Here is a 57,671-nt window from a genome sequence, read left to right on the forward strand (position 1 = left end):
TTCGCCTTGCCAATACTGCCCGCTTTCGCTGTACAGCGCGCCGTTCAGGCCATCCAGCGCATCGGACAATGGCACGAAGCGCGCGGCCATGTCGGCCAGGGTTTCCGGTTGTTGACGGGCCCAGGCGTCGAGGGCCTGGCGGGTGGCTTGCGGGTCGTTGGCCAGGCTGGCGCGCTTGAGGTCGTCGAGCACCGTGCGCGGGCTCGGGCCGGTTTGCGCGGCGCGCAGGATCGCCGGTTGCCAGCGCGCTCGCCACCAAAGGCCGAAGCCCAGTGCGGTGGTGCAGGCGAGGATCAACGTGGCGAGTTTCCAGTACCAGAGTTCCTCGCTGTCCACCGCGTTTTGCGCGGTGGCGTTACCCGCTGGCGTGTCCACCATCAGGCTTGGGTTGTTGAGGATGTGCAGGGTGCGCGCCGGCAGGCTGCTGCGCTCCAGGTGATCTTCCTGGGTGTTCCACCAGACCACTTCCACCGCCGGCAACTCGATAGTGCCGCTGCGGGTCGGCACCAGCGCTTCGCGGTCTTCACGGCTGCCGATCAAGCCATGATCAGTGTTCTGGTTGCTCATTTGTGGCTGGTCGGGATAACGCCGCAGGCCATTGACGTCAGTCGCCGGCAAGGGCGGCAATTGCGAACTGGCCAGGCCTTCGGCCTTGAGGGTCAGGCTGCGGGTCAGCGAATCGCCGACCTGGCTGCGGTCAGGTTCCGGGCTCCAGTTCTCGCCCAGGGTCAGGCTGCGCGCCGGCAACCACGGGGTGTCGGCTGGATAGTCAGCCGGCTTGGCCTTGACGTTGAGGCGGGCTTCGGCGGAAGTGATGCGCAGCAACTTACCCGACTTCGGCGCCTGGCCGGACTGGGTGTCGACCAGGGTCGCGGTGAACACCTGGGATGGAATGTTCAGCACGCCGCTGTGTTGCGGATAGATCGCATAGCGTACTTCGATCACGCCATGACGCACGTCGTTGATCAGTTTTTCATAGGTGCGCGACTCGCCCAGCTGTTCGACGCGGGCATCGGCCATCTGCAAGGGCGTGACACTGCTGTCATCGTACAGCGACACCGAGTGGTAGATGCGCAAGGTCAGGATGGCCTGGGCCTGCACGTACACGCTGTCCTGGTCGATACTGGCTTCGATGAACACCGGCGTCAGGGTGCTCGGGGTCTCCTGAGCCTGCTCGGGGGCGACTTGCAGTTCGATCGGTTCGCTGCTGAATTCCCCCAGTTGCAGCGCTGGAATGACCACGGTCCCGGTCTGTTTGGGCAGCAGGGTGATGATCCAGCGGGTGGTGGCCTGGGTTTCGCCATTGAGGGTCGTGGGTTGATTGACCTGGCGCGTGCCACGCACCTCGAACAGCGGGTCGAGGCTGCTCAGGTCGGGCTTGCCAAACAGTGTGACATCGCTGGATTCCAGAGTCAGCTCGACCGTTTCGCCGGCGCTCAGCTGGCTGCGATCGACGCTGGCGCCCAGCCCGGCAGCCTGGGCATTGATAGTCCAGAGCAGCAGGCCGAGCGAGAATGCGGTGAAGCGGGTCATCGAGTTTTTCCCTGATCCTGATGTTGCTGCTGTTCGTACCAGAATTTGCGCCTGAGCAGTTCACCCGGTTGATCGGGGATCTTGCGCAACCATTGTTCAAGAGCTTCGCGGTGTTCGCCATCGAGGTCGACATCGGCGTCGCTGATCGGCGGCACGGTGGTCTGCTCGTCGCCCAATTCACTGCCGGGGACTTCATTATTGCCCGGCTGCGGTGGCTTGTCGGTTGCGCCGGGTTGATCCGCCGGGGTGTCGCTCTCGTGGGCGACGGCTGGCTCGCCAGGCTCGGTCTGACCCTCGTGCGGCGGTGTTTCACTGCCGGGCGCTTCGCTGGTCGGGCCGGGTGGCGTGGCTTGCTCGGCGGTTTGCGCAGGCTGCTCTTCGGCCGGCGGCTCCTCAGCGGGCGGTTGCGGCTTGCTCTGCTTGAGCAGGGCCTCGACCAGGGCTTTGTTGGTCAGCGCCGGACGCAGGTCGGGTTGCAATTCCAGGGCCTGATCGTAGGCGTCCAGGGCAGCCTCCAGTTCGCCGCTGCGGGCCAGCGCATTACCGCGATTGTAGTGGGCGCGGGCGTCGCTGCCCTGGGCGAAGCGCTCGGCGGCCGCCGCATACTGGCCGGCCTCATAGAGTGCCACACCTTGCCATTGCGGATCTGCGAAGTGCTCGGCGGCGGCCAGCGGTTGTTTTTCCTTGAGCAGGCGCAGGCCCTGCTGATCGGCGCGCAGCCACAGGTCGTTGAATTCGAAGGCGTAGCTCGGTTGCGGCAGCAGGCACAACAACGGCAGGCACAGCAGCCAGCCACGCCGCCCGGCGCATGCCGCCAGCAGCAACAGTGGCAGCAACAGCCAGTAACCCTGGTCGGCCCAGGTGTCCAGGCGCAGGGTCTGGCCATCCTCGCGCACGCTGTGGGGGGCATCGAACAGGCCGAGGCCGCGCAGGTCGCTGTCGTCGACCCGGGCCTGGCGATAGCGCCCGCTCAGTTCATTGGCGAAGGCCTTAAGGCTCGGGCTGTCGAGGCGCGGCACGAGAATGGCGCCCTGGGCATCCTTGAGAAAGCTGCCGTCTTCGGCGGTGACCGGTGCGCCTTGAGCGGTGCCGATACCCAACATTAACCACTGTGGTGCCTGACCGCGCAAAGCCTGGCGAATGCCCAGGCGTTCCTGCTCGCTGAGGGACGAGCCAATCAGCAGGATCCGTCCCTGGCCGAGGGCGCCGCGTTCGAGCAGGGTCAGCGCCTTGGCCACGGCGAGGTCGGCACGGTGCCCGGCCTCGGGCATGATCGAGGGCTTGAGGGCTTCGAGCAGGTTACGGCTGGTGGCCAGGTCATCCGACAGCGGCACCAGGGTGTGGGCGCTGCCGGCGTACACGACAATCGCAGTCTGCGCGTCGCTGCGGCTCTGCAGCAGGTCGAGCAGCTTGCGCCGCGCTTGTTCCAGGCGCGTCGGCGCAACATCGGTGGCGAGCATTTCCGGGGTCAGTTCGAGCAGCACCACCAGCGGATCGGCGGGTTTTTGCGCGGTTTGCTCGACCCGATCCCAGCCAGGACCAAGCAATGCCAGCAGCGCCAGGAGCCAGGCCAGGCCGAGGACAATCCACGGCGCCTTGCTTTCGCGGCCACTGCCGCCCTGCAGCAGGGCTGCGTGAAAGGCTGGCGGCAGGATCATCTGCCAGCGCCCGGCGCGCTTTTGCCGGTGCCAGAGTTGCCACAGCAGCCAGCCGAGCAGCGGCAGCAACAGCAGCCAGAACGGACGGAACCAATGGGGCCAGAGATCGATCATCGACGCCTCCGCAGCCGTAGGCGTTTCAGGCGTTCGCGCCAGTCAGGGTGTTGCTGGAGGAAATGCGAGCGGCTGAGCAGGCGTTGCACCGGGTTGTTCGGCCAGCGCTCGCGCACCACCAGCAACAGGCTCATCAGCAGCGCGGCGGCCAGCGGCCAGCTATACAGGGCCTGTGCCGGACGGGCCTGGGTCGGCTGTTGGTTGACCGGTTCCAGTTGATCGAGGGTCTGGCGGATCTCTTCCAGCTCGGCGCCGTCGCGGGCGCGGAAGTAGCGGCCGCCGGTGACCTCGGCGATGTCCTTGAGTGCCGGCTCATCAAGATCCAGGCTCGGGTTGACGCCGAGAAAACCCAGGGAACCGCTCTGCTCGGGATCGGCGCCGATACCAATCGGGTATATCTTCACGCCTTCCTCGGCCGCCAGCCTGGCCGCCGTCAGCGGCGCGATTTCGCCGCCGTTGTTGGCGCCGTCGGTGACCAGAACCAGCACCCGGCTCTGTGCCGGACGCTGGCGCAAGCGCTTCAGCGCGAGGCCGATGGCATCACCAATGGCGGTGTTTTTGCCGGCGATGCCGATCCGCGCTTCATCGAGCCAGATGCGCACGGTGCGCCGGTCGAAGGTCAGCGGCGCCTGCAGGTAGGCCTGGCTGCCGAACAGGATCAGACCCACGCGGTCACCGTCGCGCTGTTCCAGAAAATCGCCCAGCAGGTGCTGGACCAGGGTCAGGCGGCTGACGTCTTCGCCTTGCCACTGCATGTCGGGAAAATCCATCGAACCCGAGACATCTACCGCCACCAGCAAGTCGCGACCGCTGGCGGCAATCGGCAGTGGTTCGCCGAGCCATTGCGGACGAGCGGCAGCCGTCAGCAGCAGGAGCCAGAGCAGGATGAATGGCGCCTGCTGACGCCAGGTCGGCAGATTGGCCCTGGCACGACGGCGGGCGAGCTGTTCAAGGTCGCCGAGGAAACTGACCTTGAGCGCCGGCTCGCCACTGTCGGCGGCGGGCAGCAGGATGCGCATCAGCCACGGCAGCGGCAGCAAGGCGAAGATCCACGGCCAGGCGAATTCAAACATGTTTGCGGATCCAGGTGTCGACGGCCTGGGTCAGGCCGGCGATGGCCTTGTCATCGAGTTTGCATTCCGGCTTGTAGGCGCCCTCAACCAGGATCATCCAGCGCGTCAGGCCCGCTGCCGGGCAGCGATTATCGAGGAAGGCCAGCCACTTGCGGCCATTGAGGGTGTGGCTCTGGCTGTAGGGATAGTCATTGCGGCACAGGCGCTTGAGCAGGCCGTTGAGTTGCTGCAGCCAGGCCCCGGCGGGCGCACCGTCGTAGGGTTTGGGCATCTGTGCCAGCTCCGCCAAGGCCGCCACCCGCAACGGGTCCAGCGGCTGTTCGGCGCGCACCACGCGCCGCTTGATCGGGATAAACCGCCGCAGTTTCCACAGGCCGAAGCCGAGCAGCGGCAACAGGATCAGCAGCAGCCACCAGCCGGGCGCCGGCGGCCAGAACGGGATGGGCGGCGGGCTCATCAGCGGTTGCAGTTGCTCGAGGCCGTTCATTGGCTTTTGACCGGGCGTTGCGGGTTCAGGTACTCGCGCAGTTGCTCGACCATTTCGCTCTGCGTGCTCAAGGGCATCAGCAGCACCCGCAGCTTTTGCGCCAGCAACTCCCAGCGGGCAATACGGGCTTCGGCCTGGGCGCGATAGGCTTGGCGCAACTCGAAATTCAGGGTGTCGAGTTCCAGTTGCGCGCCACGTTCGGCAAAGCGCAGCAGGCCGGCGGCGGGCAGGGCGTGGTCCAGTGGATCGGAGAGCGGCAGCAACAACAGGTCGCAATGCCGCGACAGCAGGCTAAGTTGTTGCTCGGCACCATCCGACAGGGCGCGCTCGTCGCAAATCACGATCACCAGGCTGCCTGGACGCAGCACCTCCCGAGCGCGGCGCAGGGCCAGGCCAAGGTCGTCGGCAGCCGGTTCGCTCTCGGTGTTGAGCGACTGGTTGACCCGCACCAGGCGGTTGAGCAGTTGCAACAGGCTCTGCTTGCTGCGTCGCGGCTTGATTTCGTAGTGCTCGTTGTCGCCGTAGACCAGCCCGCCCACCCGGTCGTTATGCCCCAGGGCGGCCCAGCCGATCAGGCTCGCAGCCTGGGCGGCGATCACCGATTTGAACATCAGCCCCGAGCCGAAAAACAGCCGGCGGCTTTGCTCGACCATGATGAAGATCGGCCGTTCGCGCTCTTCATGAAAGAGTTTGGTGTGGGGTTCCTGGGTGCGTGCGGTCACCCGCCAATCGATGGTGCGCACGTCGTCGCCGGCCTGATAGACCCGCACCTGATCGAAGTCGACACCGCGACCGCGCAGCTTGGAGTGGTGCAGGCCAATCAACGGGCTGCGCTGGCTGGGGGTGGAAAACAGCTGCACTTCGCGCACGCGATGGCGCATCTCGATCAGTTCCGAGAGGCTGACGCGCATGCCGGGTTCCGCGGGCGGTGTGTTCATCGGGCTCAAGCGACAGCGACGACGTCGAGAATCCGCTGGACCACCCGATCCTGGTCGATCCCGGCGGCTTCGGCTTCGAAGGACAGAATGATGCGGTGACGCAACACGTCGAACAGCACCGCCTGGATGTCCTCGGGGCTGACAAAATCGCGCCCGGCCAGCCAGGCATGGGCCCGTGCGCAGCGATCGAGGGCAATCGAGCCCCGGGGGCTGGCGCCGTAGGCGATCCACTCGGCCATCTCCGGGTCGAACTTGCCCGGCGTGCGCGTGGCCATGACCAGTTGCACCAGGTATTCCTCCACGGCGTCGGCCATGTACAGGCCGAGGATTTCCTTGCGTGCGGCAAAAATCGCCTGCTGGCTGACCCGGCGTTCCGGTTTGGTTTCGCCATTCAGCGCTTCACCACGGGCCTGTTGCAGGATCCGCCGTTCAACTGCCGCATCCGGAAAGCCGATTTTCACGTGCATCAGAAAGCGGTCGAGCTGGGCTTCGGGCAGCGGGTAGGTGCCTTCCTGCTCGATCGGGTTCTGCGTGGCCATCACCAGGAACAGTGGCGACAGGTCATAGGTACTGCGCCCGACGCTGACCTGACGTTCGGCCATGGCTTCGAGCAAGGCCGACTGGACCTTGGCCGGTGCGCGGTTGATTTCGTCGGCCAGCACCAGGTTGTGGAAGATCGGCCCTTGCTGGAACACGAAGCTGCCGGTTTCCGGACGATAGATTTCCGTACCGGTGATGTCGGCGGGCAGCAGGTCGGGGGTGAACTGGATGCGATGGAACTGCGCTTCGATGCCTTCGGCCAACTCCTTGATGGCCTTGGTCTTGGCCAGGCCCGGTGCGCCTTCGACCAGCATGTGGCCGTCGGCGAGCAGGGCAATCAGCAAACGCTCGATGAGCTTTTCCTGGCCGAGAATCTGCGCGGAGAGAAAGGTTCGCAGCGCCAGCAGCGCTTCACGGTGTTCCATCGTCGTGTGTTCCTGGAAGAGGGCCGGGCTGTCTTGCCGTAACGCGCCCGGTCGGGGGCTGCTACTTTAATCTATCCGGGCCCTCGGCGACTAACGGCACCGGGCAAAATCTGCAAATAAACGCCATTGCGGCGGTCGGCGAGAGCCCATTGGCGGGCTCCCGCGCAGGTGCGGCGAGTCAGTTCTTGAAGCTGGAGTGCTTGCGGCCCTGGTCAAAAAACGCGAATACCACCACCAGCACCCCGGAAATCAGCAGGATCAAGCCCACGCCGTCGGTGGAGTGGGTCGCCGAGTTGGCCACCAGAGCGAGGCCGCCGAGGGGCGCGAGGCCACCGGCAATCGCCGTGCCGATTTCGCGCCCGGTGCCGAAACCCGAAGAGCGGGTCTGCGTCGGGAACTGGCGGCTGAGGAACGAACCCTGAGGGGCAAACATCATCGGCGCGAGGATCCCGGTGCCGATGGCGATGGCCAGGTAAATCATCATCGGCTCGCCGGTGTTCAGCAGGCTCAGGAACGGGTAGGCAAACAGCGCCGACAGCACGCCACCGAGCATCAACACCTGCTTGCTGCTCCATTTGTCACACAGCCAGCCGAAGCACGGCACCGCGACAATCGCCACCAGGCTGGCAATGGTCACCGACAGCGAGGTGACATGGGCTTCGACGCCCTTGAACTGGGTCAGATAGGCCAGGGAGAAGGTCTTGAAAATGTAGCTCAGGGCGTTGTAGCCGATGGCGACGAACAGCACCACGGCCAGGCCCTTCAGATCGTTTTTGAACAGCAGCTTGAGCGGTGACACCTGGGGTTTTTCCGGGGTGCTGTCGAGTTTCTCGAACTGCGGAGTTTCCGGGATGCTGCGACGCACCCACAGGCCGACACCCACCAGCACGATGCTGCAGATGAACGGGATGCGCCAGCCGCCGGCCAGCAGGAAATCGTTGCCGTTCATGGTCAGGGCATAGACCGTCAGTGACGACAGCAGCAGGCCTAGGTTGAGCCCTAGCGCCGGCCAGGCACCCTGGCTGCCGCGCTTGCCTTCACTGGCGTGCTCGTAGGAGGTCACCGCCGCGCCGGACAGTTCGGCGCCGGCCCCCAGGCCCTGGATGATCCGCACGAAGACCAGAATGATCGGCGCCCAGATGCCGATCGAGGCATAGCTGGGGATCAGGCCTATCAACGTGGTGCACACGCCCATCATGCAGAAGGTGATCACCAGCACCTGTTTGCGACCGAAGCGGTCACCCAGGTAGCCGAACAGAATGCCGCCAAACGGGCGGGCGATAAAGCCAATGGCGAAGGTCGAGAACGCCAGCAACGAGGCAACGGCAGGGTTGCTGGGGTCGAAGAAAATCTTCGAGAACACGATCGCCGCCATGGTGGCGTACAGGTAAAAGTCGTACCACTCCAGCATCGAGCCGAAAATCGTCGCCGCCGCGACCTTGCGCAGGCGTTTTTGCTTTTGTTGCGGAGTTTCGTGGGCGGTCGGAGCCGCGTGATGTACCGACATCAGAGAGTTCCTTGTGGGTCTTTGTAGTTATTTTCAAGTGGGTGTCGGGCACCCGTGCAGCAGGGTTCAGCGGGCGTTGAAGATCCTCTGGGCAATCATCTGGCCGATGGGAATGGCCGAGGTCGCGGCCGGCGAGGGGGCGTTGCAGACGTGGACCATGCGTGGGGTCTCGGCGAACAGGAAGTCGTGGACCAGGGTGCCGTCGCGCATCACCGCCTGGGCGCGGATCCCGGCCTCGTACGGCAGCAGGTCGTCGACTTGCAGTGATGGGCAGTACTTGCGGCACTGTTCCAGGTAGCCGCGCTTGAACAGGGAGTTCTTCATTTCCGTGGTGCCGGAACCGAGATTGTTCCAGATGGTTTTCCAGAAACCGGGGAAGCGCGCGTACTCGGCGACGTCGCGCCAGTTGATCGAAAACTTGTTGTAGTTCTCCCGGCCCAGGCCCAGTACGGCGTTGGGGCCGACGGTGACGCTGCCGTCGATCATCCGCGTCAGGTGCACGCCGAGGAACGGCAGTTCCGGGTCGGGGATCGGGTAGATCAGGTGATTGACGATCTGGTTCTTGCTGGCGGGCAGGCGGAAGTATTCGCCGCGAAACGGAATGATCTGGTGATCGATTTTGACCCCGGCCATGGCCGCCAGTCGATCGGACTGCAGGCCGGCGCAGGCCACCAGTTGCCGGGCTTGCCACACGCGGTCATGGCTGCTGATGGTGACCTGATCGGCGCTTTCCTGGATCGCGGTGATGGTGGTCTGCAGGCAGATTTCGCCGCCTGCGGCTTCGATCACCCGGGCCATGGCCTGGCACACCTGTTTGTAATCGACGATCCCGGTGGCATCGAGGAACAAGCCGCCGAGGCCGACGATATTCGGCTCGCGGCGACGCAGTTCAGTGGCGTCCAGCTGTTCGACCTTCAGGCCGTTCTGCTTCGAGCGCTCATGCAGGGCATGCATGCGCTCGACTTCCAGCGGCGTCGAGGCCACCAGCAGCTTGCCACAGACCTCAAACTTGATTTTGTGTTCGGTGCAGAAGTCCTTCGTCGCCTGGGCGCCACGCTTGCACAGATCGGCCTTGAGGCTGCCCGGCGCGTAGTAGATGCCGGCATGGATCACGCCGCTGTTGTGGCCGGTCTGGTGCCGGGCGAGGACGTTTTCCTTCTCCAGGATCAGCAGCGACGCGCCAGGCTGTCGCTCCAGCAGGGCCATGGCGGTGGCGAGGCCGACGATGCCGCCGCCGATAATGCAGTAGTCGTAGATCATGCAGGTGTCACCTTGGATTGCGTGGCAGAGAGTCTGCTTATCAGGTTGTCAGACAAAGTACTTCAAATAAAAGCGCCGGCAAGCGGCGCCTGTGATGCGATGTTTCAGTCGATGCTGGGCAGGTCGATTTTCAAGCGCTGGGCCGAGGCCCGCAGGTGTGCTTCAGCGCAGGCAGCGGCTTGTTGGCGGTCGCCACCGGCGATGGCTTCATACAACGCCTGGTGTTCGCGCCCGGCGTCGGCCGAGCCGCCTACCGAGTGAGCTGCGGAGTTTTCCCACGCAGTGCGACGCGCCTCGGCCAGTTGGCCGCGCAGAAAGTCGTGGAAGGCAACGAAGTAGTCATTCTTGCTGGCGTCGGCAATGGCCCGGTGAAACTCGACGTCGGCCAGTGCAGCGGCGGCGAAATCGCTACGGCGATCGTGCATTTCCTGCAGGGCCGTACGCATGCGCAGCAGGTCTGCTTCGTCACGCCGCTGAGCCGCGATGGACGCGGCCTGGGTCTCGATCCACAGGCGCATTTCGAACATCTGCACCAGGTCCGGCGTACGGCCCTTGGTGCTGGGGAAGCGGAACACGCTGCCGTTGGGGTTTTGCGAGATGAACGAGCCCAGGCCCCGCCGGCTGATGAGGATGCCATCGGCCTTGAGCTGCGCCACGGCCTCGCGCACCACGGAGCGGCTGACGTTGAGTTGCTCGGTCAGTTGTTGCTCGGTGGGCAGGCGCGATTCAGCGGTCAGGCGTCCGGATTCGATTTCTTCGCGGATGGCGTTGACCACGCGTTCGACCAGCGTATCGGGGCGTTGTAGCTGCAACATGGGGTGGCTCGCAAGTCAGGTTGTCAGACAATGCCCGTAGGCTGATGGCTTGTCAAGAAATCAGCGCCGGCTCACAGCTCGCTGACGTAGGTGCCAGTGCCCTTGAGGATGTTCTGCAGGGTTTGCTCGACCTCGGCCAAATCGGCGGCCGCGGTGCTGTGGAGAATCTCCAGGTGATCGGCGCCATTCAATGCATCGGCGTCTGCCGCAGCGATTTCCAGCAGCAGGCGGGTCGCGCTGAAAGTGACCTTGACGCCGTCCAGGGTCGAAGGCTCGCCGTCGAGGGTGATCTCCAGTTCGTCTTCATCCGGATAGCGGGTCATCAGGAACATCTCGCCCTGATCGCTGTGGCAGCAGAGCATGGCCAGGTTGTCTTCTTCGTCATCGCAGGGGTTGGCGATCAGGTGGGCGGTGGTCATTTTCATCAAGCTAGTCCTGGTGCTGGGCGGGCAAAGGGGGATTTTGCCAGCCTTGGGCATTTTTTGCTGCGCTGGTTTTTCCAGAGTTGGAGATCGACGAGCGACTATGTAGGTCTTTTCCGAAGGGGGTGGGTATTAACGATCAGCGATATTTCCGCAGGGCCGGTAGGAGAATAGGAGGGCGTAGGAAAATCATGGAGTTCGGCACTTATTGATTGTTTTTCAGTGGTTTTTGCCTCTACTTTCTCGGCTCCCATGTCAAGGAGGACGGGGTTGTCCGATTGAATAAGGAACCTCTGCAATGAATCAATATTTCGAACTGTTGGCCGAAGTCAGGCACCTCGATGAAGAGGCTATTGAACACCTTTACCAGCGCTACTTGGCCGGCGAGAAAACCAGCGCTCTGCTGGCCGAGTACAAGATCCCGCTGACGGTGCGCAGTGTGCTCAAGGTCTTGCCGCCGTTGCTCAGCAAAGATTTGAAATGCCCCTACTGCGACCTGCCGATGTGGGCCAGGCGACACGCCCGCGGCACCCCGGCCTCCCAGCGGCCGACCTATCAATGTGTGCGTTGCGAGCACCGCCATCTGCCGCTCGGGCACTACGGCAGGCGCAGTTCCTGCAGGTGCACTCGTTGTTATCAGGCCCACCAGCAGGAACTGGCCACCCAGGCCGTGCGCGATCGCGAAGCGTTGCTCAAGCACTACCCGCTGGAAAGCCAGCCAATTGCCTACGCCAGTCTTGGTTTCGTGCAGAAATTGACGCTGCTGGCTTTGCTCGAAGGGGGTGAGCCGGCCTGCGAAAGTATCGCGCCCCTCGACGCGCCATCGCGTAACGAACCACTGGCGAGCAGTGTCGAAAGTGCCGAAGACTTGCTGAGAAACCTCCATGAGTGTGGGGTGTTGCGGGTGGATGCCGGCTCGGCGATCAAAGCTTTCGAACGGACGGCGGACTACCGCATTCAGCATTACGGCGCAGTGCGCTGGCAGCCCAATCTGGCGTTTGCAGCGGGGCCGCGGAGTAGCTGCGAGGAACTGTACCAGGCGCTTTATCAAGACTTGTCCGGCAGCGTGGCACAAGCCTGCAAGGCAGAGCTGCACGGCTTGCTGTTCAGCCTTGCCCGTGCCGAATCCCTGAGCTACATCCGGGTTCTGGCCAGCGAAGTGGACTTTCACTTCAGCGCCGAGCACAAGGCCGAATTGGTGCTGGGGCAGCTGTTGCAGGACTTTTCGGTCAGCGAAATCCACTACTTCGCCAAGCTGGCAGTAAAAAATGCCGTGCATTTTCATGCGACCGGCAACGCCAAGGGCAAAAACCACGCCGCCAATACGATTCCCAACCGGATGTTGAACACTGCGCAGCGTGCACTGGAAGAGGGCTGGCGCAACCCCGTCAGTCGTGATGCCCGCGTCCCGCGCTCGGCGTTGCATCGACTGCTGTATGACGTGGTGCTCAAGGACAGCAGTGCTGGCTATTCAAAATCCCCAGGGCGTTATTGGAAAGAAGAACTGCTGCCGCGCTTTTTCTCTCTCGCCAGCGAGGACGAGTCAGGGATGGAGCTGTTCTGTCGCGAGTGCGACTCGAGCAATGTCGATCTGCGGATGGACAAGGTGCAAGTGGAAACCCTGTGTTACGACTGCGGCACCCTGAGTCGGTTTCAGGCGGTTTACGAGGTAATCGATTGATTTTTTCAAGGGCAATGGGCCGCTGAGCCTGACTCAAATGTCAAAAAATATGTCGTGAACGCGTCTGGGCAAACCAGTCATTTCCGGTACGCCACGCCGGAAAAACCAGGCATAAAGCCGCCATTTCCACTATCGCCTGCTAGTGTTGTTCGATGCAGCGCCGCGCAGCAGCGTACCGATGACCGAATATGTCGCAGCATCGCAAGCACGGGTCTTGCCGCTCTCGTTAAGCTGCGCAACGGATGGACACCTGTAAAGGCATTGCCCGATGGCGGGCAGTCGTTTTTGCAGATGCCCATCGTGACACGTGAATGTGACGCGAACGCCGCGTCCAGCTTCACCCACCTGTCACCCTGTCGACCTCTGCCCGAGTTTCAGGACCAGGGTGACGCAGCGCCCCGAAAGGGGTTTTGCACGCGAGCTTCCATCAATAACAAGCCCTAGCGGAGTACCACAGATGGCGTTCTTCACCGCAGCCAGCAAAGCCGACTTCCAGCACCAACTGCAAGCGGCACTGGCGCAGCACATCAGTGAACAGGCACTGCCACAAGTGGCGCTGTTCGCTGAACAATTCTTCGGCATTATTTCTCTTGATGAACTGACTCAGCGCCGGTTGTCCGACCTCGCCGGCTGCACGCTTTCCGCCTGGCGCCTGCTTGAGCGTTTCGATCATGCGCAACCGCAAGTGCGCGTTTACAACCCTGACTACGAACGCCACGGCTGGCAGTCGACCCACACCGCGGTTGAAGTCCTGCACCATGACCTGCCGTTTCTGGTCGACTCGGTACGCACCGAGCTGAACCGTCGCGGCTACAGCATCCACACCCTGCAGACCACCGTGCTCAGCGTGCGTCGCGGTGCCAAGGGCGAGTTGCTGGAAATCCTGCCCAAAGGCACCCAGGGCGAAGGCATTCTGCAAGAATCGCTGATGTACCTGGAAATCGACCGCTGCGCCAATGCCGCCGAACTCAACGTGTTGAGCAAGGAACTGGAGCAGGTGCTCGGTGAAGTGCGGGTTGCCGTTGCTGATTTCGAGCCGATGAAGGCCAAGGTCCAGGCGCTGATCGACAGCGTCGACAACAGCCAGTTCGCCATCGCCGCTGACGAGAAGGGCGAGATCAAGAGCTTCCTCGAGTGGCTGGTGGGCAATCACTTCACCTTCCTCGGCTACGAAGAATTTGTGGTGCGTGAAGACCAGGCGGGCGGTCATATCGAATATGACCAGGATTCCTTCCTTGGCCTGACCAAGCTGCTGCGCGCCGGCCTCACCGCCGAAGACCTGCGCATCGAAGACTACGCGGTGAATTACCTGCGTGAAGCGACCCCGCTGTCGTTCGCCAAGGCCGCGCACCCGAGTCGTGTGCACCGTCCGGCGTACCCTGACTACGTGTCGATCCGCCAGATCGATGCCGACGGCAAGGTGATCAAGGAATGCCGCTTCATGGGCCTCTACACCTCCTCGGTGTATGGCGAAAGCGTGCGGGTGATTCCGTACATCCGCCGCAAGGTCGAAGTGATCGAACAGCGTTCCGGCTTCCAGGCCAAGGCGCACCTGGGCAAGGAACTGGCCCAGGTCCTCGAAGTGCTGCCCCGTGACGACCTGTTCCAGACCCCGGTCGACGAGCTGTTCAGCACCGTGATGTCGATCGTGCAGATCCAGGAGCGCAACAAGATTCGCGTGTTCCTGCGCAAAGACCCATATGGCCGTTTCTGCTACTGCCTGGCCTACGTGCCACGCGACATCTATTCCACCGAAGTGCGGCAGAAGATCCAGCAAGTGCTGATGGATCGCCTGAAGGCCAGCGACTGCGAGTTCTGGACCTTCTTCTCCGAGTCGGTACTGGCCCGCGTGCAATTGATCCTGCGTGTCGACCCGAAAAACCGCCTCGACATCGACACGCAGTTGCTGGAAAAAGAAGTGGTCCAGGCTTGCCGCAGCTGGCAGGACGACTACGCCGCGCTGACCGTCGAAAGCTTCGGCGAAGCCCACGGCACCAATGTCCTGGCCGACTTCCCGAAAGGCTTCCCGGCCGGTTACCGCGAGCGCTTTGCTGCGCATTCGGCGGTGGTCGACATGCAGCACCTGCTGAGCCTCAACGAAAAAAATCCGCTGGTAATGAGCTTCTACCAGCCGCTGGGCCAAGTCTCCGGCCAGCGCGAGCTGCACTGCAAGCTGTACCACGCCGACACCCCGCTGGCCCTGTCCGACGTTTTGCCGATCCTGGAAAACCTCGGCCTGCGCGTGCTCGGTGAGTTCCCGTATCGCCTACGTCACACCAATGGCCGCGAGTTCTGGATTCACGATTTCGCCTTCACCGCTGCCGAAGGCCTGGACCTGGATATCCAGCAACTCAACGACACCCTGCAGGATGCGTTCGTGCACATCGTGCGCGGCGACGCCGAGAACGATGCGTTCAACCGCCTGGTGCTGACCGCCGGCCTGCCATGGCGCGACGTTGCGCTGCTGCGTGCCTATGCGCGTTACCTGAAGCAGATTCGCCTGGGCTTCGACCTCGGCTACATCGCCAGCACCCTGAACAACCACACCGACATCGCTCGCGAATTGACCCGGTTGTTCAAGACCCGTTTCTACCTGGCACGCAAGCTGACCAGCGAAGACCTGGACGACAAGCAGCAGCGCTTGGAGCAGGCGATTCTGACCGCCCTGGACGACGTCCAGGTGCTCAACGAAGACCGCATCCTGCGTCGCTACCTGGACCTGATCAAGGCCACCCTGCGGACCAACTTCTACCAGACCGATGCCAACGGCCAGAACAAGTCGTACTTCAGCTTCAAGTTCAACCCGCACGCCATTCCAGAGCTGCCGAAGCCGGTACCGAAGTTCGAAATCTTCGTCTACTCGCCGCGTGTTGAAGGCGTGCACCTGCGCTTCGGCAACGTCGCACGGGGCGGCCTGCGCTGGTCCGACCGTGAAGAAGACTTCCGTACCGAAGTCCTCGGCCTGGTAAAAGCTCAGCAAGTGAAGAACTCGGTGATCGTGCCGGTGGGTGCGAAGGGCGGCTTCCTGCCGCGTCGCCTGCCACTGGGCGGCAGCCGTGACGAGATCGCGGCCGAAGGTATCGCCTGCTACCGCATCTTCATTTCCGGTCTGCTGGACATCACCGACAACCTGAAAGACGGCGCGCTGGTTCCGCCATTGAACGTGGTTCGCCACGACGATGACGACCCGTACCTGGTGGTAGCGGCGGACAAGGGCACTGCAACTTTCTCCGACATCGCCAACGGCATCGCCATCGACTACGGCTTCTGGCTGGGTGACGCGTTTGCGTCGGGTGGTTCGGCGGGTTACGACCACAAGAAAATGGGCATCACCGCCAAAGGCGCGTGGGTTGGCGTACAACGTCACTTCCGCGAGCGCGGCATCAATGTCCAGGAAGACAGCATCACGGTAGTGGGCGTCGGCGACATGGCCGGTGACGTGTTCGGTAACGGCTTGCTGATGTCCGACAAGCTGCAACTGGTCGCTGCCTTCAACCACCTGCACATCTTCATCGACCCGAATCCTACGCCTGCCAACAGCTTCGTCGAACGTCAGCGCCTGTTTGACCTGCCGCGTTCGGCCTGGTCGGACTACGACACCAGCATCATGTCCGAAGGCGGCGGGATCTTCTCCCGTAGCGCGAAAAGCATCGCGATTTCCCCGCAGATGAAAGAGCGCTTCGACATCCAGGCCGACAAGCTGACCCCGACCGAACTGCTGAATGCCTTGCTCAAGGCGCCAGTGGATCTGTTGTGGAACGGCGGTATCGGTACCTACGTCAAGGCCAGCACTGAAAGCCACGCCGATGTCGGCGACAAGGCCAACGATGCACTGCGCGTGAACGGCAACGAACTGCGCTGCAAGGTCGTGGGCGAGGGCGGTAACCTCGGTATGACCCAACTGGGTCGTGTCGAGTTCGGCCTCAATGGCGGCGGCTCCAACACCGACTTCATCGACAACGCCGGTGGCGTGGACTGCTCCGACCACGAAGTGAACATCAAGATCCTGCTCAACGAAGTGGTGCAGGCCGGTGACATGACCGACAAGCAGCGCAACCAGTTGCTGGCGAGCATGACCGACGAAGTCGGCGGCCTGGTGTTGGGCAACAACTACAAGCAGACCCAGGCCCTGTCCCTGGCAGCCCGTCGTGCCTATGCACGGATTGCCGAGTACAAGCGCCTGATGAACGACCTCGAAGGTCGCGGCAAGCTGGATCGCGCCATCGAGTTCCTGCCGGCCGAAGATGCCCTCAATGAGCGCGTTGCGGCAGGCCATGGCCTGACCCGTGCCGAGCTGTCGGTGCTGATCTCCTACAGCAAGATCGACCTCAAGGAGCAGCTGTTGGGCTCCCTGGTGCCGGACGACGACTACCTGACCCGCGACATGGAAACCGCTTTCCCGCCGACCCTGGTGAGCAAGTTCTCCGCCGCCATGCGCCGTCACCGTCTGAAACGCGAGATTGTTAGCACCCAGATCGCCAACGACCTGGTCAACCACATGGGCATCACCTTCGTGCAGCGACTCAAAGAGTCGACCGGCATGACCCCGGCGAACGTGGCCGGTGCCTATGTGATCGTGCGTGACATCTTCCACCTCCCGCACTGGTTCCGTCAGATCGAAGCCCTGGACTACAAGGTTTCGGCTGACGTGCAACTGGAGATGATGGACGAGCTGATGCGTCTCGGTCGTCGTGCCACGCGCTGGTTCCTGCGTACCCGTCGCAACGAGCAGAACGCTGCCCGTGACGTCGCGCATTTCGGTCCGCACCTCAAGGAGTTGGGTCTCAAACTCGACGAACTGCTGGAAGGCCCGACCCGCGAAGGCTGGCAGAAGCGTTACCAGGCGTACGTCGAAGCTGGCGTACCTGAGCTGTTGGCACGGATGGTGGCGGGTACCTCGCACCTGTACACCCTGCTGCCGGTGATCGAAGCCTCCGATGTGACCGGTCAGGATCCGGCGGAAGTGGCCAAGGCCTACTTCGCTGTCGGCGAGAAGCTGGACATCACCTGGTACTTGCAGCAGATCAGTGCCTTGCCGGTGGAAAACAACTGGCAGGCCCTGGCCCGCGAAGCGTTCCGCGATGACGTCGACTGGCAACAGCGGGCGATCACCATCTCGGTCCTGCAGCAGGGCGATGGCAGCCAGGACGTGGAAGCGCGCCTGGCCCTGTGGATGGGTCAGCACGAAGCGATGCTCGAACGCTGGCGCGCCATGCTGGTGGAAATCCGTGCCGCCAGCGGCACCGACTACGCCATGTATGCAGTGGCCAACCGCGAGCTGCTGGACCTGGCCCTGAGCGGTCAAGCAGTGGTTCCTGCCTCGGCTGTTGCCGAGCTGGAACCGGCGGCCTGATCAGGCGCTGAATGAAAAAGCCCCGCATCGAAAGATGCGGGGCTTTTTTTTTCAATTGCAGGCCATCCATCAGACTGCGGATCGACCGGGGTTAGTCGTATTGTTCCGGGCTATCGGGAGTTACGACTTGTCGCTGCAAAATATCCAGATTGAACAACCTGAGGTCACCGGCGGTGTGGGTGAAGCAGGTATAGGTGTAGCCCCACTTTTCAAAAAGCGATTGCTTTATCAGCCCTGCGTTGTCGGTTTGCAGGTAGATATCTGCCTGAGGGTAATTCAAGTCGTCCAGGGTGATAGGTTGATGTTCGGCGTTCAGCAGGGTGAAGTTTGTTACATCGCGCTGCGTACTGGAGAACGCACCCAGAATATCGTCGTAGTCGGCGCTGAGGTAAGTGTCGTTTTTACCAAGAATCTGCAACTGGTAGTGGCTGTCGTAGCAGCGCAAGTGCACCAGCAGAGTGGACTTCAGTGGACCACGACCTACGCGAACCCACTTTTTGCTTATCGGGTCGTACGCGTGGGGCGGGCCGGACCCTTCTCGGGTGGTCAATATGTTTGCATCGCTGGAAGTTTGAAGAAATTCCATCTTTTTGCCGTCGCTATAAACCCGTGCAACGAAAGACCTTTCATTGTTTCTGTCCATATCAAATTCCTTTTGCGGATGAGCAGAGTGCCAATGTTTGGCAGCGAGAAAGATAACGGTGTTTGCCAGGATGGGTGCGGCGTTAATTGTTGCATTGGTTTTACGGACGCTGGCTTATCGGATCACCGCAGCATCGCGATGGCGGTGGGTCAGGCGTTGCACCTGGCGGATGTGGAGGCCTCATCCCGAGCAGCCGATCGCCGCCCGGGATGGTCCCAGCGAGTATGAGTGGCGGAGCACCGGGTCCGCGGTGTGCCGGAATCTAATGAACAATCTGCGCCAAAAACGCCTTGGCCCGGGCGCTTTGCGGAGCGTTGAAGAAGGCTTCGGGCGGGGCGTCTTCGATGATGCGGCCGCCGTCGAGGAACAGCACGCGTTCGGCGACCTGGCGGGCGAAGCCCATTTCGTGGGTGACGCAGAGCATGGTCATGCCACTGCCGGCGAGTTTGACCATCACGTCCAACACTTCGCTGACCATCTCCGGGTCGAGGGCAGAAGTCGGTTCGTCGAACAGCATGATCTTCGGTTCCATGCACAGTGCGCGGGCGATCGCCACCCGCTGTTGCTGGCCACCGGAGAGTTGGCTGGGGTATTTGCCGGCTTGGCTGGCGATCCCGACTTTCTGCAAAAAGTGCTCGGCCAGTTCTTCGGCTTTCTTGCGGCTCAGGCCACGCACCGAGATCGGTGCCAGGGTGCAGTTGTCGAGCACGCTCATGTGCGGGAACAGGTTGAAGTGCTGGAATACCATGCCAATTTCGCTGCGCACCTTGGCCGCTTCGCGGGTGGTGTGGGCGAGGTCGGTACCGTTGACCAGAATCCGACCCTTCTCGGCGATTTCCAGCTGGTTGATGCAACGGATCAGTGTCGACTTGCCAGATCCGGAGGGTCCGCAGAGGACGATACGTTCGCCTTCGTGCACGCTCAGGTCGACATCGTGCAGCACATGGAAGGCGCCATAGAACTTGTTCAGGCCGGCGATATCGACCACCACCTTGCGGTTGTCGGCACGGGTGTGCGGCGCGGCGTCTTTAACGGCAGAGAGAGCAGACATGTGAATCTCCGACAATCAGTGGAAGCGCTCGGCGCTGTAAGGGGTTGGGTCAGTGAAGGGGGCGGCGCCGGTCATCATTTCCGCCAGCAGGCGTCCGCACACCGGGCCCAGGGTCAGGCCGTGGTGGGCATGCCCGAAGTTGAACCACAGGCCCTTGTGTCGGGGCGCCGGGCCGATTACCGGGCACATGTCCGGCAAGCACGGCCGACGACCCAGCCACGGTTCGGCGTTGAGGCGTTCGCCCAGCGGGAAGAACGCGCTGGCCAGTTCCTCGCAGCGGCGCAACTGGATTTCGTTGATCGGATCATCACTGTCGGCGAACTCGATGCCGGTGGTCAGGCGAATCCCACCGACCATGGGCGCCAGCACGTAGCCGCCCACCGGATCGAGCAGCGGCTGCTGCAGGGAGGCGCCGGGCTGGGCGGCGTAGTGCATGTGGTAGCCGCGCTTGATCGCCAGCGGAATTTTGTAGCCCAGCGGTTCGAACACGCCCCGCGCCTGCGGGCCGAGGGTGACCACCGCTTCATCGGCAACCACCAGGCCCTGTTCACTGAGCACTTCCCATTTGCCGACGCGCTGCTGCAGCGTCAGTGCATCGCCGATCACGAACACTCCGCCACGGGCGACGAACAGGTCGGCATAACCCCGGGTCAAGCCGCCGGGATCGCTGACGGTCTTGGGGTCCAGCCAGTGAATGCCACCGATGACATCCGGGTGCAGGCCGGGTTGTTTGGCGTGCATCTGCGTACGGTCCAGCACTCGGTAATTGAGGGCGAACTCCTTGAGTGCGGCGGCATCCTGCTGGGCCTTGGCGAAGGCGACGGGTGAGCTGTAGGCTTCGATCCAGCCACTGGTCTGGATCAGGTGCTGCATCCCCGCCGGCTCCGAGAGCTGGTCGTGTTCACTGACGCAGCGCTCCACCAGCGGCAGCATCGCCCGGGTCGCGGCGGCCAGGCCCTTGGCCCCGGAATGACGCCAGTATTGCAGCAGCCACGGGCCGGCCTTGGGCAGGTGCTTGAGGCTGTAGCGCACGTCGGATTGCTGGTTGCCGGCGTAGCGCAGCAGGCTCGACAGCTGGCGCGGGAAAGCATAGGGAATCACGCTGGCACGTTCAATCAGCCCGGCGTTGCCATGGCTGGTGCCGTTGCCCGGTTGTTGCCGGTCGATCAGCACGACCTTGCGGCCACGGGCCTGCAGGTGCAGCGCGGTGCTGACGCCGACAATCCCGGCGCCTAGAACGATGGTGTCGCAATGCATGGGTAGATCCTTGATACAGGGGGCCGCCGCGGCAGCCCGAGTCAATTCGCGTTACTGCAGGTGGCGGCCGAGGCGGCCTTCGAGTGCCTTGAGGCTGCGTCGCACCACTTCGACGATGATCAGGTAAAGCACCGCGGCCCACAGGTAGATCTGGAAATCGAAACTGCGGGAGAACGCCAGTTTGGTCACGCCCATCAGGTCGTAGATGGTCACCAGCGAAGCAATCGCACTGGCCTTGATCATCAGGATCAGTTCATTGCCCAGCGGTCCGATGGCCACCAGCAGCGACTGCGGCAGAATGATTTTGCGGAAGGTGGTCCAGCGCGACAGGCTCAGGGCTTTCGAGGCCTCGCGCTGACCCTGGGCCACCGACAGGATGGCGCCACGGAGGATCTCCGCCTGGTACGCCGCGGTGTTCAAGGTGAAGGCCAGCAGGGTGCAGAACCAGGCATCGCGGAAGAACCACCACAGGCCCACGTCCTGCCAGAAACCCTTGAACGAGCCGAGGCCGTAATAAAGCATGAACAGTTGCGCCAGCAGCGGCGAGCCACGGAAGAAGTACACGTAGACGCTGGTAAAACGATTGAGAAAGCGGTTGCTCGACAAACGTCCCAAGGCCAGCAGCAAGCCGAGCAGGGCGCCGAGGGTGAAGGAGATCGCCACCAGCTTGGCGGTCACCAGCAGGCCGTCGATAAAGCGCGGGCCGTAGCGTTCCAGCAAGTCGGGGCTGAGGAACATCTGCTGCAATTCCACCAGGCTCATGTCCGCGCGCTCCGTTGATGGCGGCTGAAGTACTGCTCCAGGTACTGGAACAGGCGACCGGACAGCGCCGAGAAAAACAGGTAACCGAAGCACGCCACGGTATAGAACAGCATCGGTTCCTTGGTCACGCTGACGGCCAGGTTGGTCTGGCGCATCAGGTCGACCAGGGAAATGGTCGACACCAGCGAGGTGTCCTTGAGCAGCGACAGCCAGTTATTCGAGAGGCCGGGCAGGGCGATGCGCACCAGTTGCGGCAGCACCACTTTGGTGAAGGTTGTCCACTTGGACAGGCCCAGTGCTGCAGCGGCTTCAAACTGGCCCTTGGGCACGGTCTTGAAGGCGCCGAGCCAGATCTGGCTGGAGAACGCGGCAAACACCAGGCTGAAGGCGATCATCGCGGCGACAAAAGGGTTGATCGCCACTTCGGCTTCGTAGCCCATGGCGGCCAAGAGTTTCTGTGCGCCGATCTGGCAGCCGTAATAGATGATCAGCAGCGTCAGCAATTCCGGCAGGCCACGGAACACGGTGGCGAACACCGTGCTCATGGCCCGCGGCCAACGCCGTTTCGAGCGTGCGGCCAGCGCCAGACCCAGACCCAGTGGCAGGCCGATGGGCAGGCAGCTCAGGGCCAGGACGATAGTCACCAGCGCACCCGCGAGCAGGGCCGAGCCCCAGCCGCCGCTGGCGAAAGACAGTAATGATAGATGTTCGAACATGCTCGAACCCTCTGCAGAAATTAAGCTCGCACGCAGCACCGCGCCCGCCGGGGCAGGAGGCGATGGGTCGGCATGGAATGCCCCTCAGGCAAGCCCGAGGGGCGGGGGATCAGTAGATATCGAAGTCGAAATAACGACTGGAGATCTGCTTGTAGGTGCCGTCGGCGACGATTTCATCCAGCGCCTTGTTGAAGCGCTCGCGCAGGGCATCGTCGCCCTTGCGCACGGCAATCGAGGCATCGGCGGTGGTGCCATTGACGTCGCCAATGATCTTGCAGCAGTCCTTGCCGGCAGTGCCGAGCCAGGCCAGCAGCGGGAATTTGTCGGCGATTACACCGTCGACGCGGCCGGCCGCCAGATCACTGTTAGCCTCATCGAGGGTCGGGTAGAACTTCACATCGGCACCAGCCGGCGCGTAGTGGTCTTCGGCGTAGATGGCCTGGGTCGAGGACGCCTGGGCGCCCACGGTCAGGCCCTTGAATTTGGTCTGCGCGTCGGTGATCGGCGAGTCCTTGGGTACCGCCACCGACAGCGGCGTGCGGTAGTAGTGCTCGGTGAAATCGATCTTCTGCTTGCGCTCGTCGGTGGCGATCATCGACGCCACCACCGCATCGTATTTCTTCGCCATCAGCGCCGGGATAATGCCTTCCCAGTCCTGGGCGACGATGCTGCATTCGACCTTCATGCGCTCGCACAGCGCGTTGGCGATGTCGACATCGAAACCGTGCAGCTTGTTGTCCGAGTCCACGTAGTTGAACGGCGGGTAAGCGCCTTCGGTGGCGATCTTCAGTACTTCAGCCTGCGCGCTGCTGGCAGCAGCCAGGACCATTGCGCATGCACCGGCAAAGCGAATGACGTGTTTCATCCAGCACCTCGTTTTATTGTTTTGAGCTTGGTGACGATGTGTATCCAACGAACTCGTTGTGCAGCGCCGCGATGGCCTCCAGACGCTTTTCGACGGCCGCCGGCATTTGCTTGCAGACGTCGTTGACCAGCAGGTGGACCAGCGACAGCATCGCTGCGGTCGATTCCCAGAACAGATTGAATTCGGTGGGCACGCGGAACACCTCGTCGGCGTTCTGCTCGGCCCAGTCGCAGAAAGTGTCGGTGACCAGGGTCACCGGGATCCCGGCTTCGCGGGCCTTGCGGCACAGGGTCAAGGCGTGGCGCGAATAACGCCGGGCTTCGAACACCACCAGGGCGCTGTCCTCGGGGGCGCTGAGCAGCACTTCGGCGTAATGCCCGGCGGCGCCGTCGACCCAATGCACGTCATCGCGCAGGTACTGCAGCAGGTGGACCATGGAGGCGGCGATGCCGCGCTCGGTCTGGAAACCAGCGACAAACACCTTGCGCCGGGTCGCCAGGCGCTGGCTGACGGTGTGCCAGGCCGGGGTCAGGCTGTATTCGTAGACCTTGACCAGCGCCGCCACTTCCAGCTCGAAACTGCGCGGCAGGCCTTGCGGGCCCTCGCTGGCTTGCTGGCGGAATTCCTGCAGGCGGTCGCCGACCAGCCACGGACCATCGCCAAGGTCGGCCTTGAGGTCGTTTTTCAGATCCTTGAAATGGCTGTAGCCGATGGAGCGGCAGAAGCGCCCGACGCTGGATTCGCTGACGTTCAATTTGGCGGCGATATCGGCGGCGGTCTGGAACGGCAGCTCATAGAGATTGGCCAGCATATAGCTGGCAATCGCCCGGCCCGACGCGGCGGCGGTGGACAGGCTACTTTCAAGGCGTTGTTTGATAGGCTGGCTCAAGGCTGTTTCCTGTTGTTATTCAGCGCTTGCGGCAGAAAATGGATGTTTTCTGTCATAAAGTCAATATTTGACAGATAACTGTCATCGCTGGATAGTTGCTCGCGCCGCCTCATACTCATAAAAACAATTCGATTGGAGCCTCAGCATGTCCCAACCCACTGCCGCCCCGGCGGAAATGGCCGCCATCTCGTTCGCCGACCTGGCGCTGTTGCTGCAACAGATTTTCGAGCGCCACGGCACCTCGAGCGACGTCGCCAAGGTGCTGGCCTACAACTGCGCCAGCGCCCAGCGCGACGGCTCCCACAGCCACGGCGTATTTCGGATTGCCGGTTATCTGTCGTCGCTGGCCAGCGGTTGGGTCAACGGCCAGGCAGTGCCTAAGGTTGAAGACGCGGCTTCGGGTTTCGTGCGAGTCGACGCTGGCGGCGGTTTCGCCCAGCCGGCCCTGGCGGCGGCCCGCAGCCTGCTGATCGAGAAAGCCCGCAGCGCCGGGATCGCCGTGTTGGCGATTCGTAACTCGCACCACTTCGCCGCACTGTGGCCGGACGTCGAGCCGTTTGCCGATGAAGGCCTGGTGGCCTTGAGTGTGGTCAACAGCATGACCTGCGTGGTGCCCCACGGTGCGCAACGGCCACTGTTCGGCACCAACCCGATCGCCTTCGCCGCGCCGCGTGCCGGCGGCGAGCCGATCGTTTTCGACCTGGCGACCAGCGCTATCGCCCATGGCGATGTGCAGATCGCTGCGCGCAAGGGTGAGCTGTTGCCCGAAGGCATGGGCGTCGACAGCCAGGGCCAGCCAACCCGTGACCCGAAAGCCATTCTTGGCGGCGGCGCGCTGTTGCCGTTTGGTGGACACAAGGGCTCGGCGCTGTCGATGATGGTCGAGTTGCTGGCGGCGGCGCTGACCGGCGGCAACTTCTCTTTCGAGTTCGATTGGACGCAGCATCCTGGCGCGCAAACGCCGTGGACCGGCCAGCTGATTATCGTCATCGACCCGAGCAAGGCCGGCGGCGCCGGGTTCGCCAGCCGCAGCGAAGAACTGGTCCGGCACATGCGTGAGGTGGGGCTGCAGCGTATGCCCGGTGACCGACGCTTTCAGGAGCGGGCCACCTCGTTGGCGCAAGGCATCGCCTTACCGGCCGCCGAGCTGGCGCGCTTGCGCGAATTGGCCGGCTGAGGCGCGCGCCTTTAGAGCAAATTCCAGGTGATGCCGACGTACGCCGCCATGCCTTCGCCGGGTGTCGAACGGGCGGCGTCCAGGCCCTTGTCGTCGTAGCCCGGAGTAACGGTGGCGGCGTAGTGCTTGTCGGTCAGGTTGCGCAGGTCGAGCCAGGTCTGCCAGTCGCCCTTGGGTGCGTTCCAGCCGAGGGTCGCACCGAATAGCGCGTAAGGGTCGGCGTAGTAGCTGTTGGCGTAATCCACCGCCACCTTTGACACCAGTTGCGTGTTGAGCGCAGCGAAGAAACCCTGCGGCCAGTCGTAGCGCAATTCCCCCTGGTAGTAGTGCATCGGCAGGCCGGGCAGGCGGTTGTCGCCAAAACGCTCGTCGTCGCGGTAGTGGAAATCACTGAAGGTGTAGCTCTGGCGCAAGCTCAGCTTGCCGCCATCCGCCGCCGCCCACAACGCACTCTGCAGACTGGCTTCTACGCCCTGGTGCACGGTGGCGCTGGCGTTCAATTCATAGGGCGTGACGGCGCTGGCGTCCGGCCGCACCGAGAGCAATTCGTGACGCACCTGGGCGTAGTACCAGGCCAGGCTCCATTGACCCAGCGCCGCGTTGCCACGACCGCCGAGTTCGAGGGTGGTCGCGGTCTGGTTCTGCAACTCGATGGGCACTTGCTGGGTGCCGGTGGCCGGGCCGCTGCCATCGCCGAAGCGCTGGTTGGCACTGTAGATCAGCGACCACGGATGGGGCGCCTCGACCGAGCGGCTGAGATTGCCGAATACTTGCACTTCGGGCGTCAGCTGGTAGCGCAGGCCGATGCGCGGGGCATAGTCCCAGTCGCTCATGCTGGTCTTGCCGCCGCCGTCCGGGTAAGTCACTGCGCTTTCGCGACGGGTGTAGATTGCCGCAAGGCCGGTGGTCAGCCACAGGTCGTCGGCAATCTCCAGGTCGTTGCTGGCATGCAGGACGTTGTCTGAGCCCTGGTAGGTGAAGTTGCGCATGGGCGTGCCCGGCGCGTAGTTGATGGTGTTTGGAATGGTGGGAATGCGCACCCGCTCACTGGCCCCGGCGTTCGGCAGATGTTTGGTGCTGCGCAGGCCCAGGGTGCTGTGGCTTTCCAGGCCCCACAGGGTATCGCGACGCTTGTAGTCGAAGGTGCCGCTGACATCGGTGTAGGCCACCTTCAGGCGGTTCGGGCCTTCACGCAGGTCCATCGGGTAGTCGTGATAGACGAGTCCGGTCTGCACGCTGGAATCGTCGTCGATGTAGTAGGTGGTCTTGTTGCCGATAAAGGTGCTGCCGGGCTGCTTGCGGCTGTCGTCCCGGGAGACATAAGCCGGGTTGGCGGCCCGTGGATCGTGTTCGATGGAATGCTTGGTCACCCGCCCGGCGAGATCGTTATCAGTTTCGCGGTAACGCATATAGAAGCGCGTTTCCAGTTGCGGGTTGAAGCGATAACCGACATTGGCGATCAGCCCCTGGCTCTCGCTGGCGGTGTGGTCCTGATAGCCATCGGCACTGGCGTCGGTCAGTGCCACGTAGTAATCGAGATCCCCCAGTACCTGCCCGGAACTGACCTGACGCTGCACATACCCGTGACTGCCCATGGCATAGCGCACCTGCAACTTCGGCGCGTTGTAGCCGGTGTGACTGACATAATCGATGGCGCCGCCCAGGGCCAGCGCCCCGCGATCAAAGCCGTTGGCACCGCGCAGCACTTCCACATGATCGAGCCACAACGGCTCCAGCAGCTCATAAGGCGTACCACCCGGACCGGTCAGCGGCAGGCCGTCGAGCATCGCGTAGAGCCCCGAAGCATGGGCCCCCGGCGCGCGGTTGATGCCCGAGCCGCGAATCGAAATCTTCACCCCTTCATTACCCGCCGACTGCGCATAAATCCCCGGCTGATACGCCAGTACATCCTGATTGCTCGCCACCCGACCCTGCAGCGGCCGACGCATATCCACCACATTGCTGCCCCCCGGCACCTGCGCCAACCGCGCCTCGGCCTCGGCCACGCTCTGGTCGGCACCCTCGAGCCCCGGCGCATCAATCAACACCTGCCCCAACTCCAGCCCCTCGGCGTGCGCCAGGGCCGGACAGGCGAGGGCCAGCCCGAGGAGTGCGGTGGGCAGGGATTTGGGTGAGGGCATGGGGGAACTCCAGACGGCTGAAAACGGGCGATGAACAGTGCGACGTTTAAAAAGACGAGGGAAACACATGGGGATTTTGGTTTATTTGCCTGGTAGTGGTTTTTCTGGTTGGCGGGCTTGGGCGGGGCGCATTGCAGCGGGTTTTGGGCGGATCGCCAAGGGGGGAATTGTGGCTTGAAGTGTGGGCTGCAGTGCGCGTTGAAACGCCACACAGGGGCGCCGCTCTTGACCCAGGGCAGCGGCGATCTGGTGCGGCAACTGTTGGCGGCGGGATTGGTGGATGAGTTGCGCTTGATGACGTTTCCGGTAGTGCTCGGTCGCGGGCAGCGTCTATTCGGTGACGATGCCCAGGCTGCGGCGTTCAGGCTTGAGCAGGTCACCAGCACACCCATTGGTGTGCTGATTTGCCGTTATCTGCGCGCCGGCGAGGTGCGCACGGGATCGTTTGCCGAGTGAGCATGCACGTGCGTAAGCGGCTCAAACTCGTGCTAGACACTGCAGGAGCCGCTATCGAATCGCAGTTTTTGTTCTCGTCATATTTTGTCATTTTTTTCGGAAATCGGTCCTACAAGCTGCCTGGAACATTTGCATTAGGATCTTCCGCTCACTAGATGGAGCGGAACGTATGGCTAATCACGGTTACATGACGATCACCGGAAAGAACCAAGGATTGATTTCAGCGGGCTGTTCATCCCAGGAGTCTATCGGCAATAAATGCCAGGTTGGGCATAAAGACGAAATCATGGTGCTCTCTTACAGCCACAATATGGCGAATATTGGGAATATCAATAAGTCGACGCATAACCCAATAATTATCACGAAGAATATTGATAAGTCGTCGCCTTTATTAGCCCAGGCACTGGCTAATAGAGAGTCGATCAGCTGTGCCATTAGCTTCTATCGAGTTTCCAGGCTTGGCGTGCAGGAGAAGTTTTACACAGTTGAGATCAGCGGTGGAATGATTGCTCATCTGACAGTGGATATGCCTCACGTGGTTTCACATAACGACGCCGAACCTCAAGAGCATCTTGCTATTCGTTATCGGGAAATTGCATGGTTCCATCACCTGGCAGGAACTACGGGGTACAGTTCATGGGGCGAGTAACAGCCGATGACCTGCCAGAACATCATTGCAATTCGAGCAGCTGCGATGTTTCGGTGGTGAACAAGGCCGCAGGTAATCTGGTAAATCAGGCGTGCACCGTGAGCGTTCGCCATATCACGGATGGCACCTTGCGCATCCAGTTCAATCGTGAAGTCGCTTATTACGCCAGAGGTATTGTCAATGATGTTGCGCTGGGACAAAAAAGCCCTGAACAGGGTTTAGCTGAAATAAAAAGAGAGCAGGACAGTTTACTCAGCCAATCGCTGGAGGTTGCTCAAAAAGGCGTTTCGACTATCGCCGGAGCACTACAATTCGCAGCGGGGGCGGGTATTTGCTATGGATCGATCGGCACACTGTGCCTTTTTGCCGGGTTTCCTCTCATGGCGCATGGGGCGAACAATACGTATGAAAATGGACGAAACCTTTGGGAAGGCCGCGCGGATACCCAAGGCCCCGTAAGAAAAGGGTATCAAGAGGTCGCAAAAATGATGGGCGGCGGAGCATTTGAAGGCGATATTGCTTATGGAGGTGTTGATCTGGGACTTTCCGCTTATGGAGCAGGCAGAATGGTATTGAAGCCTGATGCTTGGCGTTTGTTCCGATATATCCGTACCGATTATCAGCGTAACTATATGGGGGCAACGAAACTTGCGTTAGCGACTGAAGTGATCACCGATTGGATTACATTGGAATCGATGCGTAAGCAATTTGAAAGCCGGGAATAGTGTGACGGTCATGGTGGTGGCGTATTTCGTTGTCTCGTTGCTGTTTTTTCTTGTTTTTCGCAAAATTGCCAGGAGGTTGTCAGGGGTTGACCTTGGGGTGGGGACGTTCTGGTCATTTTTTTGCTTGTCAATGTTTTGGGGCTCGCTACAAATGAGTGTGGCACGTTACGGATACATTATGTATTGCCCGGCCTCAAAAGACTTTCTTGAGCATGATTATCTGATTCGATGGATCGCCTTTATCAGTGCAATTTTTCAAGTCACTTGTGTCCCAAGCAATATTCGACCAAGACGCTGGTTTTCCCGAAAGTAAAAACGGCCCACTGGGAGGTGTGCCGTTTTGTCTTTACCTAAGGCTACTAATTAACGTTCCCCCGACCGGTGCAATGCCGCTTCCTGCGCGGCTATCTCCGCCTGGCGCTTGAGGATCATCTCGCCCATGGGCGGGCCCTGGAAGCGGCGGGCTTCGAAGGCGAACCAGATGATGGCGGTCAGGACCAGGAAGCCGATGGTGATGTACAGCGCCCATTCGTTGGGTGGCTGGATGCCGATGATGAAGATCAGCACCATGGACAGGACCGACAGCACGGCGAACAGCGAGTACAGCCCGCGCCCCATGTTCCATGGGCCCATGGTCGGCCATTTGGCGGTACCGTAGGTGAACAGGCCGAGGACGATGGGGATGATGAAGGAGAAGAACAGGAAGATCACCGTGCAGGAGACGACGATGGTGTAAACCGGGGTTTCGCCGATCGACACCAGGGACGAGCCCCAGACGAACAGCACCGCCAGGGTCGCGCCGGTCCAGATCGCCGCCACCGGGCTGCGATGGCTGGGGGAGACGCTGGCCAGAGCTTTCGAACAGGGCAGGCCGCCATCCCGGGAGAAGGCGAAGATCATCCGCGACACCGAGGTCACGGTGGCCAGGCCACAGAGAAACTGCGAGATGAAAATCGCCACGTACAGGGCCATTTTCACGGTCGGGTTCATCTGCGTGTCCATCGCCCAGAAGAACACGCTCCAGCCATGGGTCGCGGCTTCGTCGAGGCTGGGCAGCATCAGCACGAAGGAGCTGAGCATCAGCCAGCCGAACAGCAGCGACCAGATCACCGACATGACCATGCCCCAGGGCACCGAGGTCGCTGCCTGGCGGGTTTCCTCGGAGGTGTGCGCCGAGGCGTCGTAGCCGGTGATGGTGTAGATCGGCAGCAGCAGCCCGAGCATGAACACCCAGCCATTGGACACTTGGGGCCAGACGCTGCCGCCGGCCTCGCCGGAGTAGTTGCCGAAGGTCACCAGGCGGGCGAAGTCGTAGCTGGGCGCGGCGATCAGGCAGGCAATGGTCAGGGCCAGCGCGGTGGCAAAGATCAGGTAGCCGGAGAAGTCGGTGAGCTTGGCGGTGAGGCCGATGCCCAGGTGGTTACACATGGCCTGGATGCCGGTGAGGATCGCCATGAAGATCACCCGGGTGGTGATGGTGTCCTCCATGCCCAGGGCCGGGCCGAAGGCGCCGAAGAAGAAGTAATAGGTGCCGACGTTGATTGCCCCCAGCACCGTCACCAATCCCAGCAAATTGAACCAGGCGGTGAGCCAGCCGGTGAAGCGATTGCCGAGGATCGAACTCCAGTGGTACAGCCCGCCCGCCGTGGGGTAGGCCGAGGAGATCTGCGCCATGGCCAGGGCGAACACCCCGGAGATCAGACAGCCGATGGGCCAGCCGATGCCGATGGCCGCGCCGCCTGCACCCGAGGTGCCTTGGGCCAGCGAGTTGATGCCGCCGGAGAGGATGCAGATGATCGAGAAGGAAATCGCAAAATTGGAGAACACCCCCATTCGGCGCGAGAGTTGCTGGGCGTAACCCATGCTGTGCAACGCCTTGACGTCGTCGTCATGGGCGGCGGATTCGGGCTGGCTTGCTGGATTCATCACATGTGCCCCTGCAGGTTTGATTCATAACCACGGCGCCGATGGGACGCGATGGCCTGGCGTTCAACACCCTGTTGTACTGCTCCTGAAACGTGCTTCGCCTGGCGTAGGCGCTAGAGACGGCCATGCCAGGCCGCGTCGAAAATCCCGATGGCGTCATCCCGGCTCAATGTCAGCGGATTGCCGCTGGCGGACGGGTCGATGATCGCCATGTCGGCAATCAGCTCGACCTCGGGATCGCCTACCACCAGCTCGCGCAGGGTGTGGGGCACGCCGATGTCCTGGCGCAGCTTGAGGACAAAGGCCAGGAAGCTGTCGAAGCCCGGGTTGGGCAGGCCCAGGTAGGCGGCGAGGCGGGTGATGCGTTCCTCGATGGCCGGCCGGTTGAACTGCAGGATGTAGGGCATCACGGTGGCGTTGGTCATGCCGTGGTGGGTGTCGTGCAGCGCGCCAATCGGATGGGACAGCGCGTGCATGCCGCCCAGGCCTTTCTGGAACGCGGTGGCGCCCATCGCCGCGGCGGCGAGCATCTGCGCGCGGGCGTCGAGGTCGGCTGGGGTGCGCACGGCGCGCACCAAGGCACTGGCGACCAGGCGCATGCCTTCGACCGCAATGCCGTCGGCCAGCGGATGAAAGCCCGGGGCGCAATAGGCTTCCAGGCAGTGGGCGAAGGCATCCATGCCGGTGCCAGCGGTGATTTTCGCCGGCATGCCCACGGTCAGGGCCGGGTCGCTGATGACCACGCGGGGCATCATTTTCGGATGGAAGATGATGCGCTTGGTGTGGGTTCGTTCGTCGATGATCACTGCTGCGCGCCCGACTTCAGAGCCGGTGCCGGCGGTGGTCGGCACCGCGATCACCGGGGCGATGCGGCTCTCATCGGCGCGGGTCCATTGATCGCCGATGTCTTCGAAGTCCCAGACCGGGCGGGTCTGGCCGCTCATAAAGGCGATCAGCTTGCCCATGTCCAGGCCGCTGCCGCCGCCAAACGCAACGACCCCGTCATGCTGGCCGGCACGCCAGGCTGCGAGTCCTCCAGCGAGGTTGGCTTCGACGGGATTGGGCTTGAGGTCGCTGAACATCGCCACCCCCAGCCCGGCATCACGCAGCGCCTCCACGGCGGCAAGGGTTATCGGCGCGCGGGCCAGGCCGCTGTCGGTGACCAGCAGCGGACGCAGGATCCCCTGGCTGCGACAGACCTCGGCGAGCTCATTGATACGCCCGACCCCGAAACGGATGCTTGTGGGGTAATTCCAGTTTCCGCGCAGGTTCATGTGCTACACCTCGTGCCGCAGGTGGAAGGATTTGGCCCGGGTCAGGTGTTCGTAGCCCAGGCGCGACAGGGTGATCCCGCGTCCGCTGTGCTTGACCCCGGTCCAGGCCAGCGCCGGGTCGAGGTAATCGCAGCGGTTCATGAACACCGTGCCGGTGGCGATTTCGTTGCCCAGGTGCTCGGCGGCGGTCTGGTCGCGGGTCCAGAGCGAGGCGCTGAGGCCGAACGGGCTGTCATTCATCAAGGTGAGGGCGTGTTCGTCATCGTCCACCGGCATGATGCCCACCACCGGACCGAAGCTCTCATCGCGCATCACGGCCATCCGGTGGCTGACATCCACCAGCACTTGCGGCGCCAGATAGGCGCTGCCTGGCAGGTCGGCAGGGAAGGCGCGGGCGTCGATCAGCGCCGTTGCGCCTTGGGCCAATGCCGCCGCGATTTGCCCGCGCACCGCGTCGGCGGCCCCGGCTGAAACCAGTGGGCCGAGGGTCGTGGCTTCATTCAGCGGATTGCCGAGCACGTATTCGCCGGTCAGGGCGATAAAGCGCTCGACGAAGGCCGGGAAGAGCTTTCTGTCGACGTAGATACGTTCAATCGCACAGCAGCTTTGCCCGGAATTGAAGTAGCTGCCATCCACCAGGTTTTCCACCGCATGCTCGAGGTTGGCGTCGGCGCGCACGTAGGCCGGATCCTTGCCGCCGAGTTCCAGGCCGACGCCAATAAAGCGCCCGCAGGCGGCGTTCTCCATGGCCCGCCCGGCGTCCACCGAACCGGTGAAATTGACCTGCTGCACGCGGCCCGAGGCAATCAATGCGGCGGTCTGCGAGTGATCGAGCAGCAGGTTGTGAAACAGCCCCGGCGGCAGATTGGCCTGCTGCATGGCCTGGGCAAAACGCTCGCCCACCAGCAGGGTTTGCGTGGCGTGCTTGAGGATCACTGCATTGCCGGCCATCAGCGCCGGGATGACACTGTTCACCGCCGTCAGGTAGGGGTAATTCCAGGGTGCGACCACCAGCACCGTGCCCAGCGGCTCGCGCTTGATGGTTCGGCGAAAACCGGCGATGGGTTCGGGCTCGATGGGCGCCAGGGCCTGGGCGGCGATGCCGATCATGTAGTGGGCGCGCTCGGCAAACCCGCGCAGCTCGCCGGCGCCGTAACGCACCGGCCGACCCATCTGCCAGGCCAGCTCCGGGACGATCTGCTCCTGCATCGACAGCATCGCCTGCACCGCCGCGTTGCACAGTGCCGCACGCTCGTCGAAGGTACGCCGGCGCCAGAGGATCTGCGCGGCGCTGGCATCCGCTACGGCCTGGTCGATCTGCGCCGCATCGGCACACTGGCGCTCGACATAGACCCGGCCATTGACCGGGGAAATCAGCTGGACCTTGGTTGTCATGCCGTTCTCAATAGCGCTCGAAGCCGCGCTGCAGTTCCCAGTCGGTGATCCGCCGGTCGTACTCTTTCTGTTCCCACTCGGCGGTGTGCACGTAATGCTCGACCACCTCGTCGCCAAAAGCCTCGCGCAACATGCCCGAGGCCTTGAGTGCGGCGCAGGCCTCGCGCAGGGTCTTGGAGACTTCCGGCAGTTGCTCGTCGGCGTAGGCATCGCCCTCGTAGGGCGGCGCCAGTTCGAGCTTCTCGTCGATACCGGCCAGACCTGCGGCAATCAGCGCGGCGAAGGCCAGGTAGGGGTTGAGGTCGGCGCCGCCGATCCGGCATTCGATGCGGATCGATTTGCTTTCTTCGGCACACAGGCGAAATCCGGCGGTGCGATTGTCGCGGCTCCAGACCGCCCGGGTCGGCGCAAAGGTGCCGGCCTGGAAGCGTTTGTAGGAGTTGATATAAGGCGCGAGGAAGCAGGTGATATCACCGGCGTATTTCAGTTGCCCGGCGACCCAGGCGCGCATCAGTTTGGACATGCCGAACTCAGCCTTGGCATCGAAGAACAGCGGCTTTTTCGCGCTTTTGTCCCACAGCGAATTGTGGATATGGCTGCTGGAACCGGCGGCGTCGTAACGCCACTTGGCCATGAAGGTGATCGCCTTGCCCTGTAACTGCGCGATCTCCTTGCAGGCGTGCTTGATGATCACATGGTGGTCGGCCATGGTCAGCGCGTCGGCGTAGCGAATGTTGATCTCCTCCTGGCCCGGGCCCCATTCGCCCTTGGAGTTTTCCACGGGAATCCCCGAGGCCTGCAAGTGCTTGCGAATCGCCCGCAGCACCGGTTCCTCGCGGGTGGTCTGGAGGATGTTGTAGTCCTCGATGTAGTGCCCGGCAGTCTTCGGTGCCTGATAGTTGCGCCGGTGGATGTCCGCGTAGCTCTCGTCGAACAGGTAGAACTCCAGTTCCGAGGCGAACATACCGGTGTAGCCTCGGGCACGCAGGCGCTCGACCTGCTTCTTGAGGATTGCCCGTGGGCTGTGGGGCAGGTCCTGGCGGTGGTGGTGATCGAGCACGTCGCACAGCACTAGGGCGGTGCCTTCGAGCCAGGGCACGCGGCGCAGAGTGGACATGTCGGGCTTGAGCACGAAGTCGCCGTAGCCCTTGCTCCAGCTGGCGGCGGCGTAGCCGGGTACCGGCTCCATGTCGATGTCATCGGCCAGCAGGTAGTTGCAGCAATGGGTTTCCTGGTAGCCGCTGTCGATGAAGAATTCGACCTGGAAGCGCTTGCCGACGAGGCGGCCCTGCATGTCGACCATGCACACCAGTACGGTATCGATTTCGCCGCTGGCCGCGGCGCGCTTGAGTGCATCAAAGCTGAGAAGAGGCTCGGTCATCTGGTCAATCCTGCGCGAACGGATTAGTCCTGTCTGAGGCAGCTGTTGCAGACGCTCTCCAGAAAACCATCCAACCCTGCAGATACGAGCATCGTGAGCAATGAGCTGCTCAAAGCCTAGCCTATAGTTGGAAGATGCAAGTTGCGCATAGAGAAACTTTGTTACATCGAGGGGCCTGACATGTCGCTGACTCTGTACTTCCACCCGCTGTCGTCCTACTGCCACAAGGTGCTGATCGCGTTGAATGAGTGCGGCGTTGAATTCGAACGCCGGATCATCAATCTGGGTAACGACGCTGACCGCCTGGAGCTGCAGTTGCTGTGGCCAATGGGCAAGTTTCCGGTGCTCCATGATCAACTGCGCAAGCGTGATGTGGCGGAGTCGAGTGTGATTATCGAATACCTCGACCACTATTACGGCGGGCTGCATCCGTTGTTGCCAAGCGATTGGGGCAGGGCATTGGACGTGCGTTTCTGGGACCGTTTTTTCGACAACTACGTGCACAGCCCGATGCAGGAAATCGTCGCCGACCGTCTGCGTGGCACCCATGCCGACTTGAGTGCTGCGCGCACCACCCTGGCCACCGCCTACGGCATGATCGAGCGCCAACTCGCCGGCAATGCCTGGATCGTCGGTGACGATTTCAGCCTGGCCGACTGCGCCGCTGCCCCGGCGCTGTTCTACGCCAGCACCCTGGTGCCGTTTTCCGCTGAGTGTCCTGGCTTGAGCGCTTATTTCGAGCGCCTGGCCAGCCGGCCTTCGTTCGCACGGGTGATCGAAGAGGCCAAGCCGTATTTTGGTTTTTATCCGTTTGCCGAGCAGTTGCCAGCGCGATTCAAGTAGGGGGTAAAGAGGCGGGACAGCAGTGGTGAAATAGTCGTATGAGGGGCGCACAAGCTCGACTAAAGGGGTATTTAACTTCCCTTATGCCGTGAGTGCTTTTTTTTAAGCGCGAGGTAAGGGTTAGATTAGCAAACAATAAAATTAAATAAAATATTGACAAAACCAATAATATATATTTTTTGTGTTTTCTTGCGCAATTTCATATGGTTACATGCCCACATCGAAAGCAGCCAAGTGCGATGGGGACGTTGAAAATGATCACGACCGTAAATATACAAATCCGACTATTTGAACATTACAGTTTGTTGGTTGACTGTTCTGGGTTGAACTCACAGCAGGTCGATTGTTTTTCTCAGTGGACTTGTCTGCCGAAGCTCTCGACTTATACAACGCTCGGGAAGTTGTTCGATGCCCTTTTTGGCAAGGGCACCCGATTGCCGGTGGCGGTGCTCACATTCGAGGAAGTAGCAGCGCAAACCCGCGTGACTTCTGCGCAATGTCTGTCGATTTATCCCGCCTGGGTCCGCCGAGTCAGGTCATTCTGGAAAAACAAATGCGCACGCGGCGCCGAGCAATTGCATGCTCTGCAAACTCATCAGGCACTGGCCGCGCGGGTCTTGGCAAATCAACATCTGGATGAACAACGGGGCGCCGAAAGAACCGGGTATGAGCGAGGTCTGCGGGATGAAAGAAAAGCCTACAGAACCAAACTGGTCCTTGAGGCATGGGCTGCATTTGAGCATATGGACGAGCATGGCAAACTTTATTCACCAGGGATTATTGAGGACTTGAAGCACTGCATCCAGTTATTGGAGGTCAACGGGGGCAATAGTGCGGAGGGCGCGGAGGAGTTGCTCATCAGCTTTTCCTTAGCGTGCGTAAAAAGGATAAATGCCATGGCCAGGCATAATGCTTCTCTCGACAAGATGGATGATTACCGCAGTGTTCAGGGGGTGTCTGTACAAGTTTGAATCCTCCATAAAGACTGACTCATTGCGCCACCTTGAACCGCAGGCACACGGACGTGCCCTGCTGCTCGAAGGTGCTCAGGCTGACCTCGCCGCCAAAGCTCTGCATGATCTGCTTGACCATCACCAGGCCGATGCCCAGCCGTCCCTGTCGGGTGGTGTAGAAAGATTTGAACGCCAGCAGTTCCTGTTGCCGTGACATGCCTTCACCGCTGTCGGCGATGATCAGGTCCAGCCATTGCCGCGACTTGTCGAGGCGCGCGCTGATGCTCAGGGTTCCGCCGCCGTGCATCGCTTCCATGGCATTGGCAATCACGCTGTTGAGGATCTGTGACAGCAGCAACGGGTGGCTGATGATCAGCGGCAGCGGTTCTGGCTTGAACTCGACCCGCACCTGCGCCAGGGTCAACTGTTGGCTGAACTGGGTCAGCGCCGTCTGGACGATCGGCAGCGGAGCCAGAGGTTGCGGTTCACCGCGCAGAGGCCGCAAACACACCAGCAAGTCGTGGACCCAGCCGGCCATGCGATCGACCTGGCCGATGATATCGCCAATGTTGTTTTTGGCTGGCTGGCCGGGGGTGTCATGGGCCAGTTCGGCGCTGCTGCGAATGACCGCCAGCGGGTTGCGCAGGTTGTGGGCGACGGCGGAGGACATTTCCACCAGGCCGACGTAGGTTTTGTTGGCGACCAGTTGGTTTTCCTGCGCGGCCAGTTGCATCGCCGCCCGGCGCACGATCCAGAATAGCCCGAAGTACAGGAGCAGGCCGCCGACCGCGGTGGACAGCCAGATCCAGGCATAGCCACGGTCGACCCGTTCGATCAGGTCTACCGGTTCCTTGTAGATTTCCACTACGGCGAGGATGTTGCCGCGGTCGTCGCTGAGGGGAATGTAGTTCTCGATGTAGAACATTTCCGGTTCACGGAGGAATTTCTGTTCGGGGCGTTGTTCATTCAGTTCGCTGTAGCGCACCAGCACCGGTTCCCTGGCGCTGAAGGTGGCATCGAGGGCGGGGTCATCGTCAATCCTGTGCCCGATCAGTTGCGGGTTGCTCGACCAGATCACCCGGCGTTGCGCCGAGTAGATGTTGATTAGCAGGGTGTCAGGCAGGTTGGCCAGGTGATCGAAGAACTCCGAGCGCGCGCGCAGGCGATTCTGCGCGATGTCCGGTGCCAGCATGGCGTAGTCGACCGGCGCGAGGATGTCGCCCATGCGCATCCCGGATAAACCGTGATGCCGGACTTCGCCCTTGGCCAGGCTCTGAATGAACTGTGCTGACAGCAGGGCGTCGCGCTCCAGGCTCTCGTTGATCAGGAAGCGTGTGGAGATCGATCCCAGGCCGAAGGCAATGGCGCTGATCAGGACAAAGCTGATCAGCGAGAACCAGCGCAGCAGGTCGAAGCGTCGGGTCGGGGCAATCGCGTCGACCGATCCGCGAGGCAGGACGGTCGACCACACGGATTTCAGATTCATGACGAACACCCTGCATCACTGTCCGTTGATGGCGGCATGCCATGACTTTTGAGCTTAGGTGAACATTGGCCAGACCGCGTCAACTTCATCGCCACGAGTCGACAGGCTTCCACACACCCACTGTGGGAGCGGGCATGCCCGCGATAGCGGTGTGTCAGCCGCCAATAATATTGACTGGCCTACCGCTATCGCCAGCAGGCTGGCGCCTGCAGTGGGTGACGAGCAAAGGCTCAGAAGGTCGGGGTGTACTTGACGCTGAACATCAGGTTGCGCGGGTCGCCGAAGTTGTTGTTGCCGTCGAGCTGGTTGTAGCCGGCGACGTAGTAATGTTTATCGAACAGGTTGTAGGCGTTCAGCGCCAGGTCGACTTCCTCGCTCAGCTTGTAGCCCAGGCGTGCGTTCCACACCGTATAGCCAGGCACTTCATAGGTTCGCTCGTAACCCAGGGTATGGGTTTGACTGGTAAAGCCCAGGCCGGCGTTGACCCGGCTCCAGTCGCCGCTGAACTGATAGTCGCTCCACACCCGCAGCATGTGCTTGGGCGTCCACTGGCTGAACACTCGACCTTCATTGACCGGGTCATCGAGGTACTTGGTGGTGTTGTAGGTGTAGCCGGCGAACAGGTTCAGGCCGTCGAGCACTTCGCCGCTGACTTCCGCATCCAGGCCCTGGCTGCGCACCTTGCCCGAGGCGGTCGAGCAGTACCAGCCGTCGCAGGCGAAGCCCGAGGCGACGTCATTCACCGCGCGGTTTTCCTGGTCGTAGCGGAACAGCGCGAAGGAAGTATTGACCCGGCCGTCGAGCAATTCGCCCTTGAGGCCGACTTCATAGTTGCTGCCCACCACCGGCTTGAGCACGCTGCCACTGGCATCGCGCTCGCTCTGCGGCTGGAACACATCGGTGTAGCTGGCGTACACCGACCACTCGCGGTTGAGGTCGTAGATGGCGCCGAGGAACGGCGTGACTTCGCCGTTTTCGCTCATGGTGCTGGGGTTTTGCACCGCGATGTCATGGGTGATGGCGAACTCGTTGGCGGCGGTGTAGCGGTAGTCGTACCAGCTGACGCGGCTGCCGAGGATCAGGGTCAACGGCTCGATCGGCTTGACTCGCCAGGTGCCGTACAGGCCTTTCTGGCGAATGTCGTACTTGCTGCTGGTGCCGCGCCCGCCCGGAGTGTTGAGCAGGCTGTCGTAGCTGATGGCGGGGCGGTGATGATCAATGTCAAAGATGCTGTCGCTGCTGTCGTTGAAAGTCCGGGCGATGCGGTCATCGGAGGTGAACTTGGAATAGTTGCCGCCGACGACGATTTCCTGGGCCATGTTGAAGGCGTCGAAATGCCCGACCAGGTTGGCGTCGACGCCAACCTTGGTTGAGTCGAAATCGGTGACCCAGTCGGCGTACTGCACGCCAGTGCCATCGAGGTTCAGGCCATCGCCGCTGCTCTGCACCCGTTGTTGGGTCGAGTCGTTGTTCTCGCTCATACGCACCGCGCCGACCTTGGCGCTCCAGTCGTCGTTGAAGCGGTGTTCGAGGTCGGCATAGACCGTGGTCACGTCGATGTGCGAACGGTTCCAGTCGGAACCGGTGAAGGTCGAGCGCGACAGATCCACCGTCTTGCCATTGGCGTAGCGTGGCAGGCCGCGAACCATCGGCCGGGCGCTGGCGTCGGAGTTGCTGACAGCCAGGCCGAGGGTGGTGTCGTCGCGCAAGTCGAAGTCCAGGGCGCCGTACAACGAATGGGTCTTGCTCCAGTCGTAGTCGATAAACGAGTTGCTCTGATCCTCGTCGGCAACGAAGCGACCGCGTACCGTGCCGCTGCTGTTCAGCGGGCCGCCGGCGTCCAGTTGCAGGCCGTAGTGATCCCAGGTTCCGGCCTTGGCGGTGAGGGCCACGGTCGGCACATTCTGGCCGCGCTTGCGCACCAGGTTGATCGCGCCGCCGGGGCTGCCGGCGCCTTGCAACAGACCGGAAGCGCCGCGCAGCACTTCCATGCGGTCGAAGAAGATCAGGTCCTGGGTCGCCCAGTTGCCCAGGGCGTAAGTGTTGCGCGGGATCGGCACGCCGTCGTACTGCCAGTCATCGATCTGGAAGCCGCGCGAGGTCAGAATCATGCCCTTGCCGACGCCTTGCACACCCACCAGCCCGGTGGTCTGGTTGGCCGCATCCTTGAGGTCGGTCAGGCCCTGGTCGTCCAGTTGCTTGCGAGTCATTACGCTGACCGACTGGGGTGTTTCCCGCAGGCTGTGGCTGCCCTTGCCGATGGTCACTGCGCGCGCCGCGTAGGAACCGGAGTCCTCGGTGGTGGCGTCGGCGCTCTGCTCGACAATGCTGGTGACCCCCAGTTGCACCGCGCCGCTGTTGTCGGCAGCCGGCTCGACGCTGAAATTGCCCTGGGCGGTCACCCGCAATTGCAGGCCGCTGCCGGACAGGGCGGTGTTCAGGGCTTGCTCGGCGGACATCCGGCCGACCACGGCGGGGGCCTGTTTGTCCTGCACCAGCACAGGGTTCAGCGAAAGAATCTGCCCGCTCTGGCTGGCGATGGCGTTCAGGGTGCGAGCGAGGGGACCGGTCGCCAGGTTGAACGACAGGTCTTGCGCCTGCACCAGCGCAGGGCTGGCCAGGGTAGCCAAAGTAACAGCGGCGGAAAGGGCAGTGGGCAGCGGGTTAAACACAGCGTTCTCCTGATCGTGTGGAAGTGTTCAGGAGATAGGTGGGATGAGAAATGAAAACCGGACACAAATAAGAATCTTTTTCATAAATATTTTTGCGTCCGGCTTATTGCGACCGAATCAGGGTCAGCCACGGGCTGTAGCGCTCGACCCGGATCGGCAGGGTTTCGGCCAGCGCGGCGAAGGATTTCTGCGGGTCGTCGAGGGGGAATACGCCTTGCACGCGCAAGTCGCGAATCTGCGGATCCACCCGCACGAGCCCACGGCTGTAGGGGCGCAAGGCCTCGACCACCTGTTCCAGCGGTTCATCGAGCACGTTCAATCGGCCGTCGAGCCAGTCGGCGCGCTGGCGTTGATCGCGCTCGAGGGCGACGATCTGCCGATCGTAGAGCAGCGCGGCCTGGCCTTCTTCGAGGACCCGCTGGCTGCCATCGAACAGCCGCAATTGCACCGAGTGCTGCAGCACCACGATGCGGGTGGCGTCTTGCTCCTGGCTCACCAGAAAGCGCGTGCCCAGGGCCTGCACTTCGCCCTGGGCGGTGCGCACCCGCAGCGGGCGGTGTGGATCGGCGGCGACCTGGATCAGCAGTTCGCCATGGCGCAGGAGCACCAGGCGCTGACGCTGGTCGAATAGCAAGTCCACCGCGCTTTCGGCATTCAGGCTCAGACGACTGCCGTCGGCCAGGGTGAAATTGCGCCGTTCAGCGCGCCCGGTGTGCAGGTCCGCCAGCAGGCTGTCGCCCAGCGGGCTGCGGGCGCCAAGCCAGAGGCCGCCCCCGAGCAGGCCAAGGCCGGTAATGACGCGCAATGCGTCGCGGCGGGTGCCCTGGGGCTGCAACAGTAACTGGCGGGCGGCTCCAGCCTGGCCAGGTACGCGTCGGTCGAGGGCACGCAGGGTGTTGAACGAGCCACCGAGGCGGTCCTGCAAGATATTCCAGGCCTGCAGGTGCGCCGGGTCCTGCGCCAGCCAGGTATTCAAGCGCTCCTGCAACAGTGGATCGGGCTGGCCGGCGCGCAGCTTGACCATCCAGTCGATGGCCTGCTCGCTGATCGGGTCCAGGCGTGGCGCGCTCATAAGCCCATCTCGCTCAGGTAGCACTGGCGCAGCGCCTGTTTCATGTAGCGGCTGACAGTGCGCTCCGACAAATCGAGCTTGCGCGCGATCTCGACGTAGCTAAGGCCGTCGAGTTGGCTGTAGAGGAAGGTCGCCTTGACGATCAGCGGCAGGCCGTCGATGGCGCGGTCGATGGCCACCAGCGCTTCGATCAGTTGCAGTTGTTCTTCGGGGGAGGGCGCGAGCAGTTCCGGCAGCGCCGACAGGCGTTCGAGGTAGGCCAACTCCAGCTTGCGCCGGCGATGGCGGTCGAAGATCAACCGTCGGGCAATGGTCGACAGGTAGGCGCGCGGTTGTTCGATGCTGTCCGGATCGACCCGCGCTGCGAGCATCTGGCAGAAAGTATCGGCGGCGGTGTCCTCGGCGTCCGCATGATTGCGCAGACGGCGCTGGATATGCTGCAACAGCCAACGGTGATGATCGCTGAAAAAGAAACCCAGCTTGCTGCTCGGAGGGGATTGCACCGGTCGGCTTTCCAGATGTTAGTGTGAATCGTTCTCAATAGTAGCGTTGAGAGGATCCAGACTGCAATCTTTGCGGGCATTCACTGCATGGCGGTTGTGGAGGGTCTAATCGCGAGCAGCGGAACGCCGCCCGGGCAGCTCCTACAGTTTGTGTGTCGTTCACAAGCCCTGTAGGAGCTGGCTTGCCAGCGAAAGCGGTCTATCTGTCACCGTCTGTATTGGATGTTCCGCCGCCTTCGCTGCGATGCGGCGACCCAACAAGCCAGCTCCTGCGGTCGTTTTTCCAGGGTGCTTACATCTTATGGTCAGCCATGTTCAGCGCCCGCACCGGCGCTTCTACCTGGACCGACTCTTTCTCACCCTTGGCGTTCTCGATGATCAGGGTCAGCGGCACTTTGTCGCCTTCCTTCACTTGCGCCACCAACTCCATCAGCATCACATGGTAGCCGTGGGGATCGAGGCTCACCGCCTTACCGGCAGGCAGCTCGACCGACTGGACTTCCTTCATGCTCATCACTTCGTCGTGCATGCTCATCTGGTGCACCTGGACCAGCTTGGCCGCTGGCGATTGCACCTCGACCAGCTTGCTGTCAGTGCTGGCAGTGAGGGTCATGAACGCGCCGGTGGCCTGTTGGCCGGCGACGGTGGCGCGGACCCAGGCGTCATCGACCTGGGTCTGGGCCGACACCTGGAAGGCCAGGCCGAGCAGGGCGGCGCCAAGCAGGAGTGGACTGAAACGGGATTTGGCGAACGTTGCGGTCATTAGCAGACCTCCATGACGGTGAGCAGGTCTTCCGTGCACTCTTGTGCCGAAAGCGACTGCGACAGGCCCAGGCGCAAGGTGCCCCGGGAGTCGAAAACAAAGCTGGTGGCAGTATGGGACAGGGTGTAGGTCGAACCGCTGGGAACTTTTTCGTAGAACACGTCGAACTCTTTGGCCGTAGCCGCGGTTTCTTCGAGGGTGCCGTAGAGCGCGACAAACGACGGGTCGAAGGCCTTAACGTAGGCGTCGAGCACCTGCGGCGTGTCGCGTTCCGGGTCCAGGGTGATGAAGATCACTTGCAGGCGGTCGCCATCGCGGCCCATCAGTTTCTTGATTTTCGCCGCACGGGCAAGCGTGGTCGGGCAGATCGCCGGGCATTGGGTGAAACCGAAGAACACCATCGGCATCATGCCGCGAAAGCTCGACAGGGTTTGCACTTCACCGTCGGTGTTTTTCAGCTTGAACGTGCGTCCGAGGATCTTGTCACTCAGGTCCTTGCCGTACTTGTAGGACAGCTCGCCGCGACTGTCACAGCCGGTCAGCAGGCCCAGACTCAACAACCCCATTCCCGCAATCACCTGGCGGCGATTCAACAAAACACTCATGCGTTAGCGCCCTTTGGCAGCCTGGCAGGCGACACGACCTGGCAGGTAGTCAGCGTAAAAAATGCGAGCATCCTAACAAAATGCCGCGACGCAGTGCCGCACACTGGACAATTGGTCGCAGGCAGGCGCTGCGGTTCAGGGGAAGAACTCCCCGGGTGTGGCGCCCAGTTGCTGCCGAAAGGCGGCGATAAAGGCCGAGGTCGAGTCGTAGCCGCAGGCCAGGGCCACATCGGTGACGCGCTCGCCCTGTTCCAGCGGGGTCAGCGCGCCCAACAGGCGCAAACGCTGGCGCCAGGCGCGGAAGGTCAGGCCGGTGTCGCGCACAAACAGGCGACTGAGGGTTTTCTCGGCCACGGCGAATTTCTCGCTCCACTGCGCCAGCGTGGTCTGTTGTTCCGGGTGTGCTTGCAGGCTCTGGTAAATCTGCCGCAGGCGACTGTCCTGGGGCAGCGGCAGCATCAGGTCGATGGGCGGCGCTTCGGCCAGTTGATCGAGCAGCACCTGCACTAACCGCCCGTGGGCGCCGTCCTGCTGATATTCCACCGGCAACTGACTGAAGCTGCGGATCAGTTCGCGCAGCAGATCACTGACCCCCAGCACATGGCAACGCGGTGGCGCCCAGGCGGTGACGCTGCAATCCAGATACAGGCTGCGCATTTCGGTGCGCGCCGAGCTGAACACCCGATGCGGCACGCCGGCTGGAATCCACACCGCGCGCTGGGGCGGGGCGACGAAGCGGCCGACGCTGGTCTGCACCTCAAGAACGCCCTGAATCGCGTAGGACAGCTGTACCCAGGGATGGCTGTGACGGCGGGTCAAGGCCCGATTGGGCAGCGATTCGGTGCGCCCGTAGACCGGTCGCGGCAGGCTCGGCAGCCCCGGCACGCTGCGGCGGTAGCTTTTTTCCTGTCCTTTAGGCGGCATCGGCTGGCTCTTTGGCGTTAGTCGGTCATCGACAGGCACGTTAGAGTCAACCCCATGTACTTGCAACCCCCGGATAAATCCCCATGACCCGTCCCCGTTTCCTCCCCGATAACTTCACCCTGACCCTGATCGGCGTGGTGCTCCTCGCCAGCTTTCTGCCCGCCAGCGGCCAGGTCGCGGTCGGTTTTGGCTGGCTGACCAACATCGCCATTGCCCTGCTGTTTTTCCTCCACGGCGCCAAATTGTCCCGCGAGTCGATCATCGCCGGTGCCGGTCACTGGCGCCTGCACCTGTTGGTGTTCGGCCTGACCTTCGTGCTGTTCCCGGTGCTTGGCCTGGCCCTCAAGCCATTGCTTTCGCCGCTGATCGGCACTGACCTGTACATGGGCATGCTCTACCTGTGCGCGCTGCCTGCCACCGTGCAATCGGCGATTGCGTTTACCTCCCTGGCCCGGGGCAATATCCCGGCGGCCATCTGCAGTGCGGCGGCCTCCAGCCTGTTCGGCATCTTCCTCACGCCGTTGCTGGTGACTTTGCTGCTGGACGTGCACGGCGACGGCGGTTCGACCCTCGATGCAATCCTGAAAATCAGCGTGCAACTGCTACTGCCATTCATCGCCGGGCAGATCGCTCGACGCTGGATCGGCGCCTGGGTGGGCCGCAACAAGAACTGGCTGCGTTTTGTCGATCAGGGCTCGATTCTGCTGGTGGTCTACGGCGCGTTCAGCGAGGCGGTGATCGAGGGCATCTGGCACAAGATCCCAGTGCTCGATCTGCTGGGACTGGTGGTGGTGTGCTGCATCGTCCTGGCGCTGGTGCTGGTGGCCGCGACCTTGTTGGGCAAGGCCTTCGGTTTCAATCAGGAAGACCGCATCACCATTTTGTTCTGCGGCTCGAAGAAAAGCCTGGCCACCGGCGTGCCAATGGCCCAGGTGTTGTTCGCCGGCAGCACCATCGGCGTGCTGATCCTGCCGTTGATGCTGTTCCACCAGATTCAGTTGATGGTCTGTGCGGTGCTGGCCCAGCGTTACGCCAAACGCCCGGAGTCGGTCAGCGAACTGATGGGCCGGGTTGACCCTTGAGAACGTGCGCCCCGTAGGGTGCGCCGTCTGATCAGGCCCGGCGCAATTGCGCGCCGGCTTTGTGCGGTTGCAGCAGGGCGAAGAGGTTTTTCGGGTCCTGCAACTCCGGCACCAGCTCGATCTCGCTGCCGATGTCCAGGGCCTTGGCCACGTCCAGCACGTAGCGCAGTGCCGAGTAGTCTTCCAGAGCGAAACCCACCGAGTCGAACAGGGTCACTTGCCCGGGGTTCTGGCGGCCCTGCACCTGGCCGTTGACCACCTGCCAGAACTCGGTCACCGGCGAGTCGGCCGGCATGTGCTGGATTTCCCCTTCGACACGGCTTTGCGGTTCGTATTCGACGATCACCCGGGCACGCTCGACGATCTCGCGATGCAGCTCGGTCTTGCCCGGGCAGTCGCCGCCCACGGCATTCAGGTGCATGCCTGGCTCGATCATGTCCGGGGTGAGGATGGTGGCGTAGGTCTTGTCGGCGGTCACCGTGGTGACGATATCGGCGCCGCGCACCGCGTCGGCGACGCTGGTGGCAATGCTCACCTTGAGGGCCGGGAAGGCGTTGAGGTTGGCCGCCAGTTTGGCGCTCGCCGCCGGGTCGATGTCATACAGGCTCAACTCAGTGATGCCCAGCAGGGTATGGAAGGCCAGGGCCTGGAATTCGCTCTGCGAGCCGTTGCCGATCAGCGCCATGCGTCGGCTCTCGGGGCGTGCCAGGTAGCGCGCGGCGAGGGCCGAAGTGGCGGCAGTGCGGATCGCCGTGGTCAGGGTCATTTCGCTGAGCAGCACCGGCTTGCCGGTGCCTACGTCACCCAGGGCGCCAAAGGCCATGACCGTGAGCATGCCGTGATGCGTGTTCTTCGGATGGCCGTTGACGTACTTGAAGGCGTACAGCGTCGCGTCCGAGACCGGCATCAATTCGATCACGCCGTCTGGCGAATGGTTGGCCAGGCGCGCACATTTCTCGAAGTCTTCCCAGCGCAGGTAGTCCTGGCGAATGTACTCGGCCATTTCGCTCAGGCAGGTGGCCAGGCCTTTCTCCTGGACCAGGCGGCTCAGGTCTTGGACATCAACATAACGGGTCATGGGCGTACCTTTTTATTGGCAGTTGAGGGTAGGGCGCAAGGTGTGCTGATGGCTCTATTGTCGGCGTTTACGACCGTCCATCTCGGCCATTGCGTGGCCCTTGCGCAGCCGCGGCGGTCGAAATTGACAGCGCCACAGCCGATTCGGCTGGGGCGTTTTGAAAGCGTCAAGACTGTCGTAAAAACGACCTGTTTACCCTAATTGCGCAAGCCTCACACTTTTCTGTTGAACGACTGTTCAGTCTCAATTATGTTGTTCCGACCTTCTTCCCGGCTGGTTGCGGGCTTGCGTTTCTTCATCTTGAACGAGGCACTGGCATGCGGTTTTCACCCTTCGTTGAGCGAATCCGTGGTCAGGGTGTGACTGCCCGGCAACTCCATCCTCCGACGCACGATGACGCTGGTGGTGAATCTCGGGCAACTAATCTGCTGCACGTGGCGGGGCCGCAGAATGCGCTGCTCGCCACCGCACTTTGCCTGCTCACGGCCGGCGACGAAGTGCTGGCCCTCGATCCCATGCCCTTGCAACATCAGGCCGTTCTCCAGGCCAGCGGCGCGACGTTGGTGCGGGTAGCGTGTAGCGCTGAGGAATTTTCAACGTTCGACGCCACGCTGTTGGCCAAGGCCATTTCCCCGCGCAGCCGGGCGATTGTCCTGGCCAATCGGCAGCCCAACAGCGGCGTTCTGTTTAACCCTGAGACGTTGCAAGCCATCGCCGACCTGGCCATCGCCCATGACCTGTGGGTGGTGCTTGACGTCGGCGATGCAGGTCAGATAAGCGACGGCGAGCCCCAGGGACTGGCAGCGCTGCCGGGCATGGCCGAGCGCTGCGTGGTGATCGGCAGTCAGGGCCTGAACGGTGGGCGAATGGGTTGGCTGGTCGCTGATCCGGCGCTGTTGGCCCATGCCGAACAGGTGTTGCTGAGTCTGGGCCACGAACTGCCGGTTGTGCGGTTCGATGAGCCGCCGAAACCGGCCACGCCTCGGATCAGTGTCGAGCCGCCCGCATCGAGCCGGACCATGATCGAGGTCGATGGCCTGCATAAAAAATTCGGCAATATCGAAGTGCTCAAGGGCGTCTCGCTGACTGCTCGCGAAGGTGAGGTGATCTCACTGATCGGCGCCAGCGGTTCGGGCAAGAGCACCTTGCTGCGCTGCATCAACATGCTCGAAGTGCCCGACCAGGGGCGGGTCCTGGTAGACGGCGAAAGCATTCGTCTCAACCACACTCGCCCTGGCGCGCCGTTGGTGTCCGACACCAAGCAGCTTGTTCGCATAAGATCCAGCCTCGGCATGGTGTTCCAGAACTTCAATCTCTGGCCCCATCGCACGGTACTGGAAAACCTCATCGAAGCGCCGACTCAGGTCCTGCGTGAAAGCCGGGCCGAGGCCACCGAACGGGCCGAAGCACTGCTCGAACGTGTCGGCCTGGCGGCCAAGCGCAACGAGTACCCGGCGTTTCTCTCCGGGGGCCAACAGCAACGGGTGGCGATCGCCCGGGCCCTGGCCATGCGGCCCAAGGTCATGCTGTTCGATGAACCCACCTCGGCACTCGACCCGGAACTGGTCGGCGAAGTGCTGCGGGTGATCCGCTCGCTCGCTGAAGAAGGCCGGACCATGATCCTGGTGACCCATGAAATGGCCTTCGCTCGCGATGTCTCATCCAAGGTCGCGTTCCTGCACCAGGGGCTGATCGAGGAAACCGGCTCGCCGGACGAAGTGTTCGTACACCCACGCAGTGAGCGTTGCCGACAGTTCGTCAATGCTCATCAGACTCGCTGACCAACAATAAAAAACACGGGGCAACATCATGGGAAATCGACGTTTGGCAAACTGGATGACAGGCGTGGCCTGCGTATTGCTGGCCGGCATGAGCGCGGCGCAAGCCCAGCCGATCAGGTTCGCGGTAGCTGCGGAACCTTATCCGCCGTACACCGAGAAGCAGGCCAACGGTGAGTGGAAGGGCTTCGAGGTGGACCTGATCCACAAGCTCTGTACGCAGATGAAAGCCGAGTGCGAGATCAAGGAAGTGGCCTGGGACGGGATCATTCCGTCGCTGCTGGCGAAGAAGATCGACGTGATTTTCTCCTCAATGTCGGTGACCGCCGAACGCGAGAAACAGATCGCTTTCAGCAAGGCCTATTACGACTCGGCGATTGCCGTGGTTGGGCCCAAGGGGACGACCGTGAGCAAGTACCCGGATGACCTCAAGGGCAAGGTCATCGGCGTGCAGAACTCCACCGTCAGTGCCAGCTACCTGAAGGCTTATTACGAAAAAATCGCCGACGTGAAGTACTACGACACCCAGGACTCGGCCAATGCCGACCTGATCGCCGGGCGCATCGACCTGATGATGGCCGACGGCACGGCCATGACCGAGTTCGTCAAAACCCCTGACGCGCAGAACCTCGCGTTCCTCAGCACTGTGCCCTATGACCCGATCTTCGGCAAAGGCGTCGGCGCGGGGCTGCGCAAGGACGACACCGAACTCAAGGCGCAGCTCGACCAGGCGATCGAGACCCTGCTGGCGAGCAAGGACTATGACGATCTGTCGCAGCGGTATTTCGGGATCAATGTGAAGCCGGCGTTTTGAGTGCGACTCGGCTTGGGCTTCTGTAGGCGCGAGCTTGCTCGCGAAAAACGCCAACGACAACGCGCTATGTCTGTTTAGCTGCGGTGTCCTGGCGTCCATCGCGAGCTCGCTCCTACACAATGATTGAGCTGTGCTGAGAGGGAGTCGGTAATGCCGGCAATGTTCGAGTTAATCGGCTTCGGCGATCAAGGCTGGGGTGGTGCGTTGTTGCGGGGGCTGTGGATGACCCTGCAGATATCGGCCGGGGCCTTTGTGGTCGGTATGTTGATTGGCCTGGTGGTGGCTTGTCTCAAGCTCGGTGCGCCGAAGCCGATTGCGGCGCTGATGCGCACCTACACCACGCTGTTCCGCGCCGTACCGGAATTGCTGTTGATCCTGCTGCTGTACTACGTCGGCTCGATGCTGCTCAACGCGCTGCTCGCCCATCTGGGTCAGCCGCCACTGGACCTCGGCGGACCGCTGGCGGCAATCCTGGTATTGGGTTTGGTACAAGGCGCCTACGCCTCGGAGATTTTTCGCGCGGCGATTCAGGCCATTCCTTTTGGTCAGATCGAGGCGGGCAAGGCTTTCGGCCTTCATGGTTTTGCCCTGTTCCGCCGCGTCACGCTGCCGATCATGGCGCCGTACGCGCTGGCCGGCATGGCCAACCTGTGGATCAACCTGATCAAGGACAGCGCCCTGATCAGCGTGGTCGGCACCAATGAATTGCTGTACACCGCCAAACAGGGCGCGGGTTCGACCCGGCATTACCTGCTGTTCTACCTCACGGCTGCCGCGCTGTACTACGCGGTGACGCTGCTGTCCAACTACCTGTCGGGACGGCTTGAGCGACGGATTCGTCGCTGGATGCCTTTGGCTGAGTGAATGCAATGATTCCAGCATGGATTGTCGAATACGCGGCCTTGTTGGGCCGAGGCCTGCAAACCACCGTTAGCCTGCTGTTGATTTCCAGCGTGATCGGTTTCGCCCTGGCGGTGCTGGTGGCGCTGGCGCGGATCTCGAAAAACCGCGTGATCGCCAAGGCCAGTCTGTTCTACACCAGCCTGTGGCGGGGCACGCCGTTGCTGATCCAGATCTACATCTTCTATTACGGCCTGGGCAGCCTGTTCGCCCAGTTCCCGCTGATTCGCGGCAGCCTGTTCTGGCCCTATTTGCGCGACGGCTACTGGTACATCGTGTTCGCCCTGGTGCTGTCGGTGGGCGCCTATGTTGGCGAAGTGATCCGTGGTGGTCTGTTGGCCGTGCCCAAAGGCGAGATGGAAGCCGCCTCGGCCTTCGGCATGACGGCCCGCCAGTCCCTGCTGCGGGTGCGCTTGCCACGGGCGATGCGCTTGCTGTTGCCGACTCTGGCCGGCGAGAGCGTGATGCTGCTCAAGTCCACCGCGCTGGCCTCGACCATCGCCGTGATCGACCTGCTCGGCGCCGCTAACGTGGTGCGTGCGCAGACCCTGCAAGTCTACGAACCGCTGCTGCTGGTGGCCGGAGTCTATGTCTGCCTGACGTTCCTGATCGAAGCGTTGTTCGCCTTTGCCGAACGCCGCGGCACCCCGCTGCGCAGGTCAGTCTGATGACCGTGTCGCGGGTCGACCGCTCGCTGCAAGGCATTGGCCTGTGCACCCTGGGCTACGCGTTCCTCGCCCTGCAGGATGCCGCGATCAAGTGGCTGGTGGCCGATTATTCGGTGGTCAGCATTCTGTTCTGGCGCAGCCTGGTGGTGGTTGTCGCCTGCCTGCTGGTGGGTCGCAGTCAGTTGGTCCGGCGGGCCTGGCGCTCGCCGAGCCGACGCTTGCTGGTGGTACGCGGGCTGCTGTCGATTGTCGCCTGGCTGCTGTACTACACCGCCGCCCGCGACCTGACCCTGGCAGAGATGACCACCCTGTATTTCTCGGCGCCGATCATGGTCACGGTGCTGGCGGCGTTGATCCTCAAGGAGCGCGCCAGCGGCTGGCAGTGGTTCAGCCTGATCATCGGCTTTGTCGGGGTGATAATCGCTTGCCGACCCAGCGACATCACTAACCCGTTGCCCATCGTCCTGACCCTGTTGGCGGCGATGTGCTGGGCGTTTACTTATATCCAGTTGCGCCAGGTCGATGAGCAGACTTCGGTACTGGAACAAATGCTGATCACCAACGTGGTGTTTGTGCTGTGCATGCTGCTGGCGCTGCCCTGGACCCACACCCCGGCGCCGACCCCAGCCTGGCTGGGCATGCTGGCCGCCGGGCTGGTGGGCGGGATTGGTCAGTTCCTGCTGTTCGCCAGCTTTCAGCGGGCCACCGCGACCCTGCTGGCGCCCTTCGAGTACACCGGGCTGATCTGGGCGTTCGCCCTGTCGAGCCTGGTCTGGGGCACGCTGATGGACACTTCGCTGATCATCGGCGCCGGGCTGATTGCGGTCAGCGGCACCCTGGCAATGATCTTCGGTCGTCACGCCGAGCAGGATGTGGTGGGCGCCGAGTGCTCGGTGTCGCAACCGCTGTATCCGCCGCAGGGTGGCGATGGGGGCGTGGAGGCCGAGGCCGTGGAGCCACGTTCGCGAGGCTGATAACGATGACTTGAATGGGGAGACGGGCGGATGGCACGGGATATTTCCTTCAATGTGCGCAACAACAATGGCGACCCGCTGCGGGTCGGTGCCTGGCGCTTCGACGGCAGCGGCGAGGGGCCGACCGTGCACCTGCAGGCCGGGGTGCATGCCGATGAAATCGCCGGGATGCTGGTCCTGCATCTGCTGATGCCCAAGCTGCAACAGGCACAGGATGCGCGGCGGCTCAAGGGTTCGGTGACCCTGGTGCCCCAGGCCAATCCCCTGGGCATCGGGCAGTTTCGCCAGGGGCGTATCCTCGGCCGTTTTCATGACGCCACCGGGCACAACTTCAACCGTGGTTTCGATCAGTCGGCGGCGTCGGAGGGGCCTGGCAGTGTGATCCAGCACTGGCAGAAAAGCCTGGTGCAATTGGCCGCCAGCGCCGACATCGTGCTCGACCTCCACACCGATGACGAAGCCTTGCCCTATCTCTACGTGCACCGCAGCTTCTGGCCCCGCGGGCGTGAACTGGCCGCGACGATGCGCATGGACGTGGCGATTATCTGGGACGAAGGGGGTGACGGTTCCTTCGAGGAAACCGTGATTGCCCCCTGGCTGCGTGCGGGGGTCAATTCGCGGCAGATGGCGGCCACCCTGGAGCTGCGCGGCCAGGGCGATGTCAGCGACCGTTATGCCGAACAGGACGCCAATGGCCTGTACGCCTGGCTCTGTGCCTGTGGGGTGATCGATGAGGCGCAGGTTGCCGCTGACTGGCCGGTGCAGGTGCTGGAAATGGGTCAGATGGAAACCATCCTCGCGCCGCAGCCTGGCGTGTTGGTGTTTGAAAGAGAGTTGGGGGATTTTGTCGAAGAGGGGCAGCGCTTTGCGCGAATCCTGCAGCGCCCCGGTGATCCCTCATCGGAGGTGGCGCTGTATGCCGAGCAGGCCGGGCGCCTGGTCACCCGCTACCGCGATCGATTGATCGCCCAGGGCATGGCGGTGGCGAAATTCACCGGCAGCCGGGTGTCGCGCAATTGGCGGGGTGGGTTGCTGGATCCGAATTAGCGGTAGGCGGTGTGTCTGGTGTACCGAGGTGATTGCATCGCTAGCAGGCTAGCTCCCACAGGGATTTGCAGTGACCACAGATACTGTGATCGACAACAGATCCTGTAGGAGCCAGCCTGCTGGCGATGAAATTGATGCGGTGTGGCTAACCCGTCACAGCCCGGCGCTTTGCTCGGCTTCGGTCTTTGGCTTGCCGTAGTGCCATTCGTAGACCACAAACTTGAAGTCCTTGAGGTCGCCTTTTTCGTCGAAGCTCAGGTCGCCGGTGGGGGTCTTGAAGGTGCCGTTGTGGATCGCTTCGGCGACTTTCTCCGGGTCTTCACTCTTGGCCGCGACGATCGCTCCGGCAATCACGTCCACCGCCGAATAGGTCGGCAGGACGAACGGACCGCTGGGGTTTTCCTGTTTGGCGGTAAAGGCGGCCACGAGCGCCTGGTTGGCCGGATCCTGGTCGAACGACTTGGGCAAGGTCACCAGCATGCCTTCGGCGGCATCCTTGGCGATCTGCGAGATCGAGTCGTTGCCCACACCTTCGGGGCCCATGAAGCGCGCGCTCAGGCCCTTTTCCTTGGCCTGGCGCAACAGCAGGCCCATTTCCGGGTGGTAGCCGCCGAAGTAGACGAAGTCGACATTGGCCTGCTTGAGCTTGGTCAGGATCGACGAGTAGTCGCGCTCGCCGACGTTGATGCCTTCAAACATCGCGACCTTGATGCCCTCCTTGCCAAGGATCTCGCGCACCGAGCTGGCGATGCCTTCGCCGTACTGCTGTTTGTCGTGCAGCACCGCGACATTCGCCGGTTTCAGGCCGACGATGTAGCGTGCTGCCGCCGGGCCCTGGGCGTTGTCCAGGCCGATGGTGCGAAAGATCATCTTGTAGCCGCGCGCGGTCAGTTCCGGGCTGGTGGCGGCTGGGGTGATCATCACGATGCCTTCGTCTTCATAGATGTCCGAGGCCGGTTGGGTGGAGCTGGAGCACAGGTGCCCGACCACGTATTTGATGCCGTCGTTGACCACTTTGTTGGCCACCGCTACGGCCTGCTTGGGGTCGCAGGCATCGTCGTATTCCACAGCCACCAGTAGCTTGCCGTCGACACCGCCCTTGGCGTTGATCTGCTCAATGGCCATGCGCGCGCCGCTGAACTGCATGTCGCCGTACTGTGCCACCGGCCCGGTTTTCGGGCCGGCGATGCCAATTTTGATGGTGTCGGCGGCCAGCACCTGGCAGGACAGCCCGGCAAGGATCATTGCGCCGAACAGTTGGCTGGTCTTGTTGTTGATGCGACTCATGGGGTTCCACTCCTGTGGGTAATGACTCATGAAGGTGTTGCGGATTTTTCAGCGATTCCACGGCGCATGTGGCGCAGGATCGGGGCGGTAGCGGCGGTTCGCCTCGGCGAGTATCTGCGGGTCGAGGCCATCGTGGTCCACCAGGCTTTTCAGCCCGGCGAGGACGATGCTGTGCCGGTCGACCTCGAAGAACTGCCGCAGCGCCTGGCGGTTGTCACTGCGCCCAAAGCCGTCGGTGCCGAGCACGGTGTAGGGTGCCGCCAGGTACTGGGCGATCAGTTGCGGCCAGGCGCGGATGTAGTCGCTGGCGGCGATGATGGGTTGCTTGCCCGCGAGGTATTTGTCCAGTTGCCCGCTGCGTTGCTCGTGGGCGTCCAGGCGGTTGTCGCGCTCGATCTCGCGGGCTTCACGGGCCAGCTCGCTGAAACTGGTGGCGCTGAACACTTCACTGGCGATGCTCCAGTCCTCGGCCAGCAACGCGCTGGCAGCAATCACCTCACGCAGGATGGTCCCGGAGCCCAGCAGGCGCAGGCGGATTGGCGCGCTTTCGCCGCTGCGCGAATAGCGATAGAGGCCGCGCAGGACATCGGCGTGGTGCACCGGATCAAGGCTCGGCTGCGGGTAGTTTTCGTTCATCACTGCGACGTAATGGAACTCGTCGCATTGCTCCTCCAGCAGGCGCCGCGCGGCGTGGTCGAGGATCACTGCCAGTTCGCCGGCAAAGCACGGATCCCAGGCCCGGCAGTTGGGCACCATCGAGGCCATCACCAGGCTCGAGCCGTCCTGGTGCTGCAAGCCTTCGCCGCCCAGGGTCGTGCGTCCGGCCGTGGCGCCCAGCAGAATGCCCCGCGAACGCTGGTCGGCGGCAGCCCAGATCAGGTCGCCGACGCGCTGGAAGCCGAACATCGAATAGTAGATATAGACCGGCAGCATCGGCTCGCCATGTACCGAGTACGAAGTCGCCGCAGCCACCCAGGAAGACAGTGCGCCGGCCTCGGTGATGCCTTCCTCCAGCAGTTGGCCGCTGCGCGACTCGCGATAGGAGAGGATCGAGCCGCTGTCCTCCGGTTCGTACAACTGACCGTGGGGCGAGTAGATGCCGATCTGCCGGAACAGGCTGGCCATGCCGAAGGTCCGCGCTTCGTCGGCGACAATGGGTACGACCCTTGGCCCCAGTTGTGGCGCCTTGAGCCAGGCATTGAGGATGCGCACCGCGGCCATGGTGGTGGACATTTCTTTGTTCTCGGCCTGCAGCGCAAAGCCGCCGGACTGCTCCAGCGCCGGCACAGGGATCACCGGCGCGGTACTTTTGCGCGCCGGCAGCGGTCCGCCCAGGGCCTGGCGGCGCGCGCGCAGGTAGCGCATTTCCGCGCTGTCTTCCGGCGGCCGGTAGAAGCGCAGTTGTTCCACATCCTGGTCCGACAGCGGCAGCTTGAAGCGGTCGCGAAAGGTCAGCAGGGCAGCGACATCGAGCTTCTTCGCCTGGTGCGCGGTCATCCGCGACTCACCGGCAGCGCCGATGCCGAAGCCTTTTTTGGTCTTGGCCAGGATCACCGTCGGCCGGCCCTTGCAGGCTTTGGCGGCAGCGAAGGCGGCGTAGAGTTTCCTGAAGTCATGGCCGCCACGTTTCAGGCCGTTGATCTCCTCGACGCTCATGTGCTCCACCAGGCGTCGCACATGCGGGTCCTTCTGGAAAAAATGTTCGAGGTTGTAGGCGCCGTCATGGGCACCGAGGGTCTGGTACTCACCGTCCGGGGTCGCGGCCAGGCGCCGGAGCAGGACGTTGTCGATGTCGCGGGCGAACAGCCCATCCCACTCCGAACCCCACAGCACCTTGATCACATTCCAGCCGGCACCGGCGAACAGCGCTTCCAGTTCCTGGATGATTTGTCCGTTGCCCCGCACCGGGCCATCGAGGCGTTGCAGGTTGCAGTTGACGATAAACGTCAGGTTGTCCAGTTGCTCGCGGGCCGCCAAGGACAGTCCGGCGATGGACTCCGGCTCGTCCATCTCGCCATCGCCAAACACCCCCCAGACATGCCGGCCCTCGGTTTGCGCCAGGCCACGGTGCTGCAGGTAACGCATGAAGCGCGCCTGATACACCGCGCTGATCGGGCCGATGCCCATGGAGCCGGTGGGGAACTGCCAGAAGTCCGGCATCAGCCACGGGTGCGGGTAGGAGCACAGGCCGGGGCCGTTGATTTCCTGGCGGTAGTTGGCCAGTTGCGCCTCGCTCAGACGTCCTTCCAAGTAGGCCCGGGCATACACCCCGGGGGCCGAATGGGGCTGGAAAAACACCAGGTCGGCATTGCGTTGGCCGCTGTCGCCATCGCCGCGGAAAAAGTGCTGGAAGCCGACTTCGAAAATCTCCGCCGCCGAGGCGTAACTGGCGATATGGCCACCCAGTTCGCCGTAGGCGTGGTTGGCGCGCACCACCATGGCCAGGGCATTCCAGCGCAACAGGCCAGTGATGCGCTCCTCCAGTTGCAGGTCGCCGGGGTAGGTACCCTGTTGCTCCAGCGACAGCGTGTTGCGGTACGCGGAAAACGCTTGGGCGTCGCGGTGGATGCCGTGCTCGCTGGCGTATTCTTCCAGGCGTTTGAGCAGGTAACGGGCGCGCTCCGGGCCGCAGGCGGCGAGGGTCGAGGCGAGGGCGTCGAGCCACTCGCGGGTCTCTTCGGGGTCCTGGTCCTGGGGCGCGCCCGGGCCGTTGTTGATCGCATTGGGTGTGGTCATGCGCAGGCATCCAGGGCTTGGGTGACGTCGGCCAGCAGGTCGGCGATGTCCTCCAGACCCACCGACAGGCGCACCAGACCTTCGGAGATGCCGTGTTCCGCGCGCTGCTCCGGGGTGTAGGTGGAGTGGGTCATGCTCGCCGGGTGTTGCGCCAGGGATTCGGCGTCGCCAAGGCTGACCGCCCGGCTGAACAAGTGGAGTGCGTTCATGAATTGCCGGCCGGTGGCCAGGCCGCCTTTGAGCTCAAAGGCGATCATCCCGCCGGGCAGCTTCATTTGCCGCGCCGCCAGTTCGTACTGGGCGAAGGAGGGCAGGCCGGGATAGGTGACCCAGGCCACCGCCGGATGGGCTTGCAGGTATTCGGCGATGACCT

The 57,671-nt window shown here is 62.4% G+C and carries 47 protein-coding genes and 2 pseudogenes (2 of these 49 running past the window's edge); 16 read left to right on the plus strand and 33 right to left on the minus strand.

All coding sequences use genetic code 11. The features are described 5' to 3' along the window. From NR126_RS13280 to NR126_RS13325, 10 genes are all read right to left on the minus strand, one after another. A protein-coding gene (locus NR126_RS13280; protein ID WP_256830402.1) for a BatD family protein crosses the window boundary here: on the minus strand, positions 1-1,533 show its 5' portion. It extends 93 nt beyond the left edge of the window; only the first 1,533 of its 1,626 coding nucleotides appear in the window; the start codon lies at positions 1,531-1,533; its stop codon lies off the left edge, out of view. After that, positions 1,530-3,305, minus strand: coding sequence for a VWA domain-containing protein (locus NR126_RS13285; RefSeq protein ID WP_256830403.1), 1,776 nt, complete (start codon positions 3,303-3,305; stop codon positions 1,530-1,532). Before NR126_RS13285 ends, NR126_RS13280 begins: the two co-directional genes overlap by 4 nt. Then, positions 3,302-4,378 carry a VWA domain-containing protein gene (locus NR126_RS13290; RefSeq protein ID WP_027616546.1) on the minus strand — a complete coding sequence of 359 codons (1,077 nt, stop codon included), beginning with the start codon at positions 4,376-4,378 and terminating at the stop codon, positions 3,302-3,304. Before NR126_RS13290 ends, NR126_RS13285 begins: the two co-directional genes overlap by 4 nt. Beyond that, complete coding sequence (locus tag NR126_RS13295; RefSeq protein WP_027616547.1) at positions 4,371-4,865, minus strand: DUF4381 domain-containing protein; 495 nt, start codon at positions 4,863-4,865, stop codon at positions 4,371-4,373. Before NR126_RS13295 ends, NR126_RS13290 begins: the two co-directional genes overlap by 8 nt. Then, the gene (locus NR126_RS13300; protein ID WP_027616548.1) at positions 4,862-5,803 is read right to left on the minus strand and encodes a DUF58 domain-containing protein; all 942 of its coding nucleotides are present in this window, start codon (positions 5,801-5,803) and stop codon (positions 4,862-4,864) included. The genes NR126_RS13295 and NR126_RS13300 overlap by 4 nt, the downstream gene beginning before the upstream one ends. Positions 5,804-5,808: 5 nt before the next feature. Continuing rightward, on the minus strand, positions 5,809-6,768 hold the full coding sequence (locus NR126_RS13305; protein WP_027616549.1) for a MoxR family ATPase: 960 nt from the start codon (positions 6,766-6,768) through the stop codon (positions 5,809-5,811). Positions 6,769-6,946: 178 nt separating this feature from the next. Next, positions 6,947-8,275 (minus strand): MFS transporter, encoded by a 1,329-nt coding sequence (locus NR126_RS13310; protein WP_027616550.1) that lies wholly within the window; start codon positions 8,273-8,275, stop codon positions 6,947-6,949. Positions 8,276-8,341: 66 nt separating this feature from the next. After that, complete coding sequence (gene lhgO, locus NR126_RS13315; RefSeq protein WP_027616551.1) at positions 8,342-9,535, minus strand: L-2-hydroxyglutarate oxidase; 1,194 nt, start codon at positions 9,533-9,535, stop codon at positions 8,342-8,344. 104 nt (positions 9,536-9,639) lie between these two features. Beyond that, positions 9,640-10,350, minus strand: a complete 711-nt coding sequence (locus NR126_RS13320; protein ID WP_027616552.1) for a FadR/GntR family transcriptional regulator — start codon at positions 10,348-10,350, stop codon at positions 9,640-9,642. 71 nt (positions 10,351-10,421) lie between these two features. Further along, positions 10,422-10,775: a hypothetical protein gene (locus NR126_RS13325; RefSeq protein WP_027616553.1), complete on the minus strand. Its 354-nt coding sequence runs from the start codon at positions 10,773-10,775 to the stop codon at positions 10,422-10,424. 295 nt (positions 10,776-11,070) lie between these two features. Here NR126_RS13325 and NR126_RS13330 point away from each other — a divergent pair, with 295 nt between their 5' ends. Next, positions 11,071-12,453, plus strand: a complete 1,383-nt coding sequence (locus NR126_RS13330; protein WP_256830404.1) for a hypothetical protein — start codon at positions 11,071-11,073, stop codon at positions 12,451-12,453. A gap of 457 nt (positions 12,454-12,910) precedes the next feature. Beyond that, positions 12,911-17,806 carry an NAD-glutamate dehydrogenase gene (locus tag NR126_RS13335; protein WP_027616555.1) on the plus strand — a complete coding sequence of 1,632 codons (4,896 nt, stop codon included), beginning with the start codon at positions 12,911-12,913 and terminating at the stop codon, positions 17,804-17,806. Between the two features lie 91 nt (positions 17,807-17,897). On the opposite strand, the gene NR126_RS13340 is transcribed toward NR126_RS13335, so the two are convergent. The 7 genes from NR126_RS13340 to NR126_RS13370 all read right to left on the minus strand — a co-directional run bounded on the left by NR126_RS13340 (position 17,898) and on the right by NR126_RS13370 (position 23,989). Then, complete coding sequence (locus tag NR126_RS13340) at positions 17,898-18,449, minus strand: hypothetical protein (protein ID WP_256830406.1); 552 nt, start codon at positions 18,447-18,449, stop codon at positions 17,898-17,900. Between the two features lie 262 nt (positions 18,450-18,711). Further along, the gene (locus NR126_RS13345; protein ID WP_306218793.1) at positions 18,712-19,500 is read right to left on the minus strand and encodes an amino acid ABC transporter ATP-binding protein; all 789 of its coding nucleotides are present in this window, start codon (positions 19,498-19,500) and stop codon (positions 18,712-18,714) included. Between the two features lie 15 nt (positions 19,501-19,515). After that, the gene (locus NR126_RS13350; RefSeq protein WP_256830408.1) at positions 19,516-20,757 is read right to left on the minus strand and encodes an FAD-binding oxidoreductase; all 1,242 of its coding nucleotides are present in this window, start codon (positions 20,755-20,757) and stop codon (positions 19,516-19,518) included. A 51-nt stretch (positions 20,758-20,808) separates the two neighbouring features. Next, the gene (locus tag NR126_RS13355) at positions 20,809-21,519 is read right to left on the minus strand and encodes an ABC transporter permease (protein WP_027616559.1); all 711 of its coding nucleotides are present in this window, start codon (positions 21,517-21,519) and stop codon (positions 20,809-20,811) included. Then, positions 21,516-22,235, minus strand: a complete 720-nt coding sequence (locus tag NR126_RS13360; RefSeq protein WP_105755380.1) for an ABC transporter permease — start codon at positions 22,233-22,235, stop codon at positions 21,516-21,518. The genes NR126_RS13355 and NR126_RS13360 overlap by 4 nt, the downstream gene beginning before the upstream one ends. 109 nt (positions 22,236-22,344) lie before the next feature. Next, the gene (locus NR126_RS13365; protein ID WP_027616561.1) at positions 22,345-23,100 is read right to left on the minus strand and encodes a transporter substrate-binding domain-containing protein; all 756 of its coding nucleotides are present in this window, start codon (positions 23,098-23,100) and stop codon (positions 22,345-22,347) included. A 13-nt stretch (positions 23,101-23,113) separates the two neighbouring features. Further along, entirely contained in the window at positions 23,114-23,989 is an 876-nt protein-coding gene (locus NR126_RS13370) for a MurR/RpiR family transcriptional regulator (protein WP_027616562.1), read from the minus strand. Positions 23,990-24,134: 145 nt separating this feature from the next. On the opposite strand from NR126_RS13370, the gene NR126_RS13375 reads away from it, so the two are divergent. Next, entirely contained in the window at positions 24,135-25,166 is a 1,032-nt protein-coding gene (locus NR126_RS13375) for an Ldh family oxidoreductase (RefSeq protein ID WP_372826428.1), read from the plus strand. An 11-nt stretch (positions 25,167-25,177) separates the two neighbouring features. Here the strand turns inward: NR126_RS13375 and NR126_RS13380 are convergent, their stop codons facing one another. After that, a complete protein-coding gene (locus tag NR126_RS13380; RefSeq protein WP_256830410.1) occupies positions 25,178-27,307 on the minus strand; it encodes a TonB-dependent receptor domain-containing protein in 2,130 nt (709 codons plus the stop codon). Positions 27,308-27,502: 195 nt separating this feature from the next. Here NR126_RS13380 and NR126_RS13385 point away from each other — a divergent pair. The 3 genes and pseudogenes from NR126_RS13385 to NR126_RS13395 all read left to right on the plus strand — a co-directional run. Next, positions 27,503-27,763, plus strand: a pseudogene (locus tag NR126_RS13385) (dihydrofolate reductase family protein); the annotation flags it as partial. A 169-nt stretch (positions 27,764-27,932) separates the two neighbouring features. Next, the gene (locus NR126_RS13390; RefSeq protein ID WP_256830411.1) at positions 27,933-28,412 is read left to right on the plus strand and encodes an Hcp family type VI secretion system effector; all 480 of its coding nucleotides are present in this window, start codon (positions 27,933-27,935) and stop codon (positions 28,410-28,412) included. Continuing rightward, positions 28,400-29,137 (plus strand): DUF4225 domain-containing protein, encoded by a 738-nt coding sequence (locus NR126_RS13395; RefSeq protein WP_256830435.1) that lies wholly within the window; start codon positions 28,400-28,402, stop codon positions 29,135-29,137. The genes NR126_RS13390 and NR126_RS13395 overlap by 13 nt, the downstream gene beginning before the upstream one ends. Positions 29,138-29,500: 363 nt before the next feature. On the opposite strand, the gene NR126_RS13400 is transcribed toward NR126_RS13395, so the two are convergent. The 4 genes from NR126_RS13400 to NR126_RS13415 all read right to left on the minus strand — a co-directional run bounded on the left by NR126_RS13400 (position 29,501) and on the right by NR126_RS13415 (position 35,113). Beyond that, a complete protein-coding gene (locus NR126_RS13400; RefSeq protein ID WP_105755376.1) occupies positions 29,501-31,063 on the minus strand; it encodes an amino acid permease in 1,563 nt (520 codons plus the stop codon). Positions 31,064-31,176: 113 nt separating this feature from the next. Next, the gene (locus NR126_RS13405) at positions 31,177-32,337 is read right to left on the minus strand and encodes an iron-containing alcohol dehydrogenase (protein ID WP_105755375.1); all 1,161 of its coding nucleotides are present in this window, start codon (positions 32,335-32,337) and stop codon (positions 31,177-31,179) included. A gap of 3 nt (positions 32,338-32,340) precedes the next feature. After that, on the minus strand, positions 32,341-33,732 hold the full coding sequence (locus tag NR126_RS13410; RefSeq protein ID WP_256830412.1) for an aldehyde dehydrogenase family protein: 1,392 nt from the start codon (positions 33,730-33,732) through the stop codon (positions 32,341-32,343). A gap of 7 nt (positions 33,733-33,739) precedes the next feature. After that, on the minus strand, positions 33,740-35,113 hold the full coding sequence (locus NR126_RS13415; RefSeq protein WP_027618104.1) for a glutamine synthetase family protein: 1,374 nt from the start codon (positions 35,111-35,113) through the stop codon (positions 33,740-33,742). A 180-nt stretch (positions 35,114-35,293) separates the two neighbouring features. On the opposite strand from NR126_RS13415, the gene NR126_RS13420 reads away from it, so the two are divergent. Beyond that, a complete protein-coding gene (locus NR126_RS13420; protein WP_256830414.1) occupies positions 35,294-35,956 on the plus strand; it encodes a glutathione S-transferase family protein in 663 nt (220 codons plus the stop codon). 254 nt (positions 35,957-36,210) lie between these two features. Continuing rightward, positions 36,211-36,927, plus strand: coding sequence for a hypothetical protein (locus tag NR126_RS13425; protein WP_256830415.1), 717 nt, complete (start codon positions 36,211-36,213; stop codon positions 36,925-36,927). 19 nt (positions 36,928-36,946) lie between these two features. On the opposite strand, the gene NR126_RS13430 is transcribed toward NR126_RS13425, so the two are convergent. From NR126_RS13430 to NR126_RS13460, 7 genes are all read right to left on the minus strand, one after another. Beyond that, positions 36,947-38,395: a HAMP domain-containing sensor histidine kinase gene (locus NR126_RS13430; RefSeq protein WP_033866090.1), complete on the minus strand. Its 1,449-nt coding sequence runs from the start codon at positions 38,393-38,395 to the stop codon at positions 36,947-36,949. 230 nt (positions 38,396-38,625) lie between these two features. Then, entirely contained in the window at positions 38,626-41,067 is a 2,442-nt protein-coding gene (locus NR126_RS13435) for a TonB-dependent siderophore receptor (RefSeq protein ID WP_256830416.1), read from the minus strand. 103 nt (positions 41,068-41,170) lie between these two features. Then, positions 41,171-42,139 (minus strand): FecR domain-containing protein, encoded by a 969-nt coding sequence (locus NR126_RS13440; RefSeq protein WP_027618109.1) that lies wholly within the window; start codon positions 42,137-42,139, stop codon positions 41,171-41,173. Next, positions 42,136-42,642: a sigma-70 family RNA polymerase sigma factor gene (locus NR126_RS13445; RefSeq protein ID WP_027618110.1), complete on the minus strand. Its 507-nt coding sequence runs from the start codon at positions 42,640-42,642 to the stop codon at positions 42,136-42,138. The genes NR126_RS13440 and NR126_RS13445 overlap by 4 nt, the downstream gene beginning before the upstream one ends. 292 nt (positions 42,643-42,934) lie before the next feature. Next, complete coding sequence (locus NR126_RS13450) at positions 42,935-43,405, minus strand: copper chaperone PCu(A)C (RefSeq protein WP_256830418.1); 471 nt, start codon at positions 43,403-43,405, stop codon at positions 42,935-42,937. Continuing rightward, a complete protein-coding gene (locus NR126_RS13455; RefSeq protein ID WP_027618112.1) occupies positions 43,405-44,010 on the minus strand; it encodes an SCO family protein in 606 nt (201 codons plus the stop codon). Before NR126_RS13455 ends, NR126_RS13450 begins: the two co-directional genes overlap by 1 nt. A gap of 135 nt (positions 44,011-44,145) precedes the next feature. Further along, positions 44,146-44,934, minus strand: coding sequence for a helix-turn-helix transcriptional regulator (locus NR126_RS13460; RefSeq protein WP_027618113.1), 789 nt, complete (start codon positions 44,932-44,934; stop codon positions 44,146-44,148). An 83-nt stretch (positions 44,935-45,017) separates the two neighbouring features. Here NR126_RS13460 and NR126_RS13465 point away from each other — a divergent pair, with 83 nt between their 5' ends. Then, a complete protein-coding gene (locus NR126_RS13465) occupies positions 45,018-46,016 on the plus strand; it encodes a bile acid:sodium symporter family protein (RefSeq protein WP_256830419.1) in 999 nt (332 codons plus the stop codon). 31 nt (positions 46,017-46,047) lie between these two features. Here NR126_RS13465 and NR126_RS13470 read toward each other — a convergent pair whose 3' ends face one another. Next, positions 46,048-47,094, minus strand: a complete 1,047-nt coding sequence (locus NR126_RS13470; protein ID WP_105755366.1) for an ornithine cyclodeaminase — start codon at positions 47,092-47,094, stop codon at positions 46,048-46,050. A gap of 317 nt (positions 47,095-47,411) precedes the next feature. Between NR126_RS13470 and NR126_RS28990 the strand changes: the two are divergent. From NR126_RS28990 to NR126_RS13505, 7 genes and pseudogenes are all read left to right on the plus strand, one after another. Continuing rightward, positions 47,412-47,999 (plus strand): annotated as a pseudogene (locus tag NR126_RS28990) (aminotransferase class I/II-fold pyridoxal phosphate-dependent enzyme); the annotation flags it as partial. A 114-nt stretch (positions 48,000-48,113) separates the two neighbouring features. Continuing rightward, positions 48,114-48,875 carry an ATP-binding cassette domain-containing protein gene (locus NR126_RS28995; RefSeq protein ID WP_256830436.1) on the plus strand — a complete coding sequence of 254 codons (762 nt, stop codon included), beginning with the start codon at positions 48,114-48,116 and terminating at the stop codon, positions 48,873-48,875. Positions 48,876-48,903: 28 nt separating this feature from the next. Further along, positions 48,904-49,686, plus strand: coding sequence for a transporter substrate-binding domain-containing protein (locus tag NR126_RS13485; protein ID WP_027618117.1), 783 nt, complete (start codon positions 48,904-48,906; stop codon positions 49,684-49,686). A gap of 150 nt (positions 49,687-49,836) precedes the next feature. After that, the gene (locus NR126_RS13490) at positions 49,837-50,550 is read left to right on the plus strand and encodes an ABC transporter permease (RefSeq protein WP_256830420.1); all 714 of its coding nucleotides are present in this window, start codon (positions 49,837-49,839) and stop codon (positions 50,548-50,550) included. 5 nt (positions 50,551-50,555) lie between these two features. Beyond that, positions 50,556-51,254: an ABC transporter permease gene (locus NR126_RS13495; RefSeq protein ID WP_105755364.1), complete on the plus strand. Its 699-nt coding sequence runs from the start codon at positions 50,556-50,558 to the stop codon at positions 51,252-51,254. Further along, complete coding sequence (locus tag NR126_RS13500) at positions 51,254-52,228, plus strand: DMT family transporter (RefSeq protein WP_256830421.1); 975 nt, start codon at positions 51,254-51,256, stop codon at positions 52,226-52,228. The genes NR126_RS13495 and NR126_RS13500 overlap by 1 nt, the downstream gene beginning before the upstream one ends. A 30-nt stretch (positions 52,229-52,258) precedes the next feature. Then, the gene (locus NR126_RS13505) at positions 52,259-53,275 is read left to right on the plus strand and encodes a succinylglutamate desuccinylase/aspartoacylase family protein (protein ID WP_256830423.1); all 1,017 of its coding nucleotides are present in this window, start codon (positions 52,259-52,261) and stop codon (positions 53,273-53,275) included. 153 nt (positions 53,276-53,428) lie between these two features. Here the strand turns inward: NR126_RS13505 and NR126_RS13510 are convergent, their stop codons facing one another. The 3 genes in view from NR126_RS13510 to NR126_RS13520 are tightly spaced (at most 48 nt apart) and all read right to left on the minus strand, a layout consistent with a single transcriptional unit that may run on beyond the window. Beyond that, complete coding sequence (locus NR126_RS13510; RefSeq protein ID WP_027618122.1) at positions 53,429-54,562, minus strand: branched-chain amino acid ABC transporter substrate-binding protein; 1,134 nt, start codon at positions 54,560-54,562, stop codon at positions 53,429-53,431. A gap of 48 nt (positions 54,563-54,610) precedes the next feature. Next, positions 54,611-57,298, minus strand: a complete 2,688-nt coding sequence (gene mdeB, locus NR126_RS13515) for an alpha-ketoglutarate dehydrogenase (RefSeq protein ID WP_256830424.1) — start codon at positions 57,296-57,298, stop codon at positions 54,611-54,613. Then, on the minus strand, positions 57,295-57,671 hold the end of the coding sequence (locus NR126_RS13520) for a methionine gamma-lyase (protein WP_256830425.1). 823 nt of this gene lie beyond the right edge of the window; 377 of the gene's 1,200 nt are visible here — the last part of the coding sequence; its start codon lies off the right edge, out of view — the gene reads right to left on this strand; the stop codon is at positions 57,295-57,297. The genes mdeB and NR126_RS13520 overlap by 4 nt, the downstream gene beginning before the upstream one ends.

Origin of the sequence: Pseudomonas sp. Pse1, from assembly GCF_024519635.1 — a bacterium.
GTDB lineage: Bacteria > Pseudomonadota > Gammaproteobacteria > Pseudomonadales > Pseudomonadaceae > Aquipseudomonas.

Bases quoted from the DNA above. Each gene is read 5' to 3' on its own strand.
- NR126_RS13285 (WP_256830403.1), bottom strand. From the start codon at position 3,305: ATGATCGATCTCTGGCCCCATTGGTTCCGTCCGTTCTGGCTGCTGTTG.
- NR126_RS13290 (WP_027616546.1), bottom strand. From the start codon at position 4,378: ATGTTTGAATTCGCCTGGCCGTGGATCTTCGCCTTGCTGCCGCTGCCG.
- NR126_RS13295 (WP_027616547.1), bottom strand. From the start codon at position 4,865: ATGAACGGCCTCGAGCAACTGCAACCGCTGATGAGCCCGCCGCCCATC.
- NR126_RS13300 (WP_027616548.1), bottom strand. From the start codon at position 5,803: ATGAACACACCGCCCGCGGAACCCGGCATGCGCGTCAGCCTCTCGGAA.
- NR126_RS13305 (WP_027616549.1), bottom strand. From the start codon at position 6,768: ATGGAACACCGTGAAGCGCTGCTGGCGCTGCGAACCTTTCTCTCCGCG.
- NR126_RS13310 (WP_027616550.1), bottom strand. From the start codon at position 8,275: ATGTCGGTACATCACGCGGCTCCGACCGCCCACGAAACTCCGCAACAA.
- lhgO (WP_027616551.1), bottom strand. From the start codon at position 9,535: ATGATCTACGACTACTGCATTATCGGCGGCGGCATCGTCGGCCTCGCC.
- NR126_RS13320 (WP_027616552.1), bottom strand. From the start codon at position 10,350: ATGTTGCAGCTACAACGCCCCGATACGCTGGTCGAACGCGTGGTCAAC.
- NR126_RS13325 (WP_027616553.1), bottom strand. From the start codon at position 10,775: ATGAAAATGACCACCGCCCACCTGATCGCCAACCCCTGCGATGACGAA.
- NR126_RS13330 (WP_256830404.1), top strand. From the start codon at position 11,071: ATGAATCAATATTTCGAACTGTTGGCCGAAGTCAGGCACCTCGATGAA.
- NR126_RS13335 (WP_027616555.1), top strand. From the start codon at position 12,911: ATGGCGTTCTTCACCGCAGCCAGCAAAGCCGACTTCCAGCACCAACTG.
- NR126_RS13340 (WP_256830406.1), bottom strand. From the start codon at position 18,449: ATGGACAGAAACAATGAAAGGTCTTTCGTTGCACGGGTTTATAGCGAC.
- NR126_RS13345 (WP_306218793.1), bottom strand. From the start codon at position 19,500: ATGTCTGCTCTCTCTGCCGTTAAAGACGCCGCGCCGCACACCCGTGCC.
- NR126_RS13350 (WP_256830408.1), bottom strand. From the start codon at position 20,757: ATGCATTGCGACACCATCGTTCTAGGCGCCGGGATTGTCGGCGTCAGC.
- NR126_RS13355 (WP_027616559.1), bottom strand. From the start codon at position 21,519: ATGAGCCTGGTGGAATTGCAGCAGATGTTCCTCAGCCCCGACTTGCTG.
- NR126_RS13360 (WP_105755380.1), bottom strand. From the start codon at position 22,235: ATGTTCGAACATCTATCATTACTGTCTTTCGCCAGCGGCGGCTGGGGC.
- NR126_RS13365 (WP_027616561.1), bottom strand. From the start codon at position 23,100: ATGAAACACGTCATTCGCTTTGCCGGTGCATGCGCAATGGTCCTGGCT.
- NR126_RS13375 (WP_372826428.1), top strand. From the start codon at position 24,135: ATGTCCCAACCCACTGCCGCCCCGGCGGAAATGGCCGCCATCTCGTTC.
- NR126_RS13380 (WP_256830410.1), bottom strand. From the start codon at position 27,307: ATGCCCTCACCCAAATCCCTGCCCACCGCACTCCTCGGGCTGGCCCTC.
- NR126_RS13390 (WP_256830411.1), top strand. From the start codon at position 27,933: ATGGCTAATCACGGTTACATGACGATCACCGGAAAGAACCAAGGATTG.
- NR126_RS13395 (WP_256830435.1), top strand. From the start codon at position 28,400: ATGGGGCGAGTAACAGCCGATGACCTGCCAGAACATCATTGCAATTCG.
- NR126_RS13400 (WP_105755376.1), bottom strand. From the start codon at position 31,063: ATGAATCCAGCAAGCCAGCCCGAATCCGCCGCCCATGACGACGACGTC.
- NR126_RS13405 (WP_105755375.1), bottom strand. From the start codon at position 32,337: ATGAACCTGCGCGGAAACTGGAATTACCCCACAAGCATCCGTTTCGGG.
- NR126_RS13410 (WP_256830412.1), bottom strand. From the start codon at position 33,732: ATGACAACCAAGGTCCAGCTGATTTCCCCGGTCAATGGCCGGGTCTAT.
- NR126_RS13415 (WP_027618104.1), bottom strand. From the start codon at position 35,113: ATGACCGAGCCTCTTCTCAGCTTTGATGCACTCAAGCGCGCCGCGGCC.
- NR126_RS13420 (WP_256830414.1), top strand. From the start codon at position 35,294: ATGTCGCTGACTCTGTACTTCCACCCGCTGTCGTCCTACTGCCACAAG.
- NR126_RS13425 (WP_256830415.1), top strand. From the start codon at position 36,211: ATGATCACGACCGTAAATATACAAATCCGACTATTTGAACATTACAGT.
- NR126_RS13430 (WP_033866090.1), bottom strand. From the start codon at position 38,395: ATGAATCTGAAATCCGTGTGGTCGACCGTCCTGCCTCGCGGATCGGTC.
- NR126_RS13440 (WP_027618109.1), bottom strand. From the start codon at position 42,139: ATGAGCGCGCCACGCCTGGACCCGATCAGCGAGCAGGCCATCGACTGG.
- NR126_RS13450 (WP_256830418.1), bottom strand. From the start codon at position 43,405: ATGACCGCAACGTTCGCCAAATCCCGTTTCAGTCCACTCCTGCTTGGC.
- NR126_RS13455 (WP_027618112.1), bottom strand. From the start codon at position 44,010: ATGAGTGTTTTGTTGAATCGCCGCCAGGTGATTGCGGGAATGGGGTTG.
- NR126_RS13460 (WP_027618113.1), bottom strand. From the start codon at position 44,934: ATGCCGCCTAAAGGACAGGAAAAAAGCTACCGCCGCAGCGTGCCGGGG.
- NR126_RS13465 (WP_256830419.1), top strand. From the start codon at position 45,018: ATGACCCGTCCCCGTTTCCTCCCCGATAACTTCACCCTGACCCTGATC.
- NR126_RS13470 (WP_105755366.1), bottom strand. From the start codon at position 47,094: ATGACCCGTTATGTTGATGTCCAAGACCTGAGCCGCCTGGTCCAGGAG.
- NR126_RS28995 (WP_256830436.1), top strand. From the start codon at position 48,114: ATGATCGAGGTCGATGGCCTGCATAAAAAATTCGGCAATATCGAAGTG.
- NR126_RS13485 (WP_027618117.1), top strand. From the start codon at position 48,904: ATGGGAAATCGACGTTTGGCAAACTGGATGACAGGCGTGGCCTGCGTA.
- NR126_RS13490 (WP_256830420.1), top strand. From the start codon at position 49,837: ATGCCGGCAATGTTCGAGTTAATCGGCTTCGGCGATCAAGGCTGGGGT.
- NR126_RS13495 (WP_105755364.1), top strand. From the start codon at position 50,556: ATGATTCCAGCATGGATTGTCGAATACGCGGCCTTGTTGGGCCGAGGC.
- NR126_RS13500 (WP_256830421.1), top strand. From the start codon at position 51,254: ATGACCGTGTCGCGGGTCGACCGCTCGCTGCAAGGCATTGGCCTGTGC.
- NR126_RS13505 (WP_256830423.1), top strand. From the start codon at position 52,259: ATGGCACGGGATATTTCCTTCAATGTGCGCAACAACAATGGCGACCCG.
- NR126_RS13510 (WP_027618122.1), bottom strand. From the start codon at position 54,562: ATGAGTCGCATCAACAACAAGACCAGCCAACTGTTCGGCGCAATGATC.
- mdeB (WP_256830424.1), bottom strand. From the start codon at position 57,298: ATGACCACACCCAATGCGATCAACAACGGCCCGGGCGCGCCCCAGGAC.